Below are 56,388 nucleotides of genomic sequence, written 5' to 3' on the forward strand. Positions count from 1 at the left end.
TTGCGGGGTAAAAAAAAGCAGCGGTAATGACTTACCGCTGCTGGAATCTTGCCCACACGTTCGGGTTAAACAGCTTGTTCGATCTGTTCATCCAGCAGTTGTGGAATAATATCGGCAGCATCCCGGGAAAGTTTACGTCTTTTTACTGCGCGGGATGGAGGCTGACATAAACTACAGGCGAAGCTGCCTGCAGGCTGATGAGCATGGGTAATAAAATTGCCGTCGCAGCAATTGCAGCGCGACAGTTCAAGCATTCCGCTCTCAACAAAACGCACCAGCGTCCATGCGCGGGTCAGCGCCAGCAGAGGGCCTTCTTCCTGCTGTGGGCATTGTTCAAGGTAAAGTTTGTACGCTTTGATCACGGCGTCTACGCCGCTACACAAACCGGTTTTGAGAAGATACTGCCAGGCATTACAGAACATGGAAGCGTGGATGTTCTGCTCCCAGGTCATAAACCAGTCCGTAGAAAACGGCAGCATGCCTTTCGGCGGGGGACTACCGCGTAACTCTTTATACAGTTTGATGAGGCGACCACGGCTCAGCTGAGTCTCGCTTTCCAGCATTTGTAAACGAGCACCCAGCGTAATCAGCTCCATGGCCAGCTGTATGTCACGCGCTTCCTGAACAATGCTTTTTTCGCTCATTGCTAGGCCCTTTTCTTACGGGCTGCGTCATCAGGCTGACTGATGTCGCTAAGCAAGCGAGTGGAGAGCAGGATACCGGTATGGATCTGTTGCAGATCGTCCACGCGGGATTCCTGCGTCAGACGCGTTATCGTCTGCGGATTATCAAAACGGAACTGGCACACCAGTTGATTCGTTTCCGCCAGTTTTACCATCTGCGGGAGGGTTAATCCACCCAGCATGGTTGCCATTTCTTCGTTAATACCCAGACGAAACATCGCGGACGCTTTGTCCTGACTAATTAAACGCTGCGCGAGCAGTAAATATGACAAATTGATGTCATAGATATGTTTTAGCAACTCGGATGTATGCATTGTTCCCATCCCGAATAACCAACTATTATTTTTATGCGGAAAGACCGCACCCCGTGATGTCGCCGGGAAATCACCCGGTATAAAAAAGAAAAGGCTAAATGCATAGTTGAATCTAGGTTTGTATTCATCCAAACGCGTAAGGGATGCAACGCGGTTACATCTCTTACAGGTTTTATCATTTCTTACAAATAACTAAGATTTTTCCTAATTCGACGCAAACTCTACTCGCCAGATTTGACACATACAATGCAGCCACCCTCAAATTTAAAAAAAATGTGATCCACGTCACACAATTTAAGTGAATGTTACCCATAAATCCATCAGTATGACTTCTAATTTGCTCATTTTTTAAGCAATCAGCACTGTTTTGTATTCTTAATCGACGAATACTCATGCATACGCGTGAGAATAAGTGGCACGCAATGTGCTTTTACCCGTGCGTGCGGTATCAGCAATCGTTTACATCGCGTATGCGTCAGGGACACATTTTGATTACTTCGATAAAACATACAGTTATGCATTTCTGGCAAAAAAATTGTTTCATTGCGTGATCATTCGAAATGCGTTTATAACTTGTTAGAACGATTTAATAGTGAAAGCGAGGATTTGTGTGACTTACGTTAAGTTGTTAATTTTTTTCATTTAGGCGCATTTATCAGTTATTCTTCTTATAAGAATAATTAATGAATAATTATGATAAGCTTCACACTAATGTCGTATTCAAGTCTTGCGAAACCAGGAAATTCGCGGTAATGGTGATGAAACGCTGTCTGTTAGGCATCTAAGGAGTGCGCCATGAGTTACTCCCATCTTCTTGTTTCTGTTGCCGTTTCCCCCGAAAGCCACCAGCTTGTCGCCCGGGCCGTTTCCATCGCCCGGCCGCATAATGCGCGCATCAGCCTCATTACCCTCGCGGCCGAGCCCGAGATGTACAATCAACTGGCGGCCCCGATGCTGGAAGATATTCGTGAGGTTTTGCAGGAGGAAACGCAGCAGTTTCTGCGAGAGCTTGTCGAAAAAGCAGAGTACCCCATTGATCAAACCGTTATTGCGACGGGGGAACTGAATGCCCATATTCTTGATATGTGCCGCAAGCAGAATATTGATTTAGTGATTTGCGGGAACCATAACCACAGCTTTATATCGAGGGCTACCTGCGCGGCAAAATCTATTATCGCCTCAAGCCAGGTTGACGTGCTGTTAGTGCCGCTTGGGGGGGCTTAACCCCCCCAGAGGAATATCAGGCGAGTTTAGGGAAGGTCGCGATCTTTTTTTGCAGATCGCCTTCGTGACTTTGCGGGGCTATTTCGCGTAGATCCTGAATAAAACGCGCCTGCCAGTGATTTATATCGTTATTCCGGATCGTCTCCATCATTTCGGCATGGCGGGAAATTCGCTCCGTCAGCGGCATGGTCAGCGCGCGGTTGAGGGCATTTGCCACATCATCCCGATCGTAAGGGTTAACGAGCAGAGCTGAGGTCAGTTCGTTCGCTGCCCCTGCAAACTGGGAAAGCACCAGCACGCCCGGATCCGCCGGGTCCTGAGCCGCCACGTACTCTTTTGCCACCAGGTTCATCCCGTCACGCAGCGGCGTAACCAGGCCAACGTCGGCGTAGCGGAAGACCTTCATCAGGATCTTACGGTCAAAATGCTGATTCAGATAAAAGAGCGGCGTCCAGCCCAGTTGGCCGTAGCGCCCGTTGATGCGCCCCGCTTCGGTCTCCAGCTGATGACGAATATCCTGATAGGCCTGCACTTCCCCGCGCGACGTTGGCGCGATCTGGGTATAGCGAATTTTACCGTGGTGCTGAGGGTATTTATCCAGCAGCGTTTCATACGCCAGGAAGCGTTCCGGCAATCCTTTGGAATAATCCAGACGCTCTACCGAGAAGATATTCTTCACGTGCTTGAGTTCATTCTTAAGCTGGGCCAGCTTCGGCGGCAGCGGGCCCGAGGCCTGTTCCGCAATTTCGTCGGGTTCAATACCAATCGGATAGACCTCGGTGTGGAAGGTTTTTCCCCACGCCGTATGGGTTTTGCCGCCGTTGGTTACCAGGCGCGTTTTGCCTGACACGGAGTCCAGGAACGCGAGACGGTCATTTTCGGTCTGGAAGCCCAGCAGGTCATAATCACACAGCGCCTCCAGCAGTTCTTCATGCGGCGGCAGCGCGGTGAAAATTTCCGGCGTCGGGAACGGAATGTGCAGGAAGAAGCCAATTCGGTTATTGACTCCCCTTTTACGCAGCTCTCTGGCGAAGGGGAGCAGATGATAATCGTGGATCCATAAAATATCGTCTTCCTCAATTAAAGGCAGCAGTTTATCCGCCAGCAGCGCATTCACCCGCGAGTAGCCCTCGAAGGATTCACGCTGGAATTTCACCAGGTCAAGACGATAGTGAAACGCAGGCCACAGGACCGCGTTGGAGAACTGCGAGTAATACTCGTCATAGTCTTTCTCTTTGAGCGCAAATGATGCCCACGTAATGTTCCCGCGCGTCACCTTTTTAAGCGGTTTCTCTTGTTCATTGATTTCACCGCTCCAGCCAAACCACAGCCCGCCAGCAGCTTTTAAGGCACCTAATACCCCTACCGCCAGGCCACCTGCACTGGCTTTTTTATCATCAGGCGGTGCAATTCGGTTAGAGACGACGACTAAGCGACCCATAATGGTTTCCCCCTTTGTTTTGCGCTATTTGTTGTTGTTGCTGGTTAGCGATATCAGAAATCCACTGCCAGACGGCCTCGACATTCGCCAGACGCCATTCAGCGACAGTGTCACCAGGCCCTACCTTGACGGCGATCCCTCCGGCCTGTTTCACCACACGAAAACCGGCCTCATCGGTCAGGTCATCGCCAAAAAATACCGGTGTACGTCCCTTAAATGGCGGTTCCACCATAAACGCCGCAATAGCGGCCCCCTTATTGATGCCCTCAGGTTTTATCTCAACGACGCACTTCCCCGGCTGCAGCGCGAGCTGCGGATGTGCATCGGCCACGCTGCGGGCAATCGCAAAGATCGCCGCTTCGTGATGCGGAGCCTGCCGATAGTGCAAGGCGAACGCCATGCCTTTCGCTTCCAGTTCCGTGCCCGGGAGCGACGCCAGCGCCGAGGAGAGTTCAGTATGTAACGCCTGAATTAAGGTATCGGGGAGTGATACAACATGCAGTTGATCATGGATATCGCGGCGCTCCGCTCCGTGTACACCGGCCAGCGGAAAGTGGTAAGGACTGGCGAGCACGTCCAGCTCGGCCATTGAGCGCCCTGAAATCAATGCCAATGCGCCCTCGTTCAGTCGAGAGAGCTGCTGCAAATTCTCTAGCACCGTATCCGGTACGACCACGTCGTCAGGATGCGGCTGGATCCCGGCGAGCGTACCGTCGAGGTCAAAAAAGAAAGCATATTTTCCGGGCAGTACAGGCGGTGCGGTTAACAAGTCAGCCACCCTAATCCTCCTTACGGTTTACGAGAGGTAAACGCCTTTACCTCTTTCATAGCCATGTAAGTATAGACAGTGTGATGGGCCTCGCCATTTGACAACCGCCCCGCCAGCAAAACTGGCGAGGCGGTTCAGGGGTCAACTATGGTTATTAGTTGAGCAATAAAAAGTCAGCGCTGGGGTTACACGGTACGCTTCGCTTTTTGCTTGTAACGGTCGAAAATCACGGCTGCCAGCAGGATCAGGCCGCGCACGACGTACTGAGAGAACGGCGAAATATTCAACAGGTTCATGGCGTTTTCCACCGTACCCAAAATCAGGATACCGGCCACCACATATGAGATTTTTCCGATGCCTCCCTTGAGGGAAACGCCCCCTAAAACGCACGCCGAGATGACGATCAGCTCATAACCGATAGACGTCATTGGCTGGCCGCTGGTCATACGCGACGCCAGAATAATCCCCGCCGCGGCGGAGACCAGCCCGGAGAGCACGAAGATAATAATCTTGGTGCGTACAACCGGCACCCCTGCCAGACGGGCCGCTTCTTCATTGCCGCCGATCGCCAGCGTATTACGGCCAAAGGTGGTGCGGTTCAGCAGGAAGCCGAACAGGATCAGGCAGGCCACGGTGAGCCAGATAGGCGCAGGCAGGCCCAGCCAGTTGGCGTAGCCCAGCGTAAAGAAGCGCTCGTCTTCAATCCCTACCGCTTTACCGTCGGAGATGATATAGGCCAGACCGCGGACTATCTGCATCGTTGCAAGCGTGGTAATCAGGGCATTAATCTTCAGGCGTGCGATAACAAAACCGTTCACCAGACCGCTGATCACGCCGAGCAACAGACCGGCAAAAACGCCAATCCACAGGCTTTCCGTCATGTTGATCACCACCGCCGTGGTGACGCCCGCGCAGGCGATAACCGAGGCCACCGACAGGTCGAAATCACCGGAGGCCAGACAGAAGAGCATGCCGCAGGCCACCATGCCGGACATGGAAATCGCCAGTCCCAGCCCTTTCATATTAATGAAGGTGGCAAAATTAGGGACGAAGATTGCACAGGCGATGAAGAGTGCGGCAAAGACCACCAGCATGCCGTACTGATCCCAGATGCGTCCAAAACTAAAAGCCGACTTCGGCGCTCCGGATGTAGTAACAGAGGACATCATTAACTCCTTACTCAGGCGACAGCCTGGCTGACTTTAGGCATGGCGAGGTTCAACGCCTGTTGTTCATTCGCCTGTTCATGAAGTAATTCACCGGCGATTTCGCCTTCGCGCATCACTACAATGCGGTCAGCAACGCCAAGCACCTCAGGCAGATCGCTGGAGGCGAACAGCACCGCCACGCCGCGTTTTGCCAGTTCATATATCACGTTGTAAATCTCGTGTTTTGCGCCCACATCGATACCGCGCGTCGGCTCGTCCAGCAGAATGACCTTCATATCCTCCGACAGCCAGCGGCCTAAAATGGCCTTCTGCTGGTTTCCTCCTGACAGATTCATAATCAGCTGTTCCGGTCCCGGCGTTTTGATATTCAGCGAGCGAATATGATGGTCGGCGTTGCTCGACTCCCAGCCGTCGTTAATCAGGCAACCCGCGCGGATAAATTTACGCCGGGCGGAAATGTTGATGTTGTCGCGCACCGAATGCACCGGAATGATCCCCTCCGCCTTGCGGTCTTCCGGGCAGAGCATCATCCCGGCCCTGATTGCGTGGGCGGGTTTCTGGATATCCACCTGCTCGCCGTCAATGGAGACCTGCCCTGCGGTAATGCGTGTACCGCCGAACAGCCCTTTCATCAGCTCGCTGCGCCCCGCCCCTACAAGGCCAAACAGACCGACGATCTCACCGCTGCGTACGGATAACGAAACCGGCGTCCGCACGCCCGGCGCTTTGACGTTGTCCAGACGCAGGCGCTCGGGGCCGTACTCGCGCGGTTTCCAGTGATAGATATCGCCCAGATCGCGCCCGACCATCGCCTGAACAAGCTGGTCATGGTTAACCTGCTGCATATCGGTAAAGGTGCGCACATAGCGCCCATCCTTAAATACGGTGATGGCATCGCTCAGCGCAAATATCTCCTCCATGCGGTGCGAGACGTACAAAATGGTGCGGCCTTCCTGCCGCAGCTCGCGGATCACGCGGAACAGGTTTTCGATTTCACGCGCGGAAAGCGAACTGGTGGGTTCATCAAAGGCAATAACCCTGGCGTTACGCGCCAGCGCCTTGGCAATTTCAACCATCTGCCACTGGCCGATGGAGAGGTATTTCAGCGGGGTCTGGGGATCGACGTCCAGACCAAGATGCTTAAGCTGCAGCCCCGCTTCATAATTAAGTAGCGAACGATTCACCACGCCGCTTTTGTGCGGAAGCTGGCCTAAATAGATGTTTTCGGCCACGGTCATCTCAGGGATGAGGTGCAGTTCCTGATAGATAATGGCGACACCGGCGTTGAGCGCCGCCGTGGTATCGGCAAAGGCCACCTCTTCACCGCGAATGGCCAGCGTGCCGGTTGTTGGCGCGTAGTTGCCGCTGAGGATTTTTAGCAGCGTGGATTTCCCCGCTCCGTTTTCCCCCATCAGGGCATGAACCTGGCCGGCATAGCAGTCGAAGCTGATATCGGTCAGCGCGTTAACACCGGGAAACGTTTTCCCGATGCCGCGAAAAGAGAGATACGGATTAGACTGTTGCATAACGACTCCGTGATTCCTGTAGTGTGTACGTCTGGCCCCTTACGGCGAGTAAGGGGCACAATCACAGCGTATTACTTACCGCCCAGTCCCTTTTTCGCCAGTTCTTCTTTGAAGTTGTCGCGGGTAATCAGCACCACGTCGGTCACTTCGGTAAATTTCGGCGGTTCAGCCCCTTTGGTGACCCAGTTGTAGAGCATTTCGCTGGATTTGTAGCCGTGAACGTCCGGGCTTGGCAGCAGAGAGCCGTAGAAGCCGGTGGCCTGCGCTTTGGACAGCTCGCTCACCGCATCCACGCCGTTGATGCCGATCCCGATAACGTCAGGCGCCTTGAAGCCCTGACCTTCCGTCGCACGCACGCCGCCCAGCACGGTGTTGTCGTTCATGCCGACCACCAGCCAGTGCTTCACTTCCGGGTGCTGGACCAGCATAGAGTTCGCCGCGTCAAAGGCGCCCGGGATGTCGTTAGATTTGGTTGGCACTTTATAGATCTGTTTTTCAGGGAAGCCGGCCGCTTTCAGCGCGTCCATTGAACCGGTCGTACGACGACGCGCCGTGTCCAGCTCGTCTGCGGTGATGGCCATGACGGCGGTCTCTTTCACATCCCAGCCGCGTTTCTGCATCTCTTTATAAAGCTCCTGCCCCTGACGTTCACCGATTTTGGTCGCCGCCATCATGACCAGCGGAACGCTGTCCATCGGTTTGCCTTTGGCGTTAACGAACTGATCGTCAACCGCAATAACCTTCATGTCGTAACCGCGGGCTTTCGCCGCAATTGCCGATCCGAGTTTTGGATCCGGAGTGCAGATAACAAAGCCTTTCGCGCCGCTGGCCGCCAGGCTGTCGATGGCGTTCAGGGTTTTTTCACCGTCCGGCACGGCGATTTTAATCACTTCAAAACCTAAATCTTTTCCGGCTTTATCAGCGAATTTCCATTCGGTCTGGAACCAGGGTTCTTCCGGCTGTTTTACCAAAAAACCGAGTTTTAAATTCTCAGCGATAGCGGATTGTGACATAACGGCAGCCAGACCGATGGCCGCCAGCGCTTTAGTAAATTTGTGCATGGTAAACTCCAGCTTTAGCATTCTTTTCTGTAGGGAAGATTTGCGTGCTTCTTATTTAATCGGACTTAAAACAAGGCATTAGCGCTTACCTCGTCATAAGCGTTATTGCTGGTGATAGTTTTAGCGGGAAATTAATCATCCATAAGAGAGCCCCATCACACCGCAGAATTACAGTAATTGCGTACATAAATTCAGCGAAAAATGACATAAAAAAGGCAGGAATTGTCTGACAAATGAAAGCGGGGTAAGCAGAATTATCCATAAGATTAGCTAAGAAATCCCTGATGCCTTACGGCGGATGTCGCTGTGGCTCTCCCCTGACGGGGGTCCATGCTTTTCATCAAAAAAACGAACGCGTCATGAAAAGGCGTTATTCCGTTAAAATTGACTTAGCGCAAATTCAGCAACGCATCATATATTTGAAATGAATAATCTGTATTTATTTTTCTTACAGAGCATTATTCCGGCTAAATGTTCACGAAAGTAAATCAGTATCCCTCGAAAGACACTTAACCTTTAATATCAACAGGTTAATAAAATTTCATTTGGTGGCTATATATTTGTATTTTTGTACTATATTAAACTTTGTAATGTATGGTAAACACAGCCTAATTAAGAGTTTTCTTAATCATAAGACAAAGGTATGCTTATTTATATCGAACACAGGAAGTGAATTTTCGATCGATTTTAGTCACTGCAAAAATTGCAATTCTGTTTTTCTTCGTATTTGCCTGGCTGTCAGGTTAAGCAGCGGACATCACGTCCCACAGTCTATAAGGATATGAGTATGGCTACCCAAACGATGATGCAAAAACTTAACGCGCAGATGAACCTTGAGTTCTACGCCTCGAACCTGCACCTTCACCTAAGTGCATGGTGTTCTGAAAAAAGTCTCACGGGCTCTGCCACGTTCTTTCGTTCACAGGCACAAAGCAACGTCACCCATATGATGCGCGTCTTTAACTTCCTGAAGGCCGCGGGGGCTAACCCGGTTGTTAAAGCCCTTGATGGGATCAACGAAAATTACTCTTCTCTGGAAGAACTGTTCCAGAAAACGCTGGAAGAGCATGAGCAGCGCTGTACGACGCTCAACAAGCTGGCCGATGAAGCCAGAGCACAGCATGACATCATCACTCTTAAATTTTTACGCGATATGGATAAAGAACAGCAGCAGGACGGTATGCTGCTGAAAACGCTGGCGGATGAGATCCACAATGCGCGCCAGGCCGGTTTACGCCCGGAGCAAGCCGACCGCCACCTGCTCGATCTTGTGACGGTGCAGCACCACTAAGCGTTTAACCTGCCTTGGCCCTGGTTCAGGGAGGCAGGTTCCTTCTTATCTCCCCAACCCTCTGCTTTTGCTGAAATTTAACAAATCAGATCTCGCTCTCAATGATTAACCCTACAAAATGTAATGATTTATTTAATTACATAATCATTGACGAGGGAAAAGCATGATCACCATTGAGTTTGTTGTCATTCTCCTCTGCCTGCTGACGGGAACACGTTTCGGCGGCATGGGGCTTGGGTTAATCAGCGGTATTGGCCTTTTTATTTTGTGTTTTGTCTTTGGGCTCCAGCCCGGCAAGCCTCCGGTTGACGTCATGTTAACCATTCTCGCGGTGATAGGCTGTGCCGCTACCCTGCAGACCGCGGGTGGCCTCAACGTCATGATGCAGTTTGCTGAACGCCTGCTGCGCAAACACCCGCAGCACATCACGCTTCTCGCCCCTTTTACCACCTGGATGCTGACCTTTCTGTGCGGCACTGGGCACGTGGTCTACACCATGTTCCCCATCATTGCGGATATCGCCCTGAAAAAAGGGATCCGCCCGGAACGCCCAATGGCGGTGGCATCGGTGGCATCCCAGATGGCGATCACCGCGTCTCCGGTTTCCGTCGCCGTTGTGTCGCTGGTCTCCATCCTGGCCGCACAGCATGGGATTGGGCACGCGTGGGGGATCCTGGAAATCCTCGCCGTATCGGTTCCCGCTTCGCTTTTCGGCGTCGCGATCGCGGCCCTGTGGAGTTTACGTCGGGGGAAAGATTTAGCTGACGACGGGGAGTTTCAGGAGAAACTGAAAGACCCCAAACAGCGCGAGTTTATCTATGGCGGCACGGAGACGTTAATGAACCAGCGTTTTCCGAAGCAGGCCTACTGGTCGACATGGATTTTCTTTGCCGGCATTGCGGTGGTAGTCCTGCTCGGGGCTTTCCCCGACCTGCGCCCGTCCTTCGAGCTGAAAGGTAAAATGACGGCCCTGTCGATGAACCTCGTCATTCAGATGATGATGCTCATCGCCGGTGCCGTGATGCTGATGGCCTGCAAGGTCAATGCCTCAGCCATCTCAAACGGTGCGGTATTCAAGGCCGGTATGGTGGCGATCTTCTCGGTGTTCGGGGTGGCGTGGATGAGCGATACCTTTTTCCAGGCGCATCTCGATGAGTTAAAGCTGGCGCTGGAAGGGGTGGTGAAAAGCCATCCGTGGACGTATGCCATCGTGCTTTTCCTGGTGTCGAAGCTGGTAAACAGCCAGGCGGCGGCCCTGACAGCCGTGGCGCCGATGGGATTGATGCTGGGCATCGATCCAAAAATGCTGATCGCCTTCTTCCCGGCGTCCTACGGCTATTTTGTTCTGCCGACTTACCCGAGTGATTTAGCCTGCATCGGCTTTGATCGCTCGGGAACAACCCGCATCGGCAAATTCATCATTAACCACAGCTTTATTCTGCCGGGGCTAATTGGCGTGAGCTGCGCCTGCGCGGCGAGCTACCTGCTGGTCCAGACCTTCTTTTAACGTTTTCAACGGGCGACACGCGCGGTCGCCCGTTCGCGTTTTAATGAGACTCGCCCTGCGGCGTAAAGCGCAGTTCAATCAGCGCGATGGCTTTCTGGATCGCGCGAAGCGTCACCGGGTCGGCAGCCGCGGGATGGCTGGCAAAATCGATGTTTTTCAGCTGCGTGGACATCTTCTCGCGCACTTCAACCGGTGCAATAACGTCCAGAACATCAAGAATTTGCTTGATAACCAGCTGGCAGGCAACAACGTCAGAGACCAGTTCCTGATCGGCGCTCAGGTTTTGTGACATGGGGCTTTCTCCTTATTCAAAGGCCGCCATAGTATCAAAACGTGGCCCGTGACATCTGCCCTTCATTGCCGCAGGACACAAAAAAACCCGCCGAAGCAGGTTTTTTTATCAGAACATGGCGCCAGGCGGCACGTCTTTAAAAGTGCGGCAGTAATTGGCCCACATACTTTTCAGGATTTTGCGCAGTTTCATTGTGATGCTCCATTAACTTGTTATACAACTTTATCGTCAATGTGCCTATAATATGACCATCGTCACAAAAATCAATATTTTTGTGATGCATATCACAATTTAAACTGCGCAGTGCGCATTAACCCACGATACCGCGAACAAAATCCTCGATCGCCTTATCCTGGCAATTTTCAAAGAAGCACTGCTGGAAACGCGGGCCGGAAACAGCGGTCTTCACCAGCTCAGGATCGATGGCGCGCAGCGAGTCAAGATAGTTATCTTTTACCACGGCCGCTTTTACCTGGTTCAGAATACCGGCGTTACGCACCTGCGGCTCTTTACGCTCTGGAGGATAACCCTCCCCTTTTCGGCCGGTAAACGCCTTTTCAAAGATAAAGCGAACGTTTAGCTCCGCTCCCCAGCCAAACCCTTTGGCAAAAGGCAGAGAGAGCGCATTGCCGTTATTGATTTGCGCGAAGAGAAACGCGTCTGCGGGATCGATGCAGTAGCCGCAAATCACGCCAGGGTGGATGTTTAACGACATCAGCGCCCCCTGCCCGGTGCCGCAGCCGGTGACCACAAAATCCACCGCTTTCGCATTCAGCAAAATGCTCGCCATAATGCCCAGGTGGATGTAGGTCAGGTGATGATCGTTTTCGTCGCTCATACCCACGTTGTAAACCGGGAACCCTTTTTCATCGGCTACCGTTTTCAGCTCTTTTAATATGACTGGGTTTTTAGCCGCCTGGCTGTTTTCCATCATCAGTGCAATTTTCATCGTGTCTCTCCAGAATGCGCTGCGGGCGCTCCCCGCCATGGATACCTGTTCCCGTTCATTCTGGCATCAAATAAACAGACTTTCAAAGTAAATGAAATACAGTTTTAAAAACTAAATGCACGCTCACAATTTTGTGAAGGGGAGGATCTACGCCGTCCGTTGCAAAGAGTGAGGGTAGATCGTCCGGCTATTCCTGGCATTGCAGCGGGCATCTGCGGGTACGATAACGTATTTCCATCCACTCAGAGCGAACCATGAAAAGAGCCATCGTAGCCGCTACAGTCCTGCTGCTCGCGGGATGCAGCGTTAAACGCCAGGCGGAAATCAGCAGCCTCGACGCGCCGAACGGCATTGTCCGCCTCGACTATGGCCAGGCCGTGCTGCAAAACGCCTGGTCCGATGAATATGTTAATAACGGTACCGCGGTAAAAGCCTGTCAGAACATGGGCTATGCCACCGCCTCTGCCTACGGGCAACCGGTCAAAACCTGTACCCTGACAAGCGGCTCTTTGTGCCTGAACGAGAGCGTTACTATCCACTATAAGTGCATGGGGTATGCCGTTAACCCTAAGGCAAATAATCCCTGGTATTAATCAAAGCTGCCAGCGTTTGCTGGCGCTTTATTTAACTAAGAACAAAAATAATTCGCATTAATAAAAATAAATATCGCCAATGCGTTTTATTCCCATTCGTATTTTAAACGAACAAATATTTAATTTTACGTTTTGCAAATAATTAAATAACAAATTATAGTGTCGCTCATTATGAACCCGTAATAATAATCCGGAGCGCCACCATGCTGAAAACTGAAATGATCGACAAGCTCAATGCGCAAATGAACCTTGAGCTCTATTCATCCCTTCTCTACCAGCAGATGAGCGCCTGGTGCAGCTATCACAGCTTTGAAGGTGCGGCCGCGTTTCTGCGTCGTCACGCCCAGGAAGAGATGACCCACATGCAGCGCCTGTTTGATTATCTGACCGATACGGGCAGCCTGCCGCGCATCGAGAACGTGGCATCACCTTTTGCTGAATATAATTCTCTCGACGAACTGTTCCGCGCCACCTACGAGCACGAACAGCTGATCACCCAGAAAATTAACGAACTGGTTCATGCGGCAATGATCGGCCAGGATTATCCAACCTTTAATTTCCTGCAGTGGTACGTCGCGGAACAACACGAAGAAGAGAAGCTGTTTAAATCCGTGCTGGATAAATTATCCCTGGTGGGTAAATCCGGCGAAGGACTTTACTTTATTGATAAAGAACTGTCGACTCTCGATACGCAGAATTAATATCAGCGCGGTGCCGGTTTACGGCGCCGCGTTAATTTACCTTTCCCCTGCATTAAAACACGCATTTTATTCCCCATACGCCCTATTTACGTCACGCCTGACCTTCGCCCCCACTCAGGATGGGCAGTAGCGCAATACGTAAACCTTTCATTACACGCCTTGTAACGGTGGTTTGACGAATTACCGCTTTTGCCTTACTCTGCGCCGCAGATTTTGTTGCGGTTAAGCGTCGTTGTAGAGGAAAGCGTGAAGAACAGAACCCTGGGAAGTATTTTTATCGTCGCCGGAACGACGATTGGCGCAGGAATGCTGGCAATGCCTCTGGCTGCCGCGGGAGTGGGATTTGGGATGACCCTGCTGCTGCTTGGCACGCTCTGGGCACTAATGTGCTATACCGCACTGCTGCTGCTTGAGGTTTACCAGCATGTGCCCGCCGATACCGGGCTGGGTTCGCTGGCGGCGCGCTACCTGGGACGCTACGGCCAGTGGATCACCGGCTTTAGCATGATGTTCCTGATGTATGCCCTCACGGCCGCGTATATCAGCGGTGCCGGGGAGCTAATCGCCTCCAGCGTCAACGACTGGTTTGGCTCTGACATTACCCCTGCAACGGGGGCTATCTTCTTTGCGCTTATTGGCGGCGGCGTGGTCTGCGTGGGCACATCGCTGGTCGATCTCTTTAACCGTTTTCTCTTCAGCGCCAAAATTCTGTTTCTGGTTGTCATGCTGGCGCTGCTGGCACCGCACGTGCACAAGGTGAACCTGCTGACGCTGCCGCTGGAGCAAGGGCTGGCGCTTTCCGCCATCCCGGTCATTTTCACCTCGTTTGGCTTCCACGGCAGCGTGCCGAGCATAGTCAGCTATATGAACGGTGATGTCCGCAAGCTGCGTCGTGTGTTTGTTATCGGCAGCGCCATTCCGCTGATCGCCTACATTTTCTGGCAGCTGGTGACGCTGGGTAGCATTGACTCTTCAACCTTCGTCGGGCTGATGGCGCAGCACGCTGGCCTGAACGGTTTTCTGTTGTCGCTGCGCGAGGTGGTCACCTCGCCGCACGTGGAGCTGGCGGTTCACCTGTTTGCCGACCTGGCGCTCGCGACCTCGTTCCTGGGCGTAGCGCTCGGCCTGTTCGATTACCTGGCCGACCTGTTCCAGCGTCGCAATACTGCCGCCGGACGGTTACAGACCGGAGCCATTACCTTCCTGCCGCCGCTGGCGTTTGCGCTGTTTTACCCTCGCGGGTTTGTGATGGCGCTGGGCTACGCGGGGGTGGCGCTCTCTGTCCTGGCCCTGCTGCTCCCTTCCCTGCTGGCGTGGAAAAGCCGTCAGCAGCATCCTCAGCAAGGATATCGCGTCGCGGGAGGAAAACCGCTGCTGTGCGTTGTGTTTGGCTGCGGGGTAATGATTATTCTGGTGCAGGTGTTGATTGCCGCCGGGATGCTGCCGGAAGTGGGTTAAAGATAAAAGGGGCTATCATCAGCCCCTTTTTTTATCAGTGCAGGCAGCAGCTCTTAAACTTCTTCCCGCTGCCGCAAGGACACGGATCGTTACGCCCCACTTTCGTGCCGTTCACGACAGGCTTCTTCGCTTCCGGCTGCTGCGGGTTCTCCACCCAGTAGTTGTATAAGCGCAGGGCCGCAGGCTGGATGCTCTCGATGCTGGCGATATACTCCTCTTCGGACAGTTCATCCAGCTTCTCGCTGTTCTCTTCCGTTCCGTGCAGGGCAATCACGTCGAGATCGGCCTTCAGGGTTTCCGGCAAGGCTGACCAGTCCGTCAGCGCCACGCCGCGCATGTAGCCATAGCACCACTCTTCGACCACGGTGTAACTCTCACCGTCAACGTCGTTATAGCCGAACAGCGGCTCAAACTGATCCGGATATTCGCTCAGGCGCTCGGCAATGTCGTTCATATGCTTAAAGCAGAGATCGATAAAAGGTTCATCTCGCGATCGTTTTTCCAGCGCGGGATGTACTTCTCCCCGCCCCACACCGCCACCAGCCAGGCATCTGGCTCAACGACAACAGGGCCGGAAAGCACTGCAGTTAGCATGCCGTCCAGTTCGGACACGTCAATCACGGACGCATCGTCATGACCGTAAGACATTAATGTCTCTTCCAGCCACGCCATTTCGCTTTCATTTAATGGACCTTCCGTCATCGCGGACACTCCTGATAAAAAAGGAAAGGATCCTACCACAGATCGCACGCCTGCCCTGGCTGAAGTTTAGGTCTTTATTGCTGCAAAAGTGTGCAAATCGTGACCGTTGCACAACTTATGGGCTTTATTGTTAACGATGTGTGATCTCCGCTGTAAATTCTTCTCCTGGCGCAGGGCGGGATAACGCGGCGCTCTATACTCAAACATGTCATAACCCCGTCAAGGGGTTAACCATTCTGGCAACGTTTTTGCTTGCTGTTCTTCGCGCGACGCTGCGCATGGAAACCTCGCCGTATCACGCAGGATGCCGTTCGTTTAGTGCATTTTGTTCTTGCTCGTGTTTTTGGATTGGCTGCGCCCTGGGCGTTCAGGCTTACGCCGTGGTGCAAAAACCTCTTTGCTAAGGAACATAATAATGTCGCTGAAATTTATCAAAACGCCTGTTTCTCTTGTGCTGGCCGGTTGTCTGGTAACGGCATTTTCCGCCCGGGCAGATATCGTGATCGGTGTCGCCGGACCGTTCACGGGCCCTAATGCCACCTACGGCGATCAGTACTGGCACGGCGCAACGCAGGCCGCAGAAGACATTAACGCCGCAGGCGGTATTAACGGTGAGAAGATCAAACTGGTTCAGGGGGATGACGCCTGCGAGCCTAAGCAGGCGGTGGCCGTCGCCAACCGCTTAGTCGACCAGGATAAGGTCAACGCCGTGGTCGGCCATTTCTGCTCCTCTTCCACCATGCCCGCCTCCGAGGTGTATAGCGACGCGGGCATCATCGCGATTACTCCCGGCTCAACTAACCCGCAGATCACCGAACGCGGCATGAGCGACATGTTCCGCATGTGTGGCCGCGACGACCAGCAGGGTCAGGTCGCCAGCGACTTCATTATCGACAAGCTGAAAGCCAAACGCGTGGTCATCATTCACGATAAAGACACCTATGGACAGGGGCTGGCAGACGCCACCAAAGCGGCGCTGGCGAAGCGCGGGGTGAAGGATGTGATGTATGAAGGTTTATCCCGCGGTGAAAAAGACTTTAACGCGCTGGTGACGAAGATCGGCGCGCAAAAACCGGACGTGGTGTTCTTCGGCGGCTGTCACCCGGAAGCTGGCCCGCTGGTTCGCCAGATGCGTGAACAGGGGGTGCAGGCGAAATTCTTCTCCGGCGACTGCATTGTCAACGAAGAGATGGTGACGGCAGCGGGCGGCCCGCAATATACCAACGGCATTTACATGACCTTTGGTAAAGATCCGCGCCTGATCCCGGACGGTAAAGCGGTTATCGACAAATTCCGCGCCGGTAAATTCGAGCCGGAAGGTTATACCCTCTACTCCTATGCCTCCGTACAGGCCATTGCCGCAGCCTTCAAGGCCACCGGCGGCAAGGATTCCGCGAAAGCCAGCGAGTGGCTGAAAGCCAATTCTGTCGATACGGTGATGGGCAAAAAAGCCTGGGACAGCAAAGGCGACCTGAAAGTGTCTGACTACGTGGTTTATCAGTGGGACGACAAGGGAAAATATAAGGAAGTGCAGTAACGGGACGGAATCACGCTCAACGTCGGCGGGCTTGCCCGTCGGTGCGTAATAAACATCAGGCTGCGCGCCTCGCGCAGCCTATAAAACGAGCGCGCTAAGATGAGTACATTCTTCCTGCAGCAGTTAGTCAATGGCTTAACGCTGGGCTCCGTCTACGGCCTGATCGCCATCGGCTACACCATGGTGTACGGCATTATCGGGATGATCAATTTCGCCCACGGCGAAGTGTATATGATTTCCGCCTATCTCTGCGCCATTGGTCTGGCGCTGCTCTCTTTCTTCGGGCTTGAGTCCTTCCCCCTGCTGATTCTGGGTACGCTGGTGTTCACCATCGCGGTAACTGGCGTGTACGGCTGGACTATCGAGCGTATCGCCTACAGGCCGCTGCGCAACTCCACGCGCCTGGCGCCGCTTATCTCCGCCATCGGGATGTCGCTTATCCTGCAAAACTACGCCCAGCTGAGCCAGGGCCCGCGCCAGCAAGGGGTGCCGACCATGCTCGACGGCGTGATTCGACTGCATCTTGGCGACGGGTTCGTGCAGATAACCTACACCAAAGTGTTTATTCTGCTCGCCTCGTTTGCCGGCATGCTGGTGCTTACGTGGATAATCAACCATACCCGGCTGGGGCGGATGTGCCGCGCGGTACAGCAGGATCGCAAAATGGCCTCTATTCTGGGGATCAACACCGACCGGATTATCTCCCTGGTCTTTGTTATCGGCGCGGCGATGGCCGGCCTGGCGGGCGTGCTCATCACCATGAATTACGGCACCTTTGATTTCTACGTCGGGTTTGTGATTGGCATTAAGGCCTTTACGGCGGCGGTGCTCGGCGGTATCGGTTCCCTGCCCGGCGCCATGCTCGGTGGCCTTATCCTGGGCGTCGCGGAAGCCCAGTTCTCGGGCATGGTGAACTCGGACTATAAAGATGTCTTCTCGTTTGGCCTGCTGGTCATGATCCTGATTTTCCGGCCCCAGGGTCTGCTCGGGCGCCCGGTTGTGGCCAAAGTGTGAGGAAGAGAATGATGACATCGCACGGTTTTTCTCTAAAGCGCTGCGTTCTGGACGCGATTTTTTCCGGGCTGATTGCGCTGATTATCTTCGGCCCGATTGCTGGCGTGGTGCTGGACGGGTACAGCTTTAACTTTGCCGGACAACGGCTGGCCTGGATGGTCGGCATTGTAATGCTGGGGCGTTTTCTCTTGAGCGCTTTTTTGGGTACCGCCGCGGGCGCTCGTTTCCAGGCTCGCTTCGAAGCCGATAACGCGGGCGTCTATGTTAGGTCTCCGGACTACAAAAGCCGCATGCGCTGGATTATTCCTCTGGTGATTGCGCTTGCGGTTTGCTTCCCGTTTGTCGCCACCAAGTATGTACTGACCGTCGCCATTCTCGGGCTGATCTACGTGCTTCTCGGTCTGGGGCTGAACATCGTCGTGGGGCTGGCCGGCCTGCTGGACCTGGGATACGTCGCCTTCTACGCGATTGGCGCGTACGGTCTGGCGCTGGGGTATCAGTATCTGGGGTTAGGCTTCTGGAGCATGCTGCCGCTGGCGGCAATCATGGCCGCCGCCGCCGGTGCCCTGCTCGGCTTTCCGGTACTGCGCATGCACGGCGACTATCTGGCGATCGTCACCCTCGGGTTCGGGGAGATCATTCGCCTGATCCTGAACAACTGGCTGACCTTCACGGGGGGGCCAAACGGCGTGTCAGCCCCTCCCCCCACCTTTTTCGGCCTGGAATTTGGACGACGCGCGAAAGAAGGCGGCGTGCCTTTTCACGAGTTTTTCCACCTGACCTACAACCCGAACATGAAGTTTATTTTTATCTACGCGGTACTGTTTCTGGTTGTGATGCTGGTGCTCTACGTCAAACACCGCCTGACGCGGATGCCGATTGGCCGGGCGTGGGAAGCCCTGCGAGAAGACGAAATTGCCTGCCGCTCGATGGGGTTGAATCACGTCCTGGTGAAGCTTTCCGCCTTTACGCTGGGCGCGTCGACCGCGGGGATTGCCGGGGTGTTCTTCGCAACCTATCAGGGGTTTGTGAATCCGACCTCCTTTACCTTCTTTGAATCCGCGCTGATCCTCGCCATCGTAGTGCTGGGCGGCATGGGCTCGACCCTTGGCGTGGTGCTGGCCGCCTTCGTGCTTACGGTAACGCCGGAGCTGCTGCGCAGTTTTGCTGAGTACCGTGTCCTGCTGTTTGGCATGCTGATGGTGGTGATGATGATCTGGCGTCCACGCGGCCTGATCCGCATTAACCGCAGCGGGTTTGCCGTGCGTAAGGGCGTGGCGCCATGAACGGGACGATATTGCGCGTGGAACATCTGATGATGCACTTCGGTGGGATTAAGGCGCTTAACGACGTTAATCTGGACGTGCAGCGCGGCTCCATTACCGCCCTTATCGGGCCAAACGGAGCGGGAAAAACAACCGTGTTTAATTGCCTGACGGGTTTCTATAAGGCTTCCGGCGGCAATATTTTATTTTCTACCCGCACTAAAACGACCAACGTTATTCAGGTCCTCGGACAAAAATTCCAGCCGGGCGACTGGATTAACCCCGCGCAGTTCGGGCAGCGCCTGTTCTACAAAATGTTTGGCGGAACGCACCTGGTGAACCGCGCCGGGCTGGCGCGCACCTTTCAGAACATCCGCCTTTTTCGCGAGATGTCTGTCGTGGAAAACCTGCTGGTCGCGCAGCATATGCGCGTTAACCGCAATCTGCTCGCCGGGATCTTAAACACGCCGGCATATCGGCGGGCGGAAAGCGATGCCCTGGACAGGGCCTTCTACTGGCTGGAGGTGGTGGACCTGGTGGAGTGCGCCAATCGCCTGGCGGGAGAGATGTCGTACGGGCAGCAGCGGCGTCTGGAGATCGCGCGGGCAATGTGTACCGGGCCCGAGATGATCTGTCTGGATGAGCCTGCCGCCGGGCTTAACCCGGTCGAAACGCATAAGCTGAGCAGCATTATTCGTTTCCTGCGCGATCGCCATGACATCACGGTCTTACTGATTGAACATGATATGGGGATGGTGATGGAGATTTCGGACGACATTATCGTGCTCGACCACGGCGATGTGATTGCCAGAGGTAAACCCGAGCAGATCCAGCATGATGAAAAGGTCATTGCCGCCTACCTGGGTACGGATGAGAGCGAGGTGTCCCTATGAGCGAACCGCTGCTGGCTTTTCGCAAGGTGGATGTGTTCTACGGCGCCATTCAGGCGCTGAAGCAGGTCTCCCTGGAGGTCAATAAAGGTGAGACCGTGGCGCTGATTGGCGCTAACGGCGCGGGTAAATCCACATTGCTGATGTCTATCTTTGGCCAGCCGCGCATCCGGAGCGGGCAGATTCTGTTCAATGGTGACGACATCAGCCATCAATCCACCCACTACGTCGCCTCCGGCGGCATTGCGCAGGCGCCTGAAGGCCGGCGTGTCTTCCCGGATATGACCGTCGAAGAGAACCTGCTGATGGGAACCATCCCCATCGGCAACCGGTTTGCGGCTGAAGATATGCAAACCATGTTCGACCTGTTCCCTCGCCTCAAGGAGAGGCGCAAGCAGCGCGCGATGACCATGTCAGGCGGGGAACAGCAGATGCTGGCGATCGCCCGGGCGCTGATGAGCCGTCCCAGGCTGCTGTTGCTGGATGAACCGAGCCTGGGCTTAGCGCCGATAGTGGTGAAACAGATCTTCCAGACGCTGCGCGAGCTGGCCCGCAACGGCATGACCATTTTTCTGGTGGAGCAGAATGCGCACCATGCGTTGAAGCTTTCCGACCGCGGATATGTGATGGTTAACGGGCAGATCCGGTTGAGCGGCAGCGGCGAGGAGCTGCTCGGAAATCAGGAGGTGAGGAAGGCGTATTTGGGCGGATATTAAAACGCCCGCGATAGCGGGCATAAAGATGCCGTATGGATTAACCAAACACCATTATCCAAACAGATAGTGGTTTAATTCCGATCACCCTTATTTACAAAAAACTGCAACTTCCAGGCGTAATGTTTCCCTTGTTAACCATTAAGTCTATAAGGGATTAAATTATGTGGAGTGCCCATAAAGCCGCAGTTTATGCCCGCCAGCATGCGGGCGAGCATAGCCAGAAAAGATGTGCAGAATTTGTTTCAAAAGCCATTCGCGCTGGCGGTGCTAATCTGCAGAACACACATTATGCTAAGAATATGAAAAGCAATTTGATTTTGGCTGGCTTCCATCAGATTTACGGCGAGCCTGTTGAGGGTGACGTGGCAGTGATCCAGCCTACAGCCCACCACCCCTATGGCCATGCATGCATCTATGGCGGGAACGGCGTCTGGTACTCTGATTTTGTTCAGCGAACAATGTATCCGGGAAAAGAATACCGGGAAGTAAAGCCAGCGTATGCAATATACAGGCATGACTAACATGAAAAAAATAATTCTTGCTGCCCTGCTTCTGCCCACTCTCGTATCAGCTGCACAGAAGCTACCCCCTGAGGCATCCGCCGCCCTTCAGTTTAATAAGTGGTACATCTCGCAGATTCTTAGCGGGAAAGAGCCAATAAAAAACTATGAAGCGCTGAGCCGATACGTTACCCGCGAAACAATCAGCAAGCTCAAAGCCATGGATAAGCTGGATCCGGATGAATATGACGTGCCTGACGTCGATATGTTCATAAAGGCCCAGGGATATGATGATGACTGGGGCATCGTCAGTGCGCGGGCATTAGATTACGATGCCGCATGCATGCAGGTGTATATATCATTCGGCAAAAAGCGGGATCACACCGTGATTGACTGCATGGTCAAAGAAAATGGCGCATGGAAAGTTCAGTCCGTGGCAAGCGTGAATATTTCTGACAACCTGAGCGCAGAATGATATCGGCGATATGACAGGGGTACTGATGCAATGCATCTTCGCGAATCCCTGTCGTATCGCCGACAAATACACCTTCGCTCTGGATAACTGAATAACTGAATAACTGAATAACTGAATAACTGAATAATAACAATGATGCAAGAAAGTGGATTTCAGGCACAAAAAAACCACCTTTCGGTGGTTTCACGACACTGCTTATTGCTTTGATTATTCTTTGTTTCCCATGGTACCCGGAGTGGGACTTGAACCCACACAGCGCGAACGCCGAGGGATTTTAAATCCCTTGTGTCTACCGATTCCACCATCCGGGCTCGGGAAGAAAGTGGAGGCGCGTTCCGGAGTCGAACCGGACTAGACGGATTTGCAATCCGCTACATAACCGCTTTGCTAACGCGCCGTAAAACTTTTCTAACTGACACCCGCTATTGCGCATGTCTTTAATCTGGAGCGGGAAACGAGACTCGAACTCGCGACCCCGACCTTGGCAAGGTCGTGCTCTACCAACTGAGCTATTCCCGCATGTTATCAAGTTAACTGCTAACCACTTGATTTCATTATCGTCCGGCTTGCTGTGCCGCCGTTCGATGCGTTGCATTCTACTGATATGACGTGATGAGTCAACGTTATTTTTTGCTTGTCTGGATTGTTTGCTGAAAATTACGGCGAAACGATCACTGATCAAGCAAATCCCCGCGCGCAGCGTTCAAATATTGCAGCATTGACCACAGCGTCAGCACTGCCGCCACCCACAGGAGGCCAATCCCCGCCCACTCAACCCAGGCGTTCGGACGCCAGAGCATCCACACCAGCGAGGCCATCTGCGCGGTGGTTTTCACTTTACCAATCCAGGATACCGCGACGCTGCTGCGTTTCCCCAGCTCCGCCATCCACTCACGCAACGCAGAGATGATGATCTCACGGCCAATCATAGTTGCGGCGGGCAGCGTCACCCACCAGGTATGATAGTGCTCAGCCACCAGCACCATCGCGATCGCGACCATCACTTTATCCGCTACCGGATCGAGAAAGGCGCCGAAACGGGTGCTCTGGTTCCAGCGGCGCGCCAGATAGCCATCAAACCAGTCGGTGACCGCTGCAATAAGGAAGATCAATGCGCAGGCGAACGGTGCCCAGACGACCGGCAGGTAAAACGCCAGCACAAAGAACGGAATGAGTACAACACGAAAGAGAGTGAGCAACGTAGGGATATTATATTGCATAGTGACGGTAACTATTTGTTGTCAGTAAAATTTAGCTCTATGTTGCTACAGAGCCCTCAATGTTTCAACGAGTAGTAGATCTTTTCTGCCAGCCCTTGCGAAATACCCGGCACTTTTGCAATTTCCTCCATACTGGCGTTGAGTAATCCTTGCAATCCGCCCATATACTTCAGCAGCATCTGGCGGCGTTTTGGCCCAACGCCCTCAATAGTCTCAAGCGTGCTCGTGTTTTTGACCTTCGCCCGTTTTTTACGGTGACCGCTGATGGCGTGATCGTGTGATTCATCGCGAATATGCTGAATGACGTGCAGCGCCGGGGAGTCCGGCGGCAGGCTGAAGCCCTCACCTTCCGGCTCGAAGAACAGTGTCTCCAGACCAGCCTTACGATCGGCCCCTTTTGCCACGCCTAACAGCAGCGGATGGTTTTTGTCCCACTCAACGTCGAGCGACTCGAATACCGCTTTCGCCTGACCTAGCTGCCCTTTCCCACCGTCGATAAGAATCACGTCCGGGATCTTGCTCTCTTCAATCGCTTTACCGTAGCGACGGCGCAGCACCTGATTCATGGCAGCATAGTCGTCACCCGGCGTGATGCCGGTGATGTTATAGCGGCGATACTCGGCGCGAAGCGGGCCGTTGGCGTCAAATACCACGCAGGACGCCACCGTCTGCTCACCCATCGTATGGCTGATATCGAAACATTCCATTCGCTTCACTTCCGGCAACTTCAGGAGCGTCGCCAGCGCGGTTAGACGCTGGTTAACCGTCGATTGCTGGGACAGTTTAGTGGTGAGCGCCGTCGCCGCGTTGGTCCGCGCCAGCTTCAGATAGCGTGCACGGTCGCCGCGCGGTTTGGTTTGAACATTGACCCGACGCCCGGCCAGTTCGGAAAGCGAATCGGCCAGCAGGGTTTTGTCATCAAGGCTAAAATCGAGCAGGATCTCCGAGGGCAGCGTACGCATCTGGCTGCCCTGAAGATAAAACTGGCCAACAAAGGTTTCCACCACTTCACCCAGCTCGGTGCCGCCAGGCACCTTCGGGAAATAGCTGCGGCTGCCGAGCACTTTGCCCTGGCGAATAAACAGCACATGCACGCAGGCCATGCCGGCGTCGAAGGACACGCCAATAACGTCGAGATCGTCGCCGGTATTTGAGACAAACTGTTTCTCAGTGACTCTGCGCACCGCCTGGATCTGGTCGCGGATCCGCGCAGCCTCTTCAAACTCAAGTGCGGCGCTGGCTTTTTCCATTCTGGCGATCAGCTGGGTTAAAACCTGATCGTCTTTGCCAGCTAAGAACAGGCGTACGTATTCCACCTGCTGCGCATACTCGTCTTCACTGACCAGCCCGGCAACACAGGGGCCAAGGCAACGCCCAATCTGGTACTGTAAACACGGGCGCGAGCGGTTGCGGTAGACGCTGTTTTCACACTGGCGGATCGGGAAGATTTTTTGCAGCAGCGCCAGCGTCTCTCGCACGGCATAGCCATTCGGGAAGGGGCCGAAATATTCCCCTTTCGCGTGTTTTGCGCCGCGGTGCATCGCCAGACGCGGATGGGTGTCACCACTCAGAAAGATAAACGGATAGGATTTGTCGTCCCGCAGCAGCACGTTATAGCGCGGCTGGTAGAGCTTAATATAGTTGTGCTCAAGCAGCAGCGCTTCCGTCTCGGTATGCGTCACGGTGACATCAATATTCTGAATGAGTGAGACCAGCGCTTCGGTCTTACGGGAGGCAAGGTTACTGCGGAAATAGCTGGAAAGACGCTTTTTAAGATCTTTGGCCTTCCCTACATAGATAACCGTACCGCCAGCGTCATACATCCGATAGACGCCTGGCTGGCTGGTTACGGTTTTCAGAAATGCTTTTGAATCGAATACATCACTCACTGACTTAACAACGTCTCCGCGTTACATAAACCGTGCCGGATGGCCAGATGAGTCAGTTCAACATCACCATGAATGTTCAGTTTACTGAACATACGATAACGATAGCTGTTGACCGTTTTCGGGCTGAGATTCAGCTGCTCTGAGATCTCATTCACTTTCTGACCCTTGGTGATCATCAGCATAATCTGCAATTCACGCTCAGACAAACTGGCAAACGGTGATTCCGTTTTCTCGGGTTCGATCTGGCTCAGCGCCATCTGCTGCGCAATGTCGGAGGCAATGTAACGCTGGCCGGCAAATACAGAACGGATAGCATTGACGACCTCCTGCGGTGCGGCGCCTTTGCTAAGGTAACCGGCTGCCCCCGCCTGCATCACCTTCGCGGGAAGCGGATTTTCAGTATGCACGGTCAGCATGATGACTTTTGTATCAACAAAGGTACGCGCGATTTTGCGTGTTGCCTCAAGGCCACCGATACCGGGCATATTCATATCCATCAGCACCACATCGGCCGAGTTTGTGCGGCACCATTTTACAGCATCTTCCCCACAGCACGCCTCACCGGCAACTTTAATACCTTTAATATCTTCAAGAATGCGTCGTATCCCTGCGCGCACCAGTTCGTGGTCATCAACAAGAAGGACGTTGATCAAAGGAAATGTCTCCAGAATAGGGATAACGCTACTGAGTGATAATTTGGCTTATATTAACGGTTTTCATCACAAGATTAAAACGTTAAAAAATCGGCTATTCGATTTTGCTCTCGTTTTTGGAAATTAGCCTGTACAGTCCATGGAAAGAGAGCCCTTGCCATCAGAGCTTTTGCGGCTATTTTTAAGCATCTGTATTCAAAAAGTTACAAAAAGCTTGCACGCTTTCCTCGCGGAAAAACTGTTCTCAATTTTTGTAACAATAATTAACGGCAAGTAAACCAGGCGCAAACAATTAATAGCCGTACCAGAGCATCAGTTTACCGGCTGGCTCTGTTTACGCAAATAAACACTGGCGTAAAAGTACGAAAAACAACCGCTGCATTTTTTGCTGCAGCTTGTGGTATACTCCGCCGCCTTGACTTTCGTCGTCGCGCTTTAGCGCCGTTTAATAATGAGGAAAATAAATGAGCACCCCTGAATTTGCCACTGCGGAGAATAACCAGGAACTGGCACAGGAAGTAAACTGCCTGAAAGCGCTGCTAACGCTGATGCTGCAGGCGATGGGCCAGGCTGATGCTGGTCGTGTGATCATTAAAATGGAAAAACAAATCGCGCAGATGGAAGACCAGGCGGAATCGGCCGTATTTGCTAACACCGTTAAGCAAATCAAACAAGCGTACCGCCAGTAACAAAAAACGGCTGGATGCAGTGCATTCAGCCGTCCACCCGTCTGTCACGCAGAACGTACTCTCTAATCAGATCAGTCCCGTAGCCGCCGCATAACAGGCAATCTGCGTCTTGTTTGGCGCATTAAATTTTTTCTGCATATTCTTCTGATGGAAGTTAACCGTATTCTCTGAAATAGAGAGAATGATCGCTATTTCCGCCGACGTCTTACCTTCCGCGGTCCATTTCAAAATTTCTCGTTCGCGTTTGCTGAATTTCATCTCAGGCGGCATAACCATCTTATCTTCAAAACGCAGCAGCGCTGTTAATGCCATTTGCACCAGCATCTGCAGCCGCAGCTCTATTTCCTCGCCGGCAAACGGTCCTTCCTGCGCGCGAGTACGGGAAACTGAGAGGAAGCCGAGCGCATGATTAGGCAGCATCAGACACTGCGTTATTCCCGAACGTAGACCGAAGTCCTGCGCCCTATGCCATAATTCCTGAGCATCCGCAAATAATTCGTCCGTCCAGGGTAAATGCCCCTGAATGAAATTCTCCGGCTTTAGCACCGGATCGATGGTGAAATAGTTCTCTGATTGATATTGCGCCAGCCACTGTTGCGGATAAGTGGCATGCACAGCGATTTTAGGCCGCGTAAACGGCACCGGATGGCGCACACAGAGTGAGTAATAATCGAATTCCAGCGCCTGAGTTTGTCTCTGAAGTTCATGATATACCTCGGCGGCACAGGTCAATTCCTGAAACCGCAGGGAGCAATCCCGTCGCCAGGTGAAAAAGTCTGAATCCTTCATACTTACTAAAAGAAGCCTCTGAAAAGATAATCATTATTATGGTGAATATAACCTAACACATAAAACTTATTTCTAACTACAAAATATCGGTACTAGCACAATTAACTGTGCTATGGATAAGGATTATTCTGTTCGGGTAGAATAAAAGAACACCGTTTAAGGCGAAGAGCGAGAATAATTTGCTCCAGAAGAACTTTCTGGAGCAAATGAGTACATAAATGCTACTGCATAAGGAATTTTTCCAGGAATTGACGGGTTCGCGGCTGCTGAGGGTTAGCAAATAAGCTTTTCGCCGGTCCCTGCTCTACAATCCGCCCCTGGTCCATAAAGATGGCTCTGTCCGCCACGTCGCGCGCAAAGCTCATTTCATGGGTCACGATAACCATCGTGCGTTTTTCCTGCGCCAGCTGGCGGATGGTGTTCAGCACCTCACCCACCAGTTCGGGATCGAGCGCGGAGGTCGGTTCATCAAACAGGATCACGTCAGGGCGCATCGCCAGCGCGCGCGCGATGGCCACGCGCTGCTGCTGTCCGCCCGACAGGCGGCGCGGATAGCTGGTCTCTTTCCCTGCCAGCCCGACTTTGGCGAGCAACTCGCGGGCGCGTGCCGTCGCTTCCTCTTTGGGCTCACCTTTTACAATGACCGGTCCTTCAATAATATTTTCCAGCACCGTGCGGTGCGGGAATAGATTGAAGCTCTGGAACACAAAGCCAACATGCTGACGCAGGCGGCGAATCAACCCTTTCTGCTGGCTGATGGATTTACCGGTATCAATCGTTATCTCCCCAACCCGAATGGTGCCCCCTTCCGGCTGCTCAAGCAGGTTGATACTACGCAGCAGCGTGGTTTTCCCCGACCCGCTCGGGCCAATAATCGCCACGACTTCGCCCTGCTCAACTTCCAGGTCGATGCCGTGGAGCACCGTTTGCCCGTGGAATTTTTTCACCAGGTTTTTGACGTCAATTGCACTCATTTTGGATCACGCTCCTGGCGGTTAAGCTGGTTTTCAAAGTAGTTTTGCAGCGCAGACAATACCGTCGCCATCACCCAGTAGATCAGCGAGGCGGCCAGATACATGGTGAAAACTTCAAGGGTGCGCGAGGTAATGAGCTGCGCCTGACGGAACAGCTCCGGCACCTGGATGGTTGCCGCCAAAGAGGTATCTTTCACCAGGCTGATGAAGCTGTTGCTCAGCGGCGGAAGCGCTACCCGCGCCGCCTGCGGCAGAATGGCGCGTCGCAGCGTCTGCCACGGCGTCATTCCGATACTGGCCGCCGCTTCCCACTGGCCTTTATCAATCGACGAGATCGCCGCGCGCAGGGTTTCGGAGGTATAGGCCGCCGTGTTAAGCGACAGGCCAATCATCGCCGCCGGGATCGGATCCAGCTCGATGCCGAACTGCGGTAAACCGTAGTAGATCATAAAGAGCTGAGCGATAAGCGGCGTACCGCGAAACACGGAAATATAAAAGCGCGCCAGCCAGCGTACCGGCAGGATGGGCGACATGCGCATTAAGGCCAGTACAAAGCCCAGCACAAGACCGAAGAACATCCCGCCGATACTGAGCTGTAGCGTGAATACCGCACCTTTCAGCAGGAATGGCAGGGAATCAATAACCAGTTGAATACTTTCTTGCATTATTATTTTTCGACCTGATTTTTAGACATGAGGATGATAAGCAAACAGCGCGGGCGCCCCGCCGGTGTGCACAAATAAAATCGGCCCTTCATCCTTAAAGCGTTTCTGCGCAATGCCATCGATAAGCCCGGCCATCGCTTTACCCGTATAGACCGGATCGAGCAGTATACCTTCAAGGCGCGCCAGCAGCTTAACGGCTTCCATCCCCTCTTCATTAGGCGTACCGTAGCCCGGCGCAAAATAGTCATCCCAGAGCAGGATCTCGGCCCTGGCCTTCAGCTCCAGCTGCTCTGCCACCGCCTGTTGCAGCGCCACTACTTTTGGCTTCTGGTCCGCGACGCTGCGGGAAACCGTCACGCCAATCAGCTCGACATCCGGCAGAAGCTGTTCCAGCCCCACCGCCAGCCCGGCATGCGTGCCCGCGCTTCCGGAGGCGACAACGACCGACGAGAGGCTAACGGCGCCCTCGCACTGCTGGGCGATTTCCAGCGCGCTTTCCACATAGCCCAGCGCGCCCAGCGCGTTCGAACCGCCGACGGGAATAACGTAGGGGCGGAAACCCTGCGCTTCCAGACGCGTGGCCAGATCGTCGAGCTGTGCGGTCGGGTCGGTCAACGCATCCACCATCTCCACCTGCACGTTGAACAGGTCTAAAAGCAGACGGTTACCGTTGGACAGATAGTTTTCCGCCCGCGTGCCAATCGGGTTTTCCAGCAACGCCACACAGTGAAGACCGAGTTTTGCCGCCACGGCGGCCGTCTGACGAACATGGTTGGACTGAATGGCCCCGGCAGTAATAAGCGTATCCGCGCCTTCGCGCAGCGCGTCGGCCGCCAGAAACTCCAGCTTGCGCAGCTTATTGCCCCCCATCGCCATCGGCGTCACGTCATCGCGCTTAATAAAAATATCGCGTCCCAGATAATCAGAAAATCGCGGCAGGTACTCCAGCGGCGTCGGCGCACCGATAAATTCCAGACGGGGAAAGCGCGTTAAATTCTGTAGTGACATGGACTCTCCGGTAACTCAGACAAAATGTGATATTTTTCATTATGCACGCAGACGCGTAAGAAATAAAAAAGGCGCTTTTAAAAGCGCCTTTTTTCCAGGTCAGCGACTTATTTGGTGACGTCGGCCCCGAACCACTTCTCAGACAGCGCCTTCAGGCTGCCGTCTTTCTGCATGTCAGCAATCGCGGAATCAATGGCTTTCACCAGATCCTCGTTGCCTTTACGGACGGCCACGCCGGATTCCTGACGAGAGAACGCATCACCCGCTACTGCCAGGGTATTGTTGGTTTTCTTCACCAGATCCAAAGCGGCCAGACGGTCAACCAGAATGGCGTCGATACGGCCTACGCGCAGGTCCTGATATTTCGTCGGGTCATCATCATAGGTGCGGATGTCCACGCCCTGAACGTTCTGGCGCAGCCACTCTTCGTAGTTAGTTCCCAGACCGACGCCGACTTTTTTGCCTTTCAGATCGGCAGCGGATTTAATGGAGCCTTCGTTACCTTTCTTCACCAGCGCCTGAATACCGGACACGGTGTACGGCGTGGAGAAGTCATACTTCTTCTTACGCTCGTCAGAAATGGTCACCTGGTTAATCACCACGTCAATACGTTTTGAATCCAGCGACGCCAGCATACCGTCCCATTTGGTCGGTTTCAGGGAGGCTTTAACGCCGAGGTGCTTCGCCAGTTCTTCTGCAAATTCCACTTCAAAACCGGTCAGCTTGCCGTCATCGCCCTGGAAGCTGAAGGGAGGATAGGTTCCTTCCAGCCCGACCAGCAGCGTACCGCGCTCTTTTACTTTATTCAGCAGGTTTTCTGCAGCGAACGTTTTCACGCTCATGCCCGCAACCAGCGCGACGGCCATAACACCCATCAGCGCCTGACGACCCAGAAGTGCAAATTTCATAAATACCCCGATATAGTGGAATTTTTACGTAGTGTAGAGAAATCGCCTACAACGTCAAAGGCGACTGCGCTACATCTTATTCTTTTTTAATATATATCAGAAGTTGTTCCGGCGAGCGCTTTCTGCTTCACGGAACCCGGCATTTGCACCTTATATTGCGCATACTTGCGCAGCGCAATACGGTAGTTGTTGGTGCTGGTTGCAGGCAGCCACGGCTCCAGATTTTCATCCAGGTAACCGGTCTTCAGCAGATCGCGAGAGATATTGTTAACGCTCAGATGCTGCCCAAGACGGCGCAGGCGAACCACATATTCGCGCACGGTGCCGTGGCTCATCTCCGTTTGTTCAAACAGGAATTGTTTGAAGCCGATGATATCGAAGAAGTCGCTTTGCTCTTTGCAGTGGAGATCGCCACAGAAACGGCAAAGCGCCACCCACTCTTTTTGCTCTTCGAGCCACGCGGCTTCATCCATTAACGTGTCGAGGCGAGAGATAGCGATTTTATTCACGATCTCGCCGCGGCGAACCAGCGTGATACGATCGAGTAATTTGTTACAGTGGGCGCAATGCGTCTGGCTGTGTTTAAAGTCTTTAAGGTAGCGGCTTAAAGGCCGTCTTTTAGATTGCTGCACCGTCATGATAACTCCTGGTTGTCAATACGTTGTGCGGCATTTTTCGGGTGATTGGATCACCTATAACTTACCCAGTTTGGTTCGTAAGCGTTTAATGGCCTGGCTGTGCAGCTGGCTAACCCGCGACTCCCCCACCTCCAGAACCGCGCCAATCTCTTTGAGATTAAGCTCTTCCTGGTAATAAAGGGTCAACACCAGCTGTTCGCGCTCGGGCAGAGCTTCAATCGCTTCCATTACGCGCTGGCGTAAATTCCCTTCCATTAAATGGTGTAACGGGTTTTCCTGCTGGTGCTCGTCCGTCACCAGCTCGATGCTATCGCCATGCTCTTCGCGCCACTCGTCATAGGAGAAGAGTTGGCTATTATTGGTATCGAGCAACATCTGACGATACTCTTCAACAGCAATGCCAAGACGTTCCGCCACTTCGGTTTCCGTTGCGTTGCGTCCCAGTTCCTGTTCCAGCTGCCCCATCGCATGCGCCACTTCGCGCGCGTTGCGGCGAACGCTGCGCGGCACCCAGTCGCGGCTGCGCAGCTCGTCCAGCATCGCACCACGAATACGCTGAACTGCGTAAGTCGTAAATGCCGTTCCTTGCAGAGCGTCGTATCGGTCAACTGCATTCAATAACCCGATACCGCCCGCCTGTAGCAGATCGTCAAGTTCCACGCTCGCCGGCAAACGCACCTGGAGGCGCAATGCTTCGTGACGCACCAGCGGGACATAACGCTGCCACAGCGAGTGTTTATCCATTACACCTTCAGCGGTATAGAGTGAATTCACGATAAACAGCCCTGCGTTAGTTGAGTTATCGGCATGATTATCCGATTCTGCAGGGCGTTCAATTGGATGAATAATGGGTGAAATGGGGGGTTATTTTGAGATTAGATCAGGAAAAACAGCAGCCAGTGGTTTTTCCGCAACTGGCTTGCTGAATGTTATAATGCACTCTTTAATGACTAACTGCATATTTTTTATAGATTTTTTCCAATTGCCGAGTGACTTTTTTTGTATTCTCAATAGTAATATCAGTAGGCATGAGACCACGCTTTTGTTTAAAACGTTGCAAAGCCACTGTCACTATCGCCCTGAAAGTGAGTTCGCCTGAAATTGTGGATTGCTTAGTACTCCATCCTTCATCACCAATATAATCTTGTGAGTCTGCGATGTCTGCAAAATAACCGAACGGAGGATGCATGCCAGCATCAATAATCGCAATAGTATGATCAACATGCTCAAGAGCATTATAGAAACGTTCGTCCATCAGACCCACTGTATCGAGCGCCAATGCAGTGTAGTAACTAAATGCTCCCACGCAGGAAGGGAACATAAATAGTTTTTCACTTGCATAATCGCACCGCATTCGCACGAGTGGCTGTCCCTGTGGATTAACATTCAGTAACCCATGCTGACTAAAATTAAAATGTTGTATGCCTGTGAGTCGGGCCATTTCAATATAGCGAAGAAAAACATCATCCCGTTTAACAAAAACGTCATCCTCAATAAGAAAATAGTGGTCAACGCCTTTTTCTTGCAGATATGACAGGGCCCGATTTTTGCTGCACCCGACCCCGAGATTTTCCTCATTCAAAATATAACAACAATCAAGACCTGAATACTCAGGATAATGTTGTCCGTCATTAATAATAACCAGTTCATCAATATATTGGCGCGGCAGAGAGTTAAATAGTTTAAGCAAACCGTCTTTACGATTAAAAGTGACGATCCCCACACCAATTTTTTCACCCTGATACATACATCATTTACCTATTCTTCGTTTCAGACACCGCCAGTTTCTGACGCTTTCCCACTTGGGTACAAGCATTAGCCTATCCAGGCACGTTGCCAATCATCCAGACCACTCTCTCTTAGCATCCAGTCTCGGTGTACTGCGTTGCGCAGTTGTTCCCCAGCCTTATTAAGTGCATTCCTGTCGTAAATATGCTCACGAACAGCAGAAATCCACGCACTGGGGGTATTTTTTACCCGATGAACGGGCAGGCCACAGCGATAGGGTTCGATATCGGTGCAGATAATGGGGAATCCACAACTTCCCAGTTCTAAGAGACGAAGATTACTTTTACATTCATTGAACCGATTCTGTTCAAGCGGGACCAATGCCAGATCAAGATCAAGTTCACTCAACTTTTGCGGATAATGTTCAAAAGGTACAGGTAAATGGAATTCACAATTGACACCTGCAGGTTTCATCCCCATAAACACCCATTCCACTTCATCCTGTAATTCATGAATGATAGGTAACAATATTTCAAGATCGCCCGTATGGCTCGAGCCTCCTGCCCAGCCTACACGAGGTTTTTTGCCACAACGTTTAGCAGACTTGAGGGTTCCCCACAGTTCCATATCCAGACGATTTTTTGCCACACGGATATCCGAATGGAAACGAGAATAAGCTTCAGCCAGCGGCTCAGTCGAAACAACAACCCAGTCGGCCAGAGCAAGGGCTGAACTCAGGCGATTCTGAATGTCTTTTGGCACATTCTCCCTGAAAATATTTTTCTCCGGGACGTCTAAATAGTAATCATCAAATTCCATAATAATTTTGGCATTACAGACCTGACGATAGCGTTTTACTGTCTGAGGAATATCATCAGCAATAGGTACTTCAAGAATCAGTCGATCGGGCTGGAATTGGGCCACTTCCATCACCGTTGGCAGTCCCAAGATCAATCCACCATCAGCTTTCAGCTCTTGCTGAAGTGCATGAAGAGGTTTAATGACGCGATAATTACCACATCCTGTCCAGTTAATGTGGGTCCCCATGATCACAGGTAACGGCCTTCCTGGCAGCGCATTCGGTAAGCGCGACATACGTGTATTTAGGCTGAATGTCGACCCGAGACGGTTCATATTAGAATTATAATAAGGATCACGTGCCAGTTCTGCTCCCCATTTATCAAGTAGCGCATCATGACATGCTTCATCCGCATGAGTAGCGACTGAAAATTTTTCTGGGAACAAACGCGAAGCTCCGCCAAGGTGCTTAACGCTGCTAAAAGGTGTCCACAAGGTGATATAACCTTGCGCTTTTGCTTTTAATGCCAAATCAACGTCAGCGTAGTAGATCGGGAAATTCTCTTCATCGAATCCGCCAAGCTCATCAAATACTTCTTTACGCATCATCATGCAGGCCGCACTTACTGCATGAGCGCCCCGAGGGATCTTCAACCGGCTAAGAAAGCCGCTTTCTTCCTGAGAGCTTCCTCTCCCACAGACAGTCACGCCGTCATTGATGCCCGTGATATACCCACCATGCTCCAGCGTGCCATCAGGATAGACAAGTTTACTACCTACTATACCGACTTCCGGGCGTTGAGCGAGTTCGAGCAATGCCCCCATCCAGTTGCCTTCATTAATTTCAATATCATTATTCATAAACAACAGGTATTCACCTGTTGCATAACGGCTGGCATAGTTGTTGATAGAGGCAAAGTTAAACGCCGCATCCCAGCGCAGAACTTTAATTTGCGCCAACTGCATGGACTCAAGCTGGTCCAAGTACTTTCTCGCATCTTCATCAGTAGAACCATTATCAACAATAATAATTTCATACAGATGGTACGCCGTTTTCTCCATCAGAGAGTCTATACACCGCTGGAGTAACACCAGACGGTCCCGTGTTGGAATAATCACCGACACCTTTGCGATGGCTGGAAGTTGATACATCACGAACTGAACGCCAGGCTCTTCGCCAGCTACGATCTTTGCATGTATGCCACAGCGTGAAAGATGCGCGGCAGTGATGATTTTCATTTCATCCATGATGGCGGGATTTTTACACCACTCACTAATGCTGATGGTCCCGGAGATCAACGCCTCAGGAATATGGCCGATTACGAGAGGACCTTTTTCTTCAATTAATTTCCAACAAATATCGATATGACTCAAATACTGATAGTCAGTATTAAAGTCATTGTGGCGACTTACTGCATCTTTTGAAACAAAGACACTGGAACCGATGTAAGGATGTGCACGCAGCATATCTATATCACATTCCGGCTTCAGAATTAAGCCATCTTCATCATCATTACGTATAACGAGCTCGTCAAAATACCAAAGTTCCCGCCGGGGATCACGCATCGTAAACTCGGCACAGGTAAGTAGCGCATGCTCTTCCAGAGTATTGCCCGAGTCCATAATGAGCAGATTAGTTGACGTGATTTCATCCACCGCCCGGTTGAGATTATCCACGAAGCGTATTGTCGGGCAATCGTTAATATCAAATGATGGCAGTTTTCCTACTACGATGATTGCGTCGGCACTTAGTGTTTGGTTATTAACAGAAAGCAAACTCGCACGCAGCTTATTTCTATCGCCTTCGCGATCAATAATTATGACAGTAATACTGGCACAGGTAGGGAAAGACTGAAGCAAAGTCCCTATAATAGCGGAACGCAGCGGAGTTGGTTTTCTTTCATTTATCCAACTACTCACCGATCGCGTTGTTTCTTCCCCAAAACTGTCCATAACCTTACGATGAAATTCAAGGTTACTGTGCTGTTCCTGCGAAATTTGTAGTTTTTTCGGCGCAGGTAAACGATCCAGTATCTTGCCTACGCAGGTGTCTAAAGAAAATTGCGCGTTTGCTTCAGCCCGGTATTCCCAGGCCCAGCAGGCTGCCTGCGGGTAACCGTCAAGGATTTCTTTGACCCAGCGGTTTTGGTTAACAATTTTGGAAGCACCTGTCAGTGCAAAATGATAATCAGTTCGTTCCAACAGATTTGCTTCTGTTAGATAACCATGCGAGGAAATACCGTCTGATATCACAACCGGCAACCCCATACTCATGGCATATACAGCGCGCGCTTCATCGCCAATAATTAGCTGATATTGTGACAGCAATTCTGGGGTTACGGGGCCAGGCGCAGAGTCCAGATTATAATAATCTAGTTCAATATTTTTGGTCTTGAATAACTCAATAAGCTCCACTAAATTCTTATTATAACCAGTAGAAATCAGCAGTGCTTTTTCGAGTTTATCTGTGAAGACCCTTCCGGCAGAAGAAAATTGATTATTAATGGTAAGCGGAAAAATCTTGATCCGCGGTTGTTTAATGCCCTTTTCAACTAAGCGGACATAGCTGGCGGTTGAGCAGGCAAAACTGGTGCTAGAAAGCGCATTTTCAGCATCTGCGCCATAGGGTAAATCATAGTCAGCATAGCTGTAAAAATGATGAAAGAAGACCCTGGAAACACAATCTCCTCGCATAAAAGTCGTATTCAGTACGGCCGGGATATAGCCGTTAAATATCCACATCAGGTCGTAGGAAGCATGCAACTTACCATTGGGTTGTTCCAATAACCGAATGTTTTTATTTTCATTTATGACATTTAAATTGTTGAGCCAATACCGACCCGTTGTTTTGGCAACAACATCGACCTGCCAGTTATGACGATGAAAATATTCTATCAAATCAAAAAATATACTCTCGTGTTGACCGTAGTGTTCGAACCTGTCAATGGTAAGTAAAATTTTGCGCATAATATTTTCAAGTCTATCAACATAAAAGTGGAGTGAGGCAATATAACAAAAACCCGGCAACGCCGGGTTTTGAAATATCAAGGGCGTAAGAATTAACGCAGCAGAGACAGCATTGCCTGAGGAACCTGGTTTGCCTGAGACAGTACAGAAGTACCAGCCTGTTGCAGGATCTGTGCACGTGACATGTTAGACACTTCGGTTGCGTAGTCAGCATCCTGGATACGAGACTGTGCAGCAGACAGGTTAGTCACTGAGTTGTTCAGGTTGTTAACTGTAGATTCGAAACGGTTTTGCATTGCACCCAGGTTGCTACGCGCGCCGTCGATACCTTTAAGAGCAGTATCAACTGCATCAATAACCGCTTTTGCAGTGGCGTTGTCGCTAATTGCTGCAGTGCCGCCAGAAAGTGCAGTACCCGATGCCAGGGAGCTCAGTTTAGCATTGATCAGAGAATCAGAGCCGATGCTGATGGTATCACCGGCTTTAGTGTTCGCACCAACCTGAATGGTTACGCCGCCGCTCTGAGAACCATCCAGCAGGTTTTTACCGTTGAAGTTCGCAGCACCTGCGATACGGTCAATTTCAGATAGACGCTGGTTGATCTCGGTATTGATAGAGGCCATGTCAGTATCTTGGTTGGTGCCGTTTGCTGCCTGTACAGACAGTTCACGGATACGCTGCAAGTTGGTGTTAATTTCGTTCAGGTTGCCTTCAGCAGTCTGAATCATAGAGATGCCATCGTTGGCGTTACGAGCAGCCTGAGTCATGCCCTTGATCTGTGAATTCATGCGGTTAGCAATCGCCTGACCAGCAGCATCGTCTTTCGCGCTGTTGATACGCAGGCCAGAAGACAGACGCTCAATCGCAGTACCCAGAGCAGACTGAGATTTATTCAGGTTGTTCTGAGTAGACAGGGATAACAGGTTAGTATTGATTACTGACATATTTTAATTCCTTCAAATTGGATTCTAGGGTCGGTGCTTAACACTCACGGCGTCTCTCACCGTCAAAAAGGTTATCGACGAACGTCATGAAGACTTTAGAATTTTCATTGAGTTTTTTTTAATTAACTGATTTTAAATGAAAAATATTCATCAGCATGGTAAAAAACCACGATTTCTACTGGCGTTCAGCCTTTTATTGTAAGAAGAAATATCCCCGAACTGCATCCTTCCTACCGATAACAAAGAGGGTATATGCCGAAAGGAATGCCGCTTATTCTGCCGATAATTTTATCAACTAATGATTAAACTATTTTCTCCTCTCGCCGATAACTAGCTGAAACTACCATTGACTAAAGGAAACAATCTAATGGCAAGTGCAACAATCAGTAGTCTTGGCGTCGGCTCAGGTTTGGACTTACAGACGCTCTACACTAACCTTGAAACCGCTGAAAAAACAAAATTAACAACAATAACGAATCAGCAAACCTCTTATAATGCGCAGCTCAGCGCATTCAGTAAGCTGCAAAGTGCGATGCAAACGCTCAATACCGCCACTGCAGCACTCTCTAAAACTGACACATGGAACGCAACAGCAGTCGGATCGACCAATACCTCCTTTACGGCAACCACGGCAACGGGAGCCACCGTCGGCAGCTATACCGTTCAGGTTAAATCGCTGGCAAAAGCACAGGTACTGACTACTGCGAGTCAGGCTAGCGCGACCTCGCAGTTAGGCGCAACAACGGGTGGAACTCGTACGATAACCATTGCACAAGCCGGCTCGACAACGCCGCTGACCGTTACGCTCGGTGATTCCGATACCTCATTAAATGGAATCGCCAGCGCGATCAACAAAGCGAACGGGAACGTTACTGCTACCGTCATTAAAGCGAAAGACGGTGACTACACTTTAATGCTGACCTCTAAAACATCTGGTACAGCAAATGATATGACGGTGAGCGTCTCGGGCGACAGCACATTACAAAATATCATTGGATATGATTCTTCAACTCACACAGGCGTGATGAATCAACAGACGGCATCCAAAAATTCGCAAGTTATTATCAACGACATCACGATTGAGCGTTCAACTAACACGATTACTGATGCCCTGCCGGGTATTACCCTGAGTCTTAAAAATGAGAGCACGAGCAGTGAAAATCTGGATATTACTCGTGCTGCTGACACCACTCAAAAAGCCATAACTGACTGGGTAACTGCCTATAATGCTTTACAGTCGACCATTACATCCGTCACCAAATATATAAAGGTTGATGCCGGTGAAAGCCAGTCTGCAAATAACGGCGCGTTAATTGGCGATAGCACGGTACGCTCGGTGCAATCTCAGCTACGCGGATTATTAACTGAGGTGCAGTCAGGCTCTTATGCAATCCTGGCTCAGCTGGGTGTCACGCAAGATACCGCGACGGGGGCCGACGGTTCGTTAGGCAATCTTAAGATTGACTCGACCAAATTGAGCAAAGCCTTAACGGATAATCCAGAAGCGGTACAGGAATATTTTGCCGGTGATGGGAAAGCAACCGGCCTTGCGACACAAATGGGCACGATGCTCACAAACATGTTAAGCACGACCGCGGGTAAAGAAGGGATTATCAAGAATGCGACTGACGGTATAAACACGACGCTTAAAACGCTTGATCAACGCTATGACGCGATGGAAGCAAATATAGAAGCCACAATGGCGCGATATAAGGCGCAATTCACGAATCTGGATACGTTGATGAGCAAAATGAACAATACATCCACCTATCTGAAACAGCAATTTAGTTCGTCCAGCAGTTAAGGAATAATCATGTACTCACAAATTGGTGCGCGTGCATATCAACAAATCGGTCTTGAAAGTGCGGTAATGAGTGCAAATCCGCACCAACTTGTGACCATGCTTTTTGACGGGGCACTCAGTGCCCTTGTCCGTGCTCGGCTTTTTCTCAACGAGGGTCGTGTTGCCGAAAAAGGTGAAGCTTTGTCGAAAGCGATAAATATCATCGACAACGGGTTGAAGGCTGGTTTGAACATGGAGATTGAAGGTCCGCTTTCTGCGAACCTTGCAGCACTTTATGACTATATGATTCGTCGTCTCTTACACGCTAATTTACGTAATGACGAAGGGGCAATTGTCGAAGTTGAGGACTTATTGAATAACATTGCTGACGCGTGGAAACAAATTGGCTCTAATGTCTCCTCTCACCAGGATAATTTTTAATGAACAACCCCAACTCTGCTCTTAGCGCCTGGCAGGCGCTACATGATCTCAGCCTTTCAATGCTCAAGCTGGCTAAAGCAGGCCAGTGGGACGATCTCATCACGCAAGAAATCACTTATGTTCAACTTATTGAAAATATTTCGCTTAATCCAATAGCATCAGCACCACGGCCCCATATCGAACAGGCCAGATTCTTGCTTGAAAACGTGCTCAAAAATGAAAGTCAACTCAAAGAGTTACTGGCAATTCGAATGGATGAGCTTAGGCATCTCATCGATCAAACCGGCAAACAGCAATCCATCACCTCTACCTATGGAAAGCTGTCAGGGAATATTCTTTATCCAGAAAGTGTTACCCGCGACACACAATTATGATTTCTTCATCCATACTCCAGAAGTCTGCCATATGGCTTCTGGAGCACGGACGATGAAAAACCCCACCCTGTTACAATGCTTTCACTGGTATTACCCCGCTGGCGGTGAATTGTGGCGAGAAGTCACGGCGTTAGCCCCCAATCTTAATGAAATCGGCATCAACATGATCTGGCTGCCGCCCGCGTATAAAGGGGCTTCCGGCGGGTATTCGGTTGGCTATGACTCTTACGATCTGTTTGACCTCGGCGAGTTTGACCAGAAAGGCAGTATCGCCACGAAATACGGTGACAAAGCGCAGCTGCTGGAAGCCATCGACGCCCTCAAAAGCAACGAGATTGCCGTCCTGCTGGACGTGGTGGTGAACCACAAAATGGGGGCTGATGAGAAAGAGCCTGTCCGCGTGCAGCGCGTGAACGAACAGGACCGTACACAAATTGATGATGAAATCATCGAGTGTGAGGCCTGGACTCGCTACACCTTCCCCGCCCGCGCCGGGCAATATTCGCAGTTTATCTGGGATTACAAATGCTTTAGCGGCGTCGACCATATTGAAAACCCGGATGAAGACGGGATCTTTAAAATCGTCAACGACTACACCGGCGAAGGCTGGAATGACCAGGTCGATGATGAGATGGGCAACTTCGATTACCTGATGGGCGAAAACATCGACTTTCGCAATCACGCCGTCACCGAGGAGATCAAATACTGGGCCCGCTGGGTCATGGAACAGACACGCTGCGACGGTTTTCGTCTGGACGCCGTCAAGCATATTCCCGCCTGGTTTTACAAAGAGTGGATTGAGCACGTTCAGGAAGTCGCCGAACAGCCGCTGTTTATCGTGGCGGAATACTGGTCTCACGAGGTGGATAAACTGCAGGCCTATATTGACCAGGTCGACGGTAAAACCATGCTGTTTGATGCCCCGCTGCAGATGAAATTCCACGAAGCGTCGCGCCAGGGACGTGATTACGACATGAGCCAGATCTTCACCGGCACGCTGGTGGAGGCCGACCCGTTCCATGCGGTGACCCTCGTCGCGAACCACGACACTCAACCCTTGCAGGCGCTGGAAGCCCCGGTCGAAGCCTGGTTTAAACCGCTGGCGTACGCGCTGATCCTGCTGCGGGAAAACGGCGTGCCGAGCGTCTTCTATCCGGATCTGTTCGGCGCAAGCTATGACGATACGGGAGGGGACGGTGAAACGTACCATATTGATATGCCGGTGATTGAGCAGCTTCACGAGCTGATCCTCGCCCGCCAGCGTTTTGCCCACGGCGTGCAGACGCTCTTTTTTGACCATCCAAACTGCATCGCCTTCAGCCGCAGCGGCACGGAAGACGATCCCGGCTGCGTGGTGGTGATGTCGAACGGCGACGACGGCGAGAAGGTAATTTGCCTGGGGGAAAACTACGGCAACAAAACGTGGCGTGATTTTCTCGGCAATCGTGAAGAAACGGTCACCACCGCGGCGGATGGCGAAGGCACCTTTACCTGTAAAGGGGGAAGCGTCAGCGTGTGGGTGATTGAGGATGCGTTGTAGAACGGGAAACGTGCGGCCTGATGCCCTCACCCCGTCCATCTCCCACAGGGAGAGGGCGCAAACACCACAAACGGCAACGAGGTTGCCGTTTTGCTTTTACCCTTAGGGCAGTTTACTCTCCAGCGGATTCTTGCTCAGGTAATCCGCACATTCCACCGTTGGGCGATCAACCTTCTGCAGCTCCATCCCGTCATATTCAAGCGTAGCGCCGTCGCGCTCCAGCGGATAGATATCCAGCTTGCGTGTGACGTTATAATAGCTGTCTGAACGCAGCATGATCTTACCCGGTACGGCAATCACACGCTGCCACTGGCGGCAGTCCAGCGTATCGCCCTCTTCCGTCAACACCAGTGTGGCAATCGCTTCAGGGCTGACCAGACTGCTCTGCGGCCCTTTCGACTGCCAGTATCCCGCCAGGTTCGCCGGGACGGGATGCTTGATCACGTCATTATAGTTATCGACCTGAACGCACCCGGTCAGTGCCAGCAGCGCGCCAGCAATTGCTATTTTTTTCATCATCTTTCCTGCATTCGAAGAAAAAAATATTGTGGCATTAAAGCGCTGAGGCTGCCAGCGAAGATCAAGGGGGCTTAAACCTGCATGCCCATCACTTCCTGATACGCCGACACCAGCTTGTTACGCACCTGGATCCCCATCTGCAGGGAAACCGAGGCTTTTTGCAAATCGGTCATCACATCATTGAGCGCCACGCCCGGCTCGCCGAGGGTGAACTTCTCCGCCTGCGTACGCGCAGCGGTCTGGGTATCGCTGATACGGTCAAGAGCGGCATGCAGTTGCCCCGCAAAGCTGATGGTCGGCTGCTGTTCTGCCACATTCTGATTACGGGCCGTCATCGCCGTTGCCTGCAACTGACTGATGACCCCTTCAATGCCCTGTATAGCCATGACTCTCCCCTGGATGGTTTTTTATGCGGTCAAGACTAACAGCTTGTCAATAAGATAATGGCGGTAAATAGCGTGAAAAAACCAGGTTATTTGACGCATAGAAAATCCGGAATCGTCAAATAATGGCAGGGCCATCAATATGGAACTTTTGTCGTGTTTGCCGACCCGGGAGTCAGTTTTGTTTCTCTACACGAATAACGTAAACCACCAGGATTTAAGAGGTGCGCAATGAGTGCAACAGCATCGACAGCGCCACAAAATAAATCACTCGAGTGGATGAACCGCCTTCGCGCGAATCCTAAAATCCCGTTGATCGTGGCAGGCGCTGCCGCAATTGCGATCCTTGTAGCGATGGTTTTATGGGCGAAAAGCCCTGATTACCGCACGCTCTACAGCAACCTTTCCGATCAGGATGGCGGCGCCATCGTCACCCAGCTTACCCAGATGAACATCCCGTATCGCTTTGCCGATAATGGCGGTGCGCTTGAGGTACCGGCGGATAAAGTGCACGAGCTTCGTCTGCGCCTGGCACAGCAGGGCCTGCCAAAGGGCGGCGCGGTCGGCTTTGAGCTGCTGGACCAGGAAAAATTCGGCATCAGCCAGTTCAGCGAGCAGGTGAACTATCAGCGTGCGCTGGAAGGCGAACTGGCCCGCACCATTGAAACGTTAGGCCCGGTGAAGAGTGCCCGCGTGCACCTGGCAATGCCTAAACCCTCTTTATTTGTTCGGGAACAGAAATCCCCTTCAGCTTCCGTTACCGTGAACCTCGAGCCCGGCCGCGCGCTGGACGAAGGGCAAATCAGCGCGGTAACGCATCTCGTCTCCAGCGCCGTCGCCGGCCTGCCGCCGGGTAACGTGACGCTGGTGGATCAAAGCGGACACCTGCTGACGCAATCCAATACCGCCGGGCGTGACCTCAACGACGCGCAGCTGAAATACGCCGCCGACGTTGAAAGCCGTCTCCAGCGCCGCATCGAAGCGATCCTCGGCCCAGTGGTGGGCAACAGCAACGTGCACGCCCAGGTGACCGCGCAGATTGACTTCTCTAATAAAGAACAAACCGAAGAGCAATACAGCCCGAACAGCGATGCGGCTCAGGCGGTCATGCGTTCACGCCAGATAAACTCCAGCGAACAGATCGGCGGGGCCTACCCTGGCGGCGTGCCGGGCGCGCTCTCTAACCAGCCAGCGCCGGCAAACGCGGCGCCGATTTCAACGCCGCCGGCCAACCAGCAGAACGGTCAGCAAAATAATCAGCAGACCACCTCAACGACCAATAACGCCGGTCCGCGCTCCAGCAGCCGTAACGAAACCACGAACTATGAAGTGGACCGGACGATCCGCCACACTAAGCTGAACGTGGGCGATATTCAGCGTCTTTCCGTTGCGGTAGTGGTGAACTACAAAACCCTGCCGGACGGCAAACCGTTGCCGTTAACCGCCGAGCAGATGAAGCAGATTGAGAACCTGACCCGCGAAGCGATGGGCTACTCCGAGAAGCGCGGCGATACCCTCAACGTCGTGAACTCTCCGTTTAACTCGGTTGAAGAGACCGGCGGTGAACTGCCGTTCTGGCAACAGCAGGCGTTTATCGACCAGCTGATGTCCGCAGGCCGCTGGCTGCTGGTGCTGATTGTCGCGTGGCTGCTGTGGCGTAAGGGCGTTCGTCCTCAGCTCCAGCGCCGTGCTGAAGCCGAAAAAGCGGCTCGCGAGCAGATGAATACGCGTCAGGAAACGGAAGAAGCGGTTGAAGTTCGCCTCAGCAAAGATGAACAGATGCAGCAGCGTCGTGCTAACCAGCGCATGGGCGCTGAGGTGATGAGCCAGCGCATTCGCGAAATGTCAGATAACGATCCGCGCGTCGTGGCGCTGGTCATCCGCCAGTGGATGGGTAACGAACATGAGTAATACGCTTACGGGCACCGATAAAAGCGTCATCCTGCTGATGACCATTGGCGAAGATCGCGCGGCAGAGGTGTTTAAACACCTCTCCCAGCGAGAAGTGCAAATTCTCAGTGCGGCGATGGCCAACGTGCGTCAAATCTCCAACAAACAGCTGACCGAAGTGCTGTCAGAGTTTGAACAGGAAGCCGAACAGTTTGCCGCGCTGAACGTCAACGCCAACGACTACCTGCGCTCCGTGCTGGTCAAGGCGCTGGGTGAAGAGCGTGCCGCCAGTCTGCTGGAAGACATTCTGGAAACCCGCGATACGGCCAGCGGTATCGAAACGCTCAACTTTATGGAGCCGCAGAGCGCCGCAGACCTGATTCGCGACGAGCACCCGCAGATTATCGCCACCATCCTGGTTCACCTCAAACGTGGTCAGGCGGCCGATATTCTGGCCCTGTTCGAAGAGCGCCTGCGTCACGACGTGATGCTGCGTATCGCGACCTTCGGCGGCGTTCAGCCGGCCGCGCTGGCGGAGCTGACCGAAGTGCTAAACAACCTGCTCGACGGCCAGAACCTCAAGCGCAGCAAAATGGGCGGCGTAAGAACGGCGGCGGAAATCATCAACCTGATGAAAACGCAGCAGGAAGAAGCCGTCATTTCGGCGGTTCGCGAATTCGACGGCGAGCTGGCGCAGAAAATCATCGACGAGATGTTCCTGTTCGAAAACCTCGTCGAAGTGGACGACCGCAGCATCCAGCGCCTGCTCCAGGAAGTGGATTCCGAGTCGCTGCTTATCGCCCTCAAAGGCGCCGAACAGCCGCTGCGCGAGAAGTTCCTGCGCAACATGTCCCAGCGTGCGGCGGATATCCTGCGCGACGACCTTGCCAACCGTGGCCCGGTGCGTCTGTCTCAGGTGGAAAACGAACAGAAAGCCATCCTGCTTATCGTTCGTCGTCTGGCGGAAACCGGCGAGATGGTGATTGGCAGCGGAGACGACACCTATGTCTAATGAGCTGTCGTGGAAGCGCTGGACGCCGGACGATCTGGCCCCTCCCCTTGCCGAATTCACGCCCGCGGTGGTCTCGCCCGCAGAGCCCGACGCGGACGTTGAACAGCCCGAGCTGAGCGAAGAGGAGCAGCAAGCGCAGATGCTGGCGCAGCTGCAAATGCAGGCGCACGAGCAGGGCTATAACGCCGGTCTGAACGAAGGCCGCCAGAAGGGGCACGATCTGGGGTACCAGGAAGGCCTGGCGAAAGGGTTAGAGCACGGCATCGATCAGGCGCGCCAGCAGCAGGCGCCGATCCATGCCCGCATGCAGCAGCTGGTCAGCGAGTTCCAGCACACGCTGGACGCGCTGGACAGCGTGATTGCCTCGCGTCTGATGCAGATGGCGCTGGAGGCGGCGCGTCAGGTTATCGGCCAGACGCCCGTGGTGGATAACACCGCGCTGATTAAACAAATTCAGGGTCTGCTTCAGCAGGAACCGCTGTTCAGCGGCAAACCGCAGCTGCGCGTCCACCCGGACGATCTGCAGCGCGTTGAAGAAAGCCTGGGCGCAACGCTGAGCCTGCACGGCTGGCGTCTGCGCGGCGACCCATCCTTACACCACGGCGGATGCAAAGTCTCTGCCGATGAAGGCGACCTGGATGCCAGCGTCGCCACCCGCTGGCAGGAACTGTGTCGCCTGGCGGCACCGGGAGTCGTCTGATGACCGCACGCCTTACCCGCTGGCTCACCACGCTCGACAACTTTGAGACGAAGATGGCACAACTGCCATCTGTTCGTCGTTATGGGCGACTGACGCGCGCCACCGGTCTGGTACTGGAGGCCACCGGCCTGCAGCTTCCCCTGGGTGCGACCTGCGTCATTGAGCGTCAGGATGGGCAGGAAACGCGTGAAGTGGAAAGCGAAGTGGTCGGGTTTAACGGCCAGCGCCTGTTCCTGATGCCGCTTGAAGAGGTGGAAGGCATTCTGCCCGGCGCGCGTTTACGCCAAAAACATCAGCGGCGACGGCTGCAAAGCGGGAAACAGCTGCCGCTTGGCCCTGCCCTGCTCGGCCGCGTGCTGGACGGCAGCGGGAAGCCACTGGATGGCCTGCCCGCGCCGGACACCACCGAAACCGGCGCGCTGATTACCCAGCCGTTCAACCCCCTGCAGCGTACCCCTATTGAGCACGTGCTGGATACCGGCGTGCGTCCGATTAACGCCCTGCTCACCGTAGGGCGCGGACAGCGCATGGGCCTGTTCGCCGGTTCCGGCGTCGGGAAATCCGTCCTGCTCGGCATGATGGCGCGCTATACCCAGGCCGATGTGATCGTCGTGGGGCTGATCGGCGAGCGTGGTCGCGAAGTAAAAGACTTTATTGAAAACATTCTGGGTGCGGAAGGCCGCGCCCGCTCGGTGGTGATCGCCGCGCCGGCGGACGTGTCGCCGCTGCTGCGTATGCAGGGTGCCGCCTACGCCACCCGTATCGCCGAAGATTTTCGTGACCGCGGCAAGCACGTGCTTCTGATCATGGACTCCCTCACCCGCTACGCGATGGCGCAGCGTGAAATCGCGCTGGCCATCGGCGAGCCGCCGGCCACCAAAGGCTATCCGCCTTCGGTCTTCGCCAAACTTCCGGCGCTGGTAGAGCGTGCGGGGAACGGCATCAGCGGCGGCGGCTCCATCACCGCGTTCTATACGGTGCTGACCGAGGGCGATGACCAGCAGGACCCGATTGCCGACTCCGCGCGCGCGATCCTTGACGGCCATATCGTGCTGTCGCGCCGCCTGGCCGAAGCCGGGCACTACCCGGCAATTGATATTGAAGCGTCCATCAGCCGTGCGATGACGGCATTGATTACCGAGAAGCACTACGCCCGCGTGCGTAACTTCAAACAACTGCTTTCCAGCTTCCAGCGCAACCGCGATCTGGTCAGCGTGGGGGCGTATGCCAAAGGCAGCGACCCGATGCTCGATAAGGCGATTAGCCTGTGGCCGCAGCTGGAGGCGTTTTTACAACAGGGCATTTTTGAGCGTGCCGACTGGGAAGATTCAATCCAGGCGCTGGAGCTGATTTTCCCGCAGGTGTAACACAGGTGGAGGGCGAAGGTCATGGCGCAAAACAGCGCGTTATCAACGCTGAAAGATCTGGCTGAAAAAGAAGTTGATGATGCCGCATTGCAGCTTGGCGCAATGCGACGCGGGTGCCAGCAGGCTGAAGAACAGTTGAAGATGTTAATCGACTATCAGCATGAATATCGCACCAACCTCAATACCGATATGACGCAGGGCATTGGCAGCCAGCGCTGGATTAACTATCAGCAGTTTATCCAGACGCTCGAGAAGGCGATAGAGCAGCACCGCCAGCAGCTAAACCAGTGGACCCAAAAAGTCGATACCGCGCTGAATTTCTGGCGCGAGAAAAAACAGCGGCTGCAGGCCTGGCAGACCTTACAGGACCGGCAGATTGCAGCCTCGACCCTGGCGGAAAACCGCCTGGATCAGAAGAAAATGGATGAGTTTGCCCAGCGCGCATCAATGAGGAAACCGGAATGATCACACTGCAACAACTGCTGATGAGCGACAGCGACCCGTCAGGCGGGATGCAAACAGGGAAAGGCACCGAGGGTGCACAGGACTTTCTCTCCCTGCTGGCGGGCGCCCTGACGGACGCAACGGGCAAGGGCAACGATGCGCCGCTCACCCTGGCGGATCTGAAAGCCGCCGGCAGCAAGCTGTCGAAAGTCGCGCAGGATGCCAAAGGCGATACCGCTCTGCAGGCCAAAATTGCCGACCTGCTCTCGCGTCAGCCTGCGCTGAATGGCGTTGAAACGTCGGAGTCCGCGCCGCTTGAAACGTTGGTCTCCGGGCTGGTACCGCTGTCAAAGAGCGACGCGCTGAAGACGCTCACTGCGGCCAACGGTAAAGATGACGCTAAAACCGAGCTGAGCGAAGAAGAGCTGGCGGGGCTAAGCGCGCTGATGGCGATGCTGCCGCACCAGCAGACGACCGCCTCTCGTGCGGCAGGCAGCGACGGCGTTCACGCCACCTCGGCGCTGAGTTCAGCCACGCTTTCGCAAAACGGTGCGGGACAGCCGCCGTCCCTGAACGCGCCTGCGGGAAGCCATGATAAAGCGCCGCTTTCTGCGTCCTATCAGAGCCAGGCGAAGAACAACGGTCCGGATCTCGCCGCCAACGCGCCAGCCGCACCGGTCGTGGCCGCAGCCGCTGAGAAGCAGGACTTCGCCAGCGCCTCCTCGTCATCTTCGCCGACTGCTACCCTGGCGCCGATTATCTCCAGCCATGCGGCCAGCCAGCCTGCCGCAACCGTTGCCACCGCCCCGGTGCTAAGCCAGCCTCTGGGCACACATGAATGGCAGCAGTCCCTGAGCCAGCACATCACCCTGTTCACTAAGCAGGGCCAGCAGACGGCGGAGCTGCGCCTGCACCCGGAAGATCTGGGCCAGGTGCAAATCTCGCTCAAGCTGGACGATAACCAGGCACAGCTGCAGATGGTCTCTGCGCACAGCCACGTACGCGCGGCGCTGGAAGCCGCGCTGCCGGTCCTGCGGACCTCGCTGGCGGAAAACGGCATTCAGCTTTCTCAAAGCAGCGTCAGCAGCGAGAGCTTTGCCGGGCAACAGCAGTCTTCATCCCAGCAGCACAATGCTTCACGCCCGGGCCAGCACGGCGGTTTTAATGAAGAGAGCGATGAGCTCCTGCCGACCCCTGCCGCCCTGCAATCCGCGGCGCGCGGTAACGGTGCCGTAGACATCTTCGCCTAAACGCCAGAGGTAGCGTGATTATCCCCGTCTTTTCCACGCTTTGACGACGGCAGGACACGGGATAATCACCTTATTAAGCTGTACCGAAACAGGAAGCTCGTATCAGATGACAGACTCCGCTATCACCAAAAAAAGCAAGCGTTCCATCTGGATCCCGCTGCTGGTGTTGATCACGCTCGCCGCCTGCGCTACCGCGGGCTATAGTTACTGGCGTATGCAGCAGGAACCTTCAACCGCTGCGGCCAAAGCCGAACCTGCCCCACCGCCGGCGCCGGTCTTTTTCCCTCTGGACACCTTCACCGTTAACCTCGGTGATGCGGATCGCGTGCTGTATGTCGGTATTACGCTGCGCCTGAAGGACGAAGCAACCCGCGCGCGCCTGAACGATTATCTGCCGGAAGTGCGTAGCCGCCTTCTCCTGCTGTTTTCTCGTCAGGACGCCTCCGCGCTGGCTACCGACGTGGGTAAGCAAAAGCTGGTCGACGCCATCAAGCAGACGCTGGCCACCCCGCTGGTAAACGGTCAACCTAAGCAGGAAGTCACTGACGTTCTGTACACAGCCTTTATTCTGCGGTAACGACATGGGCGACAGTATTCTTTCTCAGGCAGAAATCGACGCGCTGCTTAACGGCGACAGCGATAAGAGTGACGACCCGCAACCGGGTCTCACCGGCGACGATAATATTCGTCCTTACGATCCCAATACCCAGCGTCGCGTGGTACGTGAACGTCTGCAGGCGCTGGAGATCATTAACGAACGTTTTGCACGTCAGTTCCGTATGGGGCTGTTTAACCTGCTGCGTCGTAGCCCGGATATCACGGTCGGTGCGATCCGCATCCAGCCGTATCATGAGTTTGCCCGCAACCTGCCGGTGCCAACCAACCTTAACCTGATTCATCTGAAGCCGCTGCGCGGCACCGGTCTGGTGGTGTTTTCCCCAAGCCTGGTGTTCATCGCGGTGGATAACCTGTTCGGCGGCGACGGGCGTTTTCCGACCAAAGTGGAAGGTCGTGAATTTACCCACACCGAGCAGCGCGTCATTAACCGCATGCTGAAGCTGGCGCTGGAATCCTACAGCGACGCGTGGAAAGCGATTAACCCGCTGGAAGTGGAGTACGTCCGTTCTGAGATGCAGGTGAAATTTACCAATATCACCACCTCCCCGAACGATATCGTCGTCAATACGCCGTTCCACGTGGAGATCGGTAACCTGACCGGTGAGTTCAACATCTGCCTGCCGTTCAGCATGATTGAACCGCTGCGCGAGCTGCTGGTTAACCCGCCGCTGGAGAACTCACGCAACGAAGATCAGAACTGGCGCGAAAACCTGGTGCGCCAGGTGCAGCACTCGCAGCTGGAGCTGGTGGCGAATTTCGCCGACATTTCGATGCGGTTATCCCAGATCCTGAAATTACAACCCGGCGACGTTTTGCCGATAGACAAACCCGACCGCATTATTGCCCACGTAGATGGTGTCCCCGTACTTACAAGCCAGTACGGCACGATTAACGGTCAGTATGCGTTACGCGTTGAGCACTTGATCAACCCGATTTTGAATTCGCTGAATGAGGAACAGCCCAAATGAGTGACATGAACAATCCGTCCGATGAAAACAGCGGAGCACTGGACGATCTGTGGGCTGACGCGTTAAACGAGCAAAAAACGACTCCGACAAAAAGCGCGGCGGACGCGGTATTCCAGCAGTTAGGCGGCGGCGACGTCAGCGGCACGCTGCAGGACATCGACCTGATTATGGACATCCCGGTTAAGCTGACCGTTGAACTGGGACGCACCCGGATGACCATTAAAGAGCTGCTGCGCCTCACGCAGGGTTCAGTTGTGGCCCTTGACGGCCTGGCCGGCGAACCGCTGGATATTCTGATCAACGGTTATCTGATTGCCCAGGGTGAAGTGGTGGTGGTTGCCGATAAATACGGCGTGCGCATCACCGACATCATCACCCCGTCTGAACGCATGCGTCGTCTGAGCCGTTAAGCATGAAAACCCAGGCAACAATATCACAGCCTTCCGCCGTTCCCGGCTCCCCGCTGCTCCAGGTGAGCGGGGCGCTGTTCGGTATTATTGCCTTTATTCTGATCGCCGCCTGGCTGGCAAAGCGTTTTGGCCTGGCGGGTAAAACTGCCGGCACCCGCGGCCTGAAGGTCAGCGCCAGCACGACGCTTGGGCCGCGCGAACGCGTGGTCATCGTCGATGTGGAAGATGCGCGTCTGGTACTGGGCGTAACCGGCTCAAACATCAACGTATTACATAAACTGCCGCCCGCCCCGGTCACGGTGGACGAGCGCGCACAAGCCCCTGCGGATTTTCAGTCCGTCATGAAGAGTTTGCTTAAGCGTTCCGGGAGAACCTGATGCGCCGTTTGTTATCCCTGACGCTTGCGGGCGTTGGCCTGTTTGCTCCTGCGGTTTATGCGCAGCTGCCCGGTCTGGTTTCCACGCCGATCGCGGGTGGCGGCCAGAGCTGGTCGCTCCCGGTTCAGACGCTGGTCTTCATCACCTCGCTGACCTTTATTCCGGCCATTCTGCTGATGATGACCAGCTTTACCCGCATCATCATCGTTTTTGGTCTGCTGCGAAACGCGCTGGGCACCCCTTCGGCGCCGCCAAACCAGGTGCTTCTGGGGCTGGCGCTGTTTTTGACCTTTTTCATCATGTCGCCGGTGATCGATAAGATTTATACCGACGCCTACCAGCCGTTCAGCGAAGATAAAATTTCGATGCAGGAGGCGCTGGAAAAAGGCGCGCAGCCGCTGCGAGAATTTATGCTGCGCCAGACGCGCGAGGCGGACCTGGCCCTCTTCGCCCGCCTGTCCAACACCGGCGAGCTGCAGGGGCCGGAAGCGGTACCGATGCGCATTCTGCTGCCGGCCTATGTCACCAGCGAGCTGAAAACCGCGTTCCAGATTGGCTTTACCATCTTTATCCCGTTCCTGATTATCGACCTGGTGATCGCCAGCGTCCTGATGGCGCTCGGGATGATGATGGTGCCGCCCGCCACCATTGCCCTGCCCTTTAAGATCATGCTTTTTGTGCTGGTCGACGGCTGGCAGCTGCTGGTCAGCTCGCTGGCGCAAAGTTTTTACAGTTAAGGAACGGCAATGACACCCGAATCGGTCATGATGATGGGCACGGAAGCGATGAAAGTCGCGATTGCCGTTGCCGCGCCGCTGCTGCTTGTCGCGCTGGTTACCGGCCTGATTATCAGTATTCTTCAGGCCGCCACGCAGATTAACGAAATGACGCTGTCGTTTATCCCGAAAATCATCGCCGTGTTCGTGGCGATTATCGTGGCCGGACCGTGGATGCTGAACCTGCTGCTGGACTATATGCGCAACCTGTTTACCAATCTGCCGTACATCATCGGCTGACCTGACGATGCTGCACTTCACCAGCGACCAGTGGGTTCAGTGGCTCGGCGTCTATTTCTGGCCGATGCTGCGCATTCTGGCGCTGATCTCCACCGCCCCCATTCTCAGCGAGAAATCGATCCCCAAGCGCGTTAAGGTGGGGCTGGGCATTATCATCACCATTATCGTCGCCCCTTCCCTGCCACCCGTGAATATTCCCATCTTCTCGGCTAACGCGGTATGGGTCGCTTTACAGCAGGTGATGATTGGCGTCGCCGTGGGCTTTACCATGCAGCTCGCCTTCGCCGCCGTGCGCACGGCCGGTGAGTTGATTGGCCTGCAGATGGGGCTATCTTTCGCCACGTTTGTCGATCCCGGCAGCCATCTCAACATGCCGGTGCTGGCGCGCATCATCGATCTGCTCGCCATGCTGCTGTTTCTGTCGCTCAACGGTCATCTGTGGCTCATCTCCATGCTGGTGGATACTTTCCATACGCTGCCGATCGGTGATAACCCGGTCAACAGCAATGCCTTCCTCGCGCTGACCCGCGCGGCGGGGCTGATCTTCCTCAACGGTCTGATGTTGGCTCTGCCGATCATCACGCTGCTGCTCACCGTCAACCTGGCATTAGGTTTACTGAACAGAATGGCACCGCAGCTCTCGGTGTTTGTGATTGGTTTTCCGCTAACGTTGACGGTCGGAATTTTATTAATGTCATTACTGATGCCACTTATCGCCCCCTTCTGTGAACATTTATTCGGCGAGATATTCAATCTGTTAGCGGATATTGTCAGCGAATTGCCACGTAAATAATAGTCCTCACGGTTGCTATTGTCTTTCTGAGGATATTCCTAAAATAAAACGCGAAAAACATCTTCCAGGATATATCTGACGCGGTTTAAATGTTTCTAACCACCTCACAATACTTAATATTTACTTTACTTTAAGAAGATTCCTGGCAAATTATACGTAACTTTACGGGATAGTGAGTCCGCCTGAAAGTCTTTGTCATGCTCACAGGTTTATTATTTTTTTCCATCCCGTATGGCTGTTTTGAGCTCTCAGGCAGATGGTGAATTATCGTTACGCATTGAGTGAGGGTATGCCATGTCAACGATCATTATGGATTTATGCAGCTACACCCGGCTAGGGTTAACCGGGTACCTGGCAAGCAGAGGGGTAAGAAAGAGAGACATCAACGATGCACACACCGTTGAAGAACTCGCAGCCGCTTGTGACGAACTCAAACCAGGCGTGGTGTTTATTAATGAGGACTGTTTCATTCACGATCCAGCCAACAGTCAGCACATTAAGCAAATCATTAATCAGCATCCAAAAACCCTGTTTATTGTTTTTATGGCGATCGCGAATATCCATTTCGATGAGTATTTGTTGGTCCGTAAAAATTTATTGATCAGTTCTAAGTCGATTAAACCCGAGTCGCTGGATGACATTCTGGGTGATTATTTGAATAAAGAAGTTAAAAATGTAGGAGCGGTTAACTTACCCACCCTTTCATTAAGCAGGACTGAATCAAGTATGCTGCGAATGTGGATGGCTGGACAAGGGACTATTCAGATCTCTGACCAGATGAATATTAAAGCGAAAACCGTTTCGTCACACAAAGGAAATATTAAAAGGAAAATTAAAACGCATAATAAGCAAGTGATCTATCACGTGGTACGTCTGACCGATAATGTGACGAACGGGATTTTCGTCAACATGCGTTAGTGGCTTAAACCCCTCTGCACCCTACCTTTGATCTCTGGCCTGGCCAGAGATTTTTGCTTTTGCGGACGTGGTCGGGCACGCGCAATGCCACCCGACGCCGTACTACTCCGCTTTCTCAACAAAAATGCCGTCCGGATGCCCCAGTTCGTTAAAAAACCAGATGCCGAGCGGGTAGTCTTCCAGTGAGACCAGGTACATTGTGCCTTCACTAAACTCTTCAATTGCCAGCACCACCCCCGGGCGGCGCGGCCCACCGTCCGTTTTAACGGTTACCCGATCGTTGACCTTCATACATTCCTCCTCTGGTTTTGAGCCAGTGTAGAACAAAACGCAAAAACACACATCGCCGCACGGCGTGAATGGCGTTTTTATACACAGTCTATACTTACCGTGGACACGGTTTAATGAGGAGCCCCGTAATGAAGACCGATAAAGAGTACAGCGACACCATCAAACGCGAGGTCGAGGTGGATGTCGATGCCCTGCTGGCCGCCATCAATGAGATCAGTGAGTCAGAAGTCCGCCGCACAAACGATGGTTCGGACCACGTCATTGTTAACGGGAGGGATTATCACACCTACCGCGAGCTGGCGGAGGCCTTCGAGCTGGATATTCATGACTTTAGCGTGTCTGAAGCAAATCGTTAGCACGAAAAAAATCCCGGTCATGGGGATGGCCGGGATCAAAACTTGCTTATGCAAGAAGCACTTGAAAATTCGTTACACCAGGAAATCTGATGTACAAACAACACTATCCCCAACGATTTTGCATGACAAGCATATATTCTTACGATGAATATAATATTTTTAACATAATCGTTTTGGTTATGAGCAACAACATGCGCCGAATGCGGGTTTGGCTGGATCGGTTCTCCTCAATCCGGTTTAAGCCCAGATATTTTTTAGGAATATTCTTAGATTAAGGCTCATTCGTTTTCGGGAGTTAATATGCTTTCACTCCGGGGTCCCCTGCTGATTTTTTCCGATCTGGATGGGTCGCTGCTGGATATTCATACCTATGAGTGGCAGCCCGCAATGCCGTGGCTGGATAAACTGCAGGACAACCAGGTGCCGGTGATTCTTTGCAGCAGCAAGAGCGCGGCAGAGATGCTGGATATTCAGCAGGATCTGGGTCTGGAAGGGTTACCGTTTATCGCTGAGAACGGCGCGGTGATTCAGCCTGACGTGCGCTGGGAAATGGGTCAGCGCCACATCAACGGTATGACGCACCGGGAGATTCGTCCGCTTATTGAGCAAATCCGCCAGCAGGCGGGCTTCAAATTCACCACCTTTGACGACGTGGACGAACGCGTCATTAGCGAATGGACGGGGGTGACCCGCTACCGGGCGGCGCTTGCCCGCAAGCATGACGCCTCCGTCACGCTCATCTGGCGTGATTCCGACGAAGCCATGGCCCGGTTTGAAGCGGCGCTGGCGCAACGCGGGCTGAAATGCCTGCAGGGTGCCCGTTTCTGGCATATTCTCGATGCCGGCTGCGGTAAGGACGTTGCGGCTAACTGGCTAATCGCGCAGTACCGTGAACGGGAAAATATTGAACCCACGACCCTGGGGCTCGGCGATGGGCCGAACGACGCGCCGCTGCTGGACAGCGTGGACTTCGCGGTGGTGATTAAGGGGA

At 53.2% G+C, this 56,388-nt stretch carries 59 protein-coding genes, 3 tRNA genes and 2 pseudogenes (1 of these 64 running past the window's edge); 34 read left to right on the forward strand and 30 right to left on the reverse strand.

Annotated elements, in window-relative coordinates; all coding sequences use genetic code 11:
• Nucleotides 1-65 precede the first annotated feature (65 nt).
• Entirely contained in the window at nucleotides 66-644 is a 579-nt protein-coding gene (flhC, locus tag IM291_RS16140; protein WP_013096051.1) for a flagellar transcriptional regulator FlhC, read from the reverse strand.
• A gap of 2 nt (nucleotides 645-646) precedes the next feature.
• Complete coding sequence (gene flhD, locus IM291_RS16145) at nucleotides 647-997, reverse strand: flagellar transcriptional regulator FlhD (RefSeq protein WP_028013654.1); 351 nt, start codon at nucleotides 995-997, stop codon at nucleotides 647-649.
• A 795-nt stretch (nucleotides 998-1,792) separates the two neighbouring features.
• Between flhD and uspC the strand changes: the two genes are divergently transcribed.
• Nucleotides 1,793-2,221, forward strand: a complete 429-nt coding sequence (uspC, locus tag IM291_RS16150; RefSeq protein ID WP_028013655.1) for a universal stress protein UspC — start codon at nucleotides 1,793-1,795, stop codon at nucleotides 2,219-2,221.
• A 16-nt stretch (nucleotides 2,222-2,237) separates the two neighbouring features.
• Here uspC and otsA read toward each other — a convergent pair whose 3' ends face one another.
• From otsA to araF, 5 genes are all read right to left on the reverse strand, one after another.
• Nucleotides 2,238-3,662, reverse strand: a complete 1,425-nt coding sequence (otsA, locus tag IM291_RS16155) for an alpha,alpha-trehalose-phosphate synthase (RefSeq protein WP_028013656.1) — start codon at nucleotides 3,660-3,662, stop codon at nucleotides 2,238-2,240.
• Complete coding sequence (otsB, locus tag IM291_RS16160; protein ID WP_192987296.1) at nucleotides 3,637-4,440, reverse strand: trehalose-phosphatase; 804 nt, start codon at nucleotides 4,438-4,440, stop codon at nucleotides 3,637-3,639. Before otsB ends, otsA begins: the two co-directional genes overlap by 26 nt.
• A 176-nt stretch (nucleotides 4,441-4,616) precedes the next feature.
• Nucleotides 4,617-5,597, reverse strand: coding sequence for an arabinose ABC transporter permease AraH (gene araH, locus IM291_RS16165; protein ID WP_032644894.1), 981 nt, complete (start codon nucleotides 5,595-5,597; stop codon nucleotides 4,617-4,619).
• Nucleotides 5,598-5,611: 14 nt separating this feature from the next.
• On the reverse strand, nucleotides 5,612-7,126 hold the full coding sequence (araG, locus tag IM291_RS16170) for an L-arabinose ABC transporter ATP-binding protein AraG (RefSeq protein ID WP_028013659.1): 1,515 nt from the start codon (nucleotides 7,124-7,126) through the stop codon (nucleotides 5,612-5,614).
• Between the two features lie 71 nt (nucleotides 7,127-7,197).
• The gene (araF, locus tag IM291_RS16175; protein WP_008500409.1) at nucleotides 7,198-8,187 is read right to left on the reverse strand and encodes an arabinose ABC transporter substrate-binding protein AraF; all 990 of its coding nucleotides are present in this window, start codon (nucleotides 8,185-8,187) and stop codon (nucleotides 7,198-7,200) included.
• 787 nt (nucleotides 8,188-8,974) lie between these two features.
• On the opposite strand from araF, the gene IM291_RS16180 reads away from it, so the two are divergent.
• Nucleotides 8,975-9,478, forward strand: coding sequence for a non-heme ferritin-like protein (locus IM291_RS16180; RefSeq protein ID WP_028013660.1), 504 nt, complete (start codon nucleotides 8,975-8,977; stop codon nucleotides 9,476-9,478).
• Nucleotides 9,479-9,641: 163 nt separating this feature from the next.
• A complete protein-coding gene (locus IM291_RS16185) occupies nucleotides 9,642-10,985 on the forward strand; it encodes an anaerobic C4-dicarboxylate transporter (protein WP_049001187.1) in 1,344 nt (447 codons plus the stop codon).
• 40 nt (nucleotides 10,986-11,025) lie between these two features.
• On the opposite strand, the gene IM291_RS16190 is transcribed toward IM291_RS16185, so the two are convergent.
• From IM291_RS16190 to IM291_RS16200, 3 genes are all read right to left on the reverse strand, one after another.
• Nucleotides 11,026-11,277 (reverse strand): DUF2766 family protein, encoded by a 252-nt coding sequence (locus tag IM291_RS16190; protein ID WP_008500405.1) that lies wholly within the window; start codon nucleotides 11,275-11,277, stop codon nucleotides 11,026-11,028.
• A gap of 108 nt (nucleotides 11,278-11,385) precedes the next feature.
• Nucleotides 11,386-11,469 (reverse strand): stress response protein AzuC, encoded by an 84-nt coding sequence (azuC, locus tag IM291_RS16195; RefSeq protein WP_014884364.1) that lies wholly within the window; start codon nucleotides 11,467-11,469, stop codon nucleotides 11,386-11,388.
• A gap of 118 nt (nucleotides 11,470-11,587) precedes the next feature.
• Complete coding sequence (locus IM291_RS16200; RefSeq protein ID WP_192987298.1) at nucleotides 11,588-12,226, reverse strand: RpiB/LacA/LacB family sugar-phosphate isomerase; 639 nt, start codon at nucleotides 12,224-12,226, stop codon at nucleotides 11,588-11,590.
• 254 nt (nucleotides 12,227-12,480) lie between these two features.
• Here IM291_RS16200 and yecR point away from each other — a divergent pair, with 254 nt between their 5' ends.
• From yecR to tyrP, 3 genes are all read left to right on the forward strand, one after another.
• Nucleotides 12,481-12,819, forward strand: a complete 339-nt coding sequence (yecR, locus tag IM291_RS16205; RefSeq protein ID WP_192987300.1) for a YecR family lipoprotein — start codon at nucleotides 12,481-12,483, stop codon at nucleotides 12,817-12,819.
• Nucleotides 12,820-13,022: 203 nt separating this feature from the next.
• On the forward strand, nucleotides 13,023-13,520 hold the full coding sequence (ftnA, locus tag IM291_RS16210) for a non-heme ferritin (RefSeq protein WP_028013664.1): 498 nt from the start codon (nucleotides 13,023-13,025) through the stop codon (nucleotides 13,518-13,520).
• A gap of 246 nt (nucleotides 13,521-13,766) precedes the next feature.
• Nucleotides 13,767-14,978, forward strand: a complete 1,212-nt coding sequence (tyrP, locus tag IM291_RS16215; protein WP_041909407.1) for a tyrosine transporter TyrP — start codon at nucleotides 13,767-13,769, stop codon at nucleotides 14,976-14,978.
• A gap of 34 nt (nucleotides 14,979-15,012) precedes the next feature.
• Here tyrP and IM291_RS16220 read toward each other — a convergent pair.
• Nucleotides 15,013-15,680, reverse strand: a pseudogene (locus IM291_RS16220) (YecA family protein).
• Nucleotides 15,681-16,095: 415 nt separating this feature from the next.
• Between IM291_RS16220 and IM291_RS16225 the strand changes: the two are divergent.
• From IM291_RS16225 to IM291_RS16255, 7 genes are all read left to right on the forward strand, one after another.
• Nucleotides 16,096-17,217 (forward strand): branched-chain amino acid ABC transporter substrate-binding protein, encoded by a 1,122-nt coding sequence (locus tag IM291_RS16225; RefSeq protein ID WP_028013667.1) that lies wholly within the window; start codon nucleotides 16,096-16,098, stop codon nucleotides 17,215-17,217.
• A gap of 99 nt (nucleotides 17,218-17,316) precedes the next feature.
• A complete protein-coding gene (locus tag IM291_RS16230; RefSeq protein WP_028013668.1) occupies nucleotides 17,317-18,231 on the forward strand; it encodes a branched-chain amino acid ABC transporter permease in 915 nt (304 codons plus the stop codon).
• Between the two features lie 11 nt (nucleotides 18,232-18,242).
• Nucleotides 18,243-19,517, forward strand: coding sequence for a high-affinity branched-chain amino acid ABC transporter permease LivM (livM, locus tag IM291_RS16235; protein WP_049001199.1), 1,275 nt, complete (start codon nucleotides 18,243-18,245; stop codon nucleotides 19,515-19,517).
• Entirely contained in the window at nucleotides 19,514-20,389 is an 876-nt protein-coding gene (locus IM291_RS16240) for an ATP-binding cassette domain-containing protein (protein WP_048956507.1), read from the forward strand. The genes livM and IM291_RS16240 overlap by 4 nt, the downstream gene beginning before the upstream one ends.
• Entirely contained in the window at nucleotides 20,386-21,102 is a 717-nt protein-coding gene (locus IM291_RS16245; RefSeq protein ID WP_049001202.1) for an ABC transporter ATP-binding protein, read from the forward strand. The genes IM291_RS16240 and IM291_RS16245 overlap by 4 nt, the downstream gene beginning before the upstream one ends.
• Before the next feature lie 161 nt (nucleotides 21,103-21,263).
• Nucleotides 21,264-21,623 carry a hypothetical protein gene (locus IM291_RS16250; protein WP_049001204.1) on the forward strand — a complete coding sequence of 120 codons (360 nt, stop codon included), beginning with the start codon at nucleotides 21,264-21,266 and terminating at the stop codon, nucleotides 21,621-21,623.
• A gap of 1 nt (nucleotide 21,624) precedes the next feature.
• Nucleotides 21,625-22,077, forward strand: coding sequence for a DUF3828 domain-containing protein (locus IM291_RS16255; protein WP_028013673.1), 453 nt, complete (start codon nucleotides 21,625-21,627; stop codon nucleotides 22,075-22,077).
• Between the two features lie 224 nt (nucleotides 22,078-22,301).
• Here IM291_RS16255 and IM291_RS16260 read toward each other — a convergent pair.
• The 6 genes from IM291_RS16260 to uvrY form a co-directional block, all read right to left on the reverse strand.
• A tRNA-Leu gene (locus IM291_RS16260) sits at nucleotides 22,302-22,388 on the reverse strand.
• Nucleotides 22,389-22,400: 12 nt separating this feature from the next.
• Nucleotides 22,401-22,474 (reverse strand) — tRNA-Cys (locus tag IM291_RS16265).
• Nucleotides 22,475-22,520: 46 nt separating this feature from the next.
• Nucleotides 22,521-22,596: transfer RNA gene (locus tag IM291_RS16270), tRNA-Gly, on the reverse strand.
• A gap of 152 nt (nucleotides 22,597-22,748) precedes the next feature.
• Nucleotides 22,749-23,297, reverse strand: coding sequence for a CDP-diacylglycerol--glycerol-3-phosphate 3-phosphatidyltransferase (gene pgsA / locus IM291_RS16275; RefSeq protein ID WP_041909393.1), 549 nt, complete (start codon nucleotides 23,295-23,297; stop codon nucleotides 22,749-22,751).
• Between the two features lie 56 nt (nucleotides 23,298-23,353).
• Nucleotides 23,354-25,186: an excinuclease ABC subunit UvrC gene (gene uvrC / locus IM291_RS16280; protein WP_045260340.1), complete on the reverse strand. Its 1,833-nt coding sequence runs from the start codon at nucleotides 25,184-25,186 to the stop codon at nucleotides 23,354-23,356.
• Complete coding sequence (gene uvrY, locus IM291_RS16285) at nucleotides 25,183-25,839, reverse strand: UvrY/SirA/GacA family response regulator transcription factor (protein ID WP_013096026.1); 657 nt, start codon at nucleotides 25,837-25,839, stop codon at nucleotides 25,183-25,185. Before uvrY ends, uvrC begins: the two co-directional genes overlap by 4 nt.
• 464 nt (nucleotides 25,840-26,303) lie before the next feature.
• Here uvrY and IM291_RS16290 point away from each other — a divergent pair, with 464 nt between their 5' ends.
• The gene (locus IM291_RS16290) at nucleotides 26,304-26,528 is read left to right on the forward strand and encodes a DUF2594 family protein (protein ID WP_014832453.1); all 225 of its coding nucleotides are present in this window, start codon (nucleotides 26,304-26,306) and stop codon (nucleotides 26,526-26,528) included.
• 66 nt (nucleotides 26,529-26,594) lie between these two features.
• On the opposite strand, the gene sdiA is transcribed toward IM291_RS16290, so the two are convergent.
• The 10 genes from sdiA to IM291_RS16340 all read right to left on the reverse strand — a co-directional run bounded on the left by sdiA (nucleotide 26,595) and on the right by IM291_RS16340 (nucleotide 37,947).
• Nucleotides 26,595-27,317: a transcriptional regulator SdiA gene (gene sdiA / locus IM291_RS16295; RefSeq protein WP_028013675.1), complete on the reverse strand. Its 723-nt coding sequence runs from the start codon at nucleotides 27,315-27,317 to the stop codon at nucleotides 26,595-26,597.
• A gap of 221 nt (nucleotides 27,318-27,538) precedes the next feature.
• Complete coding sequence (gene tcyN, locus IM291_RS16300; RefSeq protein WP_041909387.1) at nucleotides 27,539-28,291, reverse strand: L-cystine ABC transporter ATP-binding protein TcyN; 753 nt, start codon at nucleotides 28,289-28,291, stop codon at nucleotides 27,539-27,541.
• Nucleotides 28,288-28,956 (reverse strand): cystine ABC transporter permease, encoded by a 669-nt coding sequence (gene tcyL / locus IM291_RS16305; RefSeq protein ID WP_028013677.1) that lies wholly within the window; start codon nucleotides 28,954-28,956, stop codon nucleotides 28,288-28,290. The genes tcyN and tcyL overlap by 4 nt, the downstream gene beginning before the upstream one ends.
• A gap of 21 nt (nucleotides 28,957-28,977) precedes the next feature.
• The gene (dcyD, locus tag IM291_RS16310) at nucleotides 28,978-29,964 is read right to left on the reverse strand and encodes a D-cysteine desulfhydrase (RefSeq protein WP_045260342.1); all 987 of its coding nucleotides are present in this window, start codon (nucleotides 29,962-29,964) and stop codon (nucleotides 28,978-28,980) included.
• A gap of 107 nt (nucleotides 29,965-30,071) precedes the next feature.
• A complete protein-coding gene (tcyJ, locus tag IM291_RS16315) occupies nucleotides 30,072-30,872 on the reverse strand; it encodes a cystine ABC transporter substrate-binding protein (protein ID WP_028013679.1) in 801 nt (266 codons plus the stop codon).
• 86 nt (nucleotides 30,873-30,958) lie between these two features.
• Complete coding sequence (gene fliZ, locus IM291_RS16320; protein WP_028013680.1) at nucleotides 30,959-31,510, reverse strand: flagella biosynthesis regulatory protein FliZ; 552 nt, start codon at nucleotides 31,508-31,510, stop codon at nucleotides 30,959-30,961.
• A 54-nt stretch (nucleotides 31,511-31,564) separates the two neighbouring features.
• Nucleotides 31,565-32,284 carry an RNA polymerase sigma factor FliA gene (locus IM291_RS16325; RefSeq protein ID WP_014170714.1) on the reverse strand — a complete coding sequence of 240 codons (720 nt, stop codon included), beginning with the start codon at nucleotides 32,282-32,284 and terminating at the stop codon, nucleotides 31,565-31,567.
• Nucleotides 32,285-32,453: 169 nt separating this feature from the next.
• A complete protein-coding gene (locus IM291_RS16330) occupies nucleotides 32,454-33,257 on the reverse strand; it encodes a glycosyltransferase family 2 protein (RefSeq protein ID WP_053087964.1) in 804 nt (267 codons plus the stop codon).
• Between the two features lie 68 nt (nucleotides 33,258-33,325).
• Entirely contained in the window at nucleotides 33,326-37,003 is a 3,678-nt protein-coding gene (locus IM291_RS16335) for a glycosyltransferase (RefSeq protein ID WP_192987302.1), read from the reverse strand.
• 92 nt (nucleotides 37,004-37,095) lie between these two features.
• The gene (locus IM291_RS16340) at nucleotides 37,096-37,947 is read right to left on the reverse strand and encodes a flagellin domain-containing protein (RefSeq protein WP_049000131.1); all 852 of its coding nucleotides are present in this window, start codon (nucleotides 37,945-37,947) and stop codon (nucleotides 37,096-37,098) included.
• Between the two features lie 367 nt (nucleotides 37,948-38,314).
• On the opposite strand from IM291_RS16340, the gene fliD reads away from it, so the two are divergent.
• From fliD to amyA, 4 genes are read left to right on the forward strand one after another with little or no spacing between them, the layout of a single operon-like run.
• Entirely contained in the window at nucleotides 38,315-39,751 is a 1,437-nt protein-coding gene (fliD, locus tag IM291_RS16345; protein WP_049000130.1) for a flagellar filament capping protein FliD, read from the forward strand.
• A 9-nt stretch (nucleotides 39,752-39,760) separates the two neighbouring features.
• A complete protein-coding gene (fliS, locus tag IM291_RS16350; RefSeq protein WP_049000129.1) occupies nucleotides 39,761-40,171 on the forward strand; it encodes a flagellar export chaperone FliS in 411 nt (136 codons plus the stop codon).
• Nucleotides 40,171-40,545 (forward strand): flagella biosynthesis regulatory protein FliT, encoded by a 375-nt coding sequence (gene fliT, locus IM291_RS16355; RefSeq protein ID WP_049000127.1) that lies wholly within the window; start codon nucleotides 40,171-40,173, stop codon nucleotides 40,543-40,545. The genes fliS and fliT overlap by 1 nt, the downstream gene beginning before the upstream one ends.
• Nucleotides 40,546-40,597: 52 nt before the next feature.
• The gene (amyA, locus tag IM291_RS16360; RefSeq protein WP_047367839.1) at nucleotides 40,598-42,085 is read left to right on the forward strand and encodes an alpha-amylase; all 1,488 of its coding nucleotides are present in this window, start codon (nucleotides 40,598-40,600) and stop codon (nucleotides 42,083-42,085) included.
• A gap of 102 nt (nucleotides 42,086-42,187) precedes the next feature.
• On the opposite strand, the gene yedD is transcribed toward amyA, so the two are convergent.
• Both yedD and fliE read right to left on the reverse strand, forming a co-directional pair.
• The gene (gene yedD, locus IM291_RS16365) at nucleotides 42,188-42,601 is read right to left on the reverse strand and encodes a lipoprotein YedD (RefSeq protein ID WP_049000124.1); all 414 of its coding nucleotides are present in this window, start codon (nucleotides 42,599-42,601) and stop codon (nucleotides 42,188-42,190) included.
• A gap of 74 nt (nucleotides 42,602-42,675) precedes the next feature.
• On the reverse strand, nucleotides 42,676-42,990 hold the full coding sequence (gene fliE / locus IM291_RS16370) for a flagellar hook-basal body complex protein FliE (protein WP_013097729.1): 315 nt from the start codon (nucleotides 42,988-42,990) through the stop codon (nucleotides 42,676-42,678).
• A 228-nt stretch (nucleotides 42,991-43,218) separates the two neighbouring features.
• Between fliE and fliF the strand changes: the two genes are divergently transcribed.
• From fliF to rcsA, 14 genes and pseudogenes are all read left to right on the forward strand, one after another.
• On the forward strand, nucleotides 43,219-44,898 hold the full coding sequence (fliF, locus tag IM291_RS16375; protein WP_049000122.1) for a flagellar basal-body MS-ring/collar protein FliF: 1,680 nt from the start codon (nucleotides 43,219-43,221) through the stop codon (nucleotides 44,896-44,898).
• Entirely contained in the window at nucleotides 44,891-45,889 is a 999-nt protein-coding gene (gene fliG / locus IM291_RS16380; RefSeq protein ID WP_014832476.1) for a flagellar motor switch protein FliG, read from the forward strand. Before fliF ends, fliG begins: the two co-directional genes overlap by 8 nt.
• On the forward strand, nucleotides 45,882-46,589 hold the full coding sequence (gene fliH / locus IM291_RS16385; protein ID WP_045260350.1) for a flagellar assembly protein FliH: 708 nt from the start codon (nucleotides 45,882-45,884) through the stop codon (nucleotides 46,587-46,589). The genes fliG and fliH overlap by 8 nt, the downstream gene beginning before the upstream one ends.
• A complete protein-coding gene (gene fliI / locus IM291_RS16390) occupies nucleotides 46,589-47,956 on the forward strand; it encodes a flagellar protein export ATPase FliI (protein WP_192987304.1) in 1,368 nt (455 codons plus the stop codon). The genes fliH and fliI overlap by 1 nt, the downstream gene beginning before the upstream one ends.
• A 21-nt stretch (nucleotides 47,957-47,977) precedes the next feature.
• The gene (fliJ, locus tag IM291_RS16395) at nucleotides 47,978-48,421 is read left to right on the forward strand and encodes a flagellar export protein FliJ (protein WP_006811155.1); all 444 of its coding nucleotides are present in this window, start codon (nucleotides 47,978-47,980) and stop codon (nucleotides 48,419-48,421) included.
• Nucleotides 48,418-49,650 (forward strand): flagellar hook length control protein FliK, encoded by a 1,233-nt coding sequence (fliK, locus tag IM291_RS16400; protein ID WP_192987305.1) that lies wholly within the window; start codon nucleotides 48,418-48,420, stop codon nucleotides 49,648-49,650. The genes fliJ and fliK overlap by 4 nt, the downstream gene beginning before the upstream one ends.
• Nucleotides 49,651-49,756: 106 nt before the next feature.
• Nucleotides 49,757-50,227, forward strand: a complete 471-nt coding sequence (fliL, locus tag IM291_RS16405) for a flagellar basal body-associated protein FliL (protein ID WP_021241388.1) — start codon at nucleotides 49,757-49,759, stop codon at nucleotides 50,225-50,227.
• A gap of 4 nt (nucleotides 50,228-50,231) precedes the next feature.
• On the forward strand, nucleotides 50,232-51,236 hold the full coding sequence (fliM, locus tag IM291_RS16410) for a flagellar motor switch protein FliM (RefSeq protein ID WP_028013703.1): 1,005 nt from the start codon (nucleotides 50,232-50,234) through the stop codon (nucleotides 51,234-51,236).
• Entirely contained in the window at nucleotides 51,233-51,646 is a 414-nt protein-coding gene (gene fliN, locus IM291_RS16415; protein WP_003859592.1) for a flagellar motor switch protein FliN, read from the forward strand. Before fliM ends, fliN begins: the two co-directional genes overlap by 4 nt.
• 2 nt (nucleotides 51,647-51,648) lie before the next feature.
• Nucleotides 51,649-52,023: a flagellar biosynthetic protein FliO gene (gene fliO / locus IM291_RS16420; protein ID WP_045260352.1), complete on the forward strand. Its 375-nt coding sequence runs from the start codon at nucleotides 51,649-51,651 to the stop codon at nucleotides 52,021-52,023.
• Nucleotides 52,023-52,760 (forward strand): flagellar type III secretion system pore protein FliP, encoded by a 738-nt coding sequence (gene fliP / locus IM291_RS16425; protein ID WP_028013705.1) that lies wholly within the window; start codon nucleotides 52,023-52,025, stop codon nucleotides 52,758-52,760. Before fliO ends, fliP begins: the two co-directional genes overlap by 1 nt.
• Before the next feature lie 9 nt (nucleotides 52,761-52,769).
• Nucleotides 52,770-53,039, forward strand: a complete 270-nt coding sequence (gene fliQ / locus IM291_RS16430) for a flagellar biosynthesis protein FliQ (RefSeq protein ID WP_003859587.1) — start codon at nucleotides 52,770-52,772, stop codon at nucleotides 53,037-53,039.
• A 7-nt stretch (nucleotides 53,040-53,046) separates the two neighbouring features.
• Nucleotides 53,047-53,839, forward strand: a pseudogene (fliR, locus tag IM291_RS16435) (flagellar biosynthetic protein FliR); the annotation flags it as partial.
• Between the two features lie 287 nt (nucleotides 53,840-54,126).
• A complete protein-coding gene (rcsA, locus tag IM291_RS16440) occupies nucleotides 54,127-54,750 on the forward strand; it encodes a transcriptional regulator RcsA (RefSeq protein ID WP_013097740.1) in 624 nt (207 codons plus the stop codon).
• Between the two features lie 102 nt (nucleotides 54,751-54,852).
• Here rcsA and dsrB read toward each other — a convergent pair whose 3' ends face one another.
• A complete protein-coding gene (gene dsrB / locus IM291_RS16445; RefSeq protein WP_013097741.1) occupies nucleotides 54,853-55,041 on the reverse strand; it encodes a protein DsrB in 189 nt (62 codons plus the stop codon).
• 128 nt (nucleotides 55,042-55,169) lie between these two features.
• Between dsrB and yodD the strand changes: the two genes are divergently transcribed.
• Both yodD and IM291_RS16455 read left to right on the forward strand, forming a co-directional pair.
• Nucleotides 55,170-55,397 (forward strand): YodD family peroxide/acid resistance protein, encoded by a 228-nt coding sequence (gene yodD / locus IM291_RS16450; protein ID WP_028013707.1) that lies wholly within the window; start codon nucleotides 55,170-55,172, stop codon nucleotides 55,395-55,397.
• Nucleotides 55,398-55,697: 300 nt separating this feature from the next.
• Nucleotides 55,698-56,388: the 5' portion of a mannosyl-3-phosphoglycerate phosphatase-related protein gene (locus tag IM291_RS16455; protein ID WP_045631638.1), read on the forward strand. The gene runs 110 nt beyond the window's last position; only the first 691 of its 801 coding nucleotides appear in the window; it begins with the start codon at nucleotides 55,698-55,700; its stop codon lies beyond the right edge, outside the window.

The sequence above is a fragment of the Enterobacter cloacae complex sp. P27C genome (assembly GCF_014895705.1).
Classification (GTDB): domain Bacteria; phylum Pseudomonadota; class Gammaproteobacteria; order Enterobacterales; family Enterobacteriaceae; genus Enterobacter; species Enterobacter bugandensis.

Coding starts and splice junctions, on each gene's coding strand:
- flhC (WP_013096051.1), bottom strand. CDS start 644: ATGAGCGAAAAAAGCATTGTTCAGGAAGCGCGTGACATACAGCTGGCC.
- flhD (WP_028013654.1), bottom strand. CDS start 997: ATGCATACATCCGAGTTGCTAAAACATATCTATGACATCAATTTGTCA.
- uspC (WP_028013655.1), top strand. CDS start 1,793: ATGAGTTACTCCCATCTTCTTGTTTCTGTTGCCGTTTCCCCCGAAAGC.
- otsA (WP_028013656.1), bottom strand. CDS start 3,662: ATGGGTCGCTTAGTCGTCGTCTCTAACCGAATTGCACCGCCTGATGAT.
- araH (WP_032644894.1), bottom strand. CDS start 5,597: ATGTCCTCTGTTACTACATCCGGAGCGCCGAAGTCGGCTTTTAGTTTT.
- araG (WP_028013659.1), bottom strand. CDS start 7,126: ATGCAACAGTCTAATCCGTATCTCTCTTTTCGCGGCATCGGGAAAACG.
- araF (WP_008500409.1), bottom strand. CDS start 8,187: ATGCACAAATTTACTAAAGCGCTGGCGGCCATCGGTCTGGCTGCCGTT.
- IM291_RS16180 (WP_028013660.1), top strand. CDS start 8,975: ATGGCTACCCAAACGATGATGCAAAAACTTAACGCGCAGATGAACCTT.
- IM291_RS16185 (WP_049001187.1), top strand. CDS start 9,642: ATGATCACCATTGAGTTTGTTGTCATTCTCCTCTGCCTGCTGACGGGA.
- IM291_RS16190 (WP_008500405.1), bottom strand. CDS start 11,277: ATGTCACAAAACCTGAGCGCCGATCAGGAACTGGTCTCTGACGTTGTT.
- azuC (WP_014884364.1), bottom strand. CDS start 11,469: ATGAAACTGCGCAAAATCCTGAAAAGTATGTGGGCCAATTACTGCCGC.
- IM291_RS16200 (WP_192987298.1), bottom strand. CDS start 12,226: ATGAAAATTGCACTGATGATGGAAAACAGCCAGGCGGCTAAAAACCCA.
- yecR (WP_192987300.1), top strand. CDS start 12,481: ATGAAAAGAGCCATCGTAGCCGCTACAGTCCTGCTGCTCGCGGGATGC.
- ftnA (WP_028013664.1), top strand. CDS start 13,023: ATGCTGAAAACTGAAATGATCGACAAGCTCAATGCGCAAATGAACCTT.
- IM291_RS16225 (WP_028013667.1), top strand. CDS start 16,096: ATGTCGCTGAAATTTATCAAAACGCCTGTTTCTCTTGTGCTGGCCGGT.
- IM291_RS16230 (WP_028013668.1), top strand. CDS start 17,317: ATGAGTACATTCTTCCTGCAGCAGTTAGTCAATGGCTTAACGCTGGGC.
- livM (WP_049001199.1), top strand. CDS start 18,243: ATGACATCGCACGGTTTTTCTCTAAAGCGCTGCGTTCTGGACGCGATT.
- IM291_RS16240 (WP_048956507.1), top strand. CDS start 19,514: ATGAACGGGACGATATTGCGCGTGGAACATCTGATGATGCACTTCGGT.
- IM291_RS16245 (WP_049001202.1), top strand. CDS start 20,386: ATGAGCGAACCGCTGCTGGCTTTTCGCAAGGTGGATGTGTTCTACGGC.
- IM291_RS16250 (WP_049001204.1), top strand. CDS start 21,264: ATGTGGAGTGCCCATAAAGCCGCAGTTTATGCCCGCCAGCATGCGGGC.
- IM291_RS16255 (WP_028013673.1), top strand. CDS start 21,625: ATGAAAAAAATAATTCTTGCTGCCCTGCTTCTGCCCACTCTCGTATCA.
- pgsA (WP_041909393.1), bottom strand. CDS start 23,297: ATGCAATATAATATCCCTACGTTGCTCACTCTCTTTCGTGTTGTACTC.
- IM291_RS16290 (WP_014832453.1), top strand. CDS start 26,304: ATGAGCACCCCTGAATTTGCCACTGCGGAGAATAACCAGGAACTGGCA.
- sdiA (WP_028013675.1), bottom strand. CDS start 27,317: ATGAAGGATTCAGACTTTTTCACCTGGCGACGGGATTGCTCCCTGCGG.
- tcyN (WP_041909387.1), bottom strand. CDS start 28,291: ATGAGTGCAATTGACGTCAAAAACCTGGTGAAAAAATTCCACGGGCAA.
- tcyL (WP_028013677.1), bottom strand. CDS start 28,956: ATGCAAGAAAGTATTCAACTGGTTATTGATTCCCTGCCATTCCTGCTG.
- dcyD (WP_045260342.1), bottom strand. CDS start 29,964: ATGTCACTACAGAATTTAACGCGCTTTCCCCGTCTGGAATTTATCGGT.
- tcyJ (WP_028013679.1), bottom strand. CDS start 30,872: ATGAAATTTGCACTTCTGGGTCGTCAGGCGCTGATGGGTGTTATGGCC.
- fliZ (WP_028013680.1), bottom strand. CDS start 31,510: ATGACGGTGCAGCAATCTAAAAGACGGCCTTTAAGCCGCTACCTTAAA.
- IM291_RS16330 (WP_053087964.1), bottom strand. CDS start 33,257: ATGTATCAGGGTGAAAAAATTGGTGTGGGGATCGTCACTTTTAATCGT.
- IM291_RS16335 (WP_192987302.1), bottom strand. CDS start 37,003: ATGCGCAAAATTTTACTTACCATTGACAGGTTCGAACACTACGGTCAA.
- IM291_RS16340 (WP_049000131.1), bottom strand. CDS start 37,947: ATGTCAGTAATCAATACTAACCTGTTATCCCTGTCTACTCAGAACAAC.
- fliD (WP_049000130.1), top strand. CDS start 38,315: ATGGCAAGTGCAACAATCAGTAGTCTTGGCGTCGGCTCAGGTTTGGAC.
- fliS (WP_049000129.1), top strand. CDS start 39,761: ATGTACTCACAAATTGGTGCGCGTGCATATCAACAAATCGGTCTTGAA.
- fliT (WP_049000127.1), top strand. CDS start 40,171: ATGAACAACCCCAACTCTGCTCTTAGCGCCTGGCAGGCGCTACATGAT.
- amyA (WP_047367839.1), top strand. CDS start 40,598: ATGAAAAACCCCACCCTGTTACAATGCTTTCACTGGTATTACCCCGCT.
- yedD (WP_049000124.1), bottom strand. CDS start 42,601: ATGAAAAAAATAGCAATTGCTGGCGCGCTGCTGGCACTGACCGGGTGC.
- fliE (WP_013097729.1), bottom strand. CDS start 42,990: ATGGCTATACAGGGCATTGAAGGGGTCATCAGTCAGTTGCAGGCAACG.
- fliF (WP_049000122.1), top strand. CDS start 43,219: ATGAGTGCAACAGCATCGACAGCGCCACAAAATAAATCACTCGAGTGG.
- fliG (WP_014832476.1), top strand. CDS start 44,891: ATGAGTAATACGCTTACGGGCACCGATAAAAGCGTCATCCTGCTGATG.
- fliH (WP_045260350.1), top strand. CDS start 45,882: ATGTCTAATGAGCTGTCGTGGAAGCGCTGGACGCCGGACGATCTGGCC.
- fliI (WP_192987304.1), top strand. CDS start 46,589: ATGACCGCACGCCTTACCCGCTGGCTCACCACGCTCGACAACTTTGAG.
- fliJ (WP_006811155.1), top strand. CDS start 47,978: ATGGCGCAAAACAGCGCGTTATCAACGCTGAAAGATCTGGCTGAAAAA.
- fliK (WP_192987305.1), top strand. CDS start 48,418: ATGATCACACTGCAACAACTGCTGATGAGCGACAGCGACCCGTCAGGC.
- fliL (WP_021241388.1), top strand. CDS start 49,757: ATGACAGACTCCGCTATCACCAAAAAAAGCAAGCGTTCCATCTGGATC.
- fliM (WP_028013703.1), top strand. CDS start 50,232: ATGGGCGACAGTATTCTTTCTCAGGCAGAAATCGACGCGCTGCTTAAC.
- fliN (WP_003859592.1), top strand. CDS start 51,233: ATGAGTGACATGAACAATCCGTCCGATGAAAACAGCGGAGCACTGGAC.
- fliO (WP_045260352.1), top strand. CDS start 51,649: ATGAAAACCCAGGCAACAATATCACAGCCTTCCGCCGTTCCCGGCTCC.
- fliP (WP_028013705.1), top strand. CDS start 52,023: ATGCGCCGTTTGTTATCCCTGACGCTTGCGGGCGTTGGCCTGTTTGCT.
- fliQ (WP_003859587.1), top strand. CDS start 52,770: ATGACACCCGAATCGGTCATGATGATGGGCACGGAAGCGATGAAAGTC.
- rcsA (WP_013097740.1), top strand. CDS start 54,127: ATGTCAACGATCATTATGGATTTATGCAGCTACACCCGGCTAGGGTTA.
- dsrB (WP_013097741.1), bottom strand. CDS start 55,041: ATGAAGGTCAACGATCGGGTAACCGTTAAAACGGACGGTGGGCCGCGC.
- yodD (WP_028013707.1), top strand. CDS start 55,170: ATGAAGACCGATAAAGAGTACAGCGACACCATCAAACGCGAGGTCGAG.